Raw genomic sequence first — 57671 nt, 5'->3', positions numbered from 1 at the left:
GGGTCATCCGCTCCGCCCTGGAGGCCGGTGAACTCACCCCGCCCCGGCGGACGCCGCCCGCCCGCCGGCTCCTGCTGCCCGAGGCCGTGGCGGCCTTCGGCGGTGTGCCCGGGGCTCCGTTCTCGGACATCATCGAGCGCGGCATCGTCCTGTGGAGCGGCCTGATCGGCCTCCTGGTCTTCCAGGTCTTCAGCCGCACCCACGACAGCGTCAGCGACGAGGCCGCCTTCTTCGACTACGCGATCGCCGTGGCGGCCGAGGGCGTCGGCCTCGACGTCCCCCTGGCCGAGAAGACCGGCTGACCCGTCCGTCCCCTACGCGGCACCCGCAGAAAATCCAGGACGTGAACACCACCAGAACCCTCTGCTTCGTCATAGCGGCGCTGTCCTCGTACGCGGCGCTCGTCTACCGGCTGTTCCAGGCACGGCGCAGCTGGCGGGACAGCGCCTACCGCGCGCTGATCACCACCCTCCTGCTCCAGTGCCTGACCTTCACGATGGGCGCCGTCGCCATGGGCGGCGGCAGCGTCCTCGGCGTCGGCAACCTCGCCATCCTCCTCATGCACCTGGCGGCGGTGGCCTTCTGCGTGAGCTCGCAGATCATCCTGCTGAAGTGGGCGGACGCCGACGAGGAGGCGCTGCGCAGGGCCCGCTGGTGGACGGTCACCGGCATCGCCCTGAACGTGCTGCTCGTCGCGCTGTTCCTGCTCGCGGACGGCACGAACCGGCCGTCCTCCGACTTCGACACGGGCAGCGGCCGGCCGCTGGTGCTGACGTACCTGCTGGCCTTCATCGTGTCGCAGGCGGTTCCGTGCGTCACGATCTTCCGCCAGTGCGGCCCCTACGCGGAGATGACCGACAACGCCTCGCTGCGGCAGGCGCTGCGGATGCTGCGCGTCGCCGCGGTGGTCCTCTTCCTGTACTGCTCGGCGAGGACGGTCAACATCCTGACGTCGGCGGCGGGGATCGACATCGGCGTCTGGAAGCTGGCGTCGAACGTCTTCAGCGCGACGGGCATCGTGATCCTGTCGCTGAGCCTGACCAACTCCTCCTGGGGCCCTTCGGCCACCAGGCTGCTGGACTGGGCGCGCAGCTACCGGTCCTACCGGGCGCTGTACCCGCTGTGGCGGGACCTGTACGAGTCCTCCCCGGACATCGCGCTGGAGCCGCCGGGCGCCTCGGTCTCCGAGATGGACTACCGGCTGCACCGCCGGGTCGTGGAGATACGCGACGGGTGGCGGGATCTGCGCCCCTACATCGACCGCACCGCCCCCGGTTCCGGGGGGCCGGGCAAGGACGCCAGCGAGGAGTCCCGGCAGGCGTTCACGGAAGCGGCGCAGATCAAGCAGGCCCTGCTGGCGAAGCGGAACGGCACCGTCCCTCACGACAACAAGGACGCCGGCGATTTCGACGACCGCGACACGGACAACTTCACGGCGGAGGTCGCATGGCTCACCAAAGTAGCGGCTGCCTACAGTAAGCTCGGCACCGCGAGTTGAAGCTCCCGCCCGGTTTGCATCCCCCGTCAAACCGGGCGGGTGGCTCCCCCGTTACCCCCCGTCTCCGCACGGGGCGGGACGGGCGGTTCACCGCCCGGACTGGCCCGGCCCATCCCCCGAGGGCCGGGCCAGTCCGTTTTTCACCGGCGAGCCAACCGACGAACCCCCGTGAGTCGAGTTAACTGCCAGCTATCGGCGAGACCCAACGTTGGCAGGAGTCCAGCCCAATTGTCAACTGACCGCTAATCTGTGAAACTGACGTATAGCCAAGGGCTATACCGAGGAGGTGACGGGAGGAAGGATCACCATGACCGACACCGAGACCGAGGCCGACGACCGGCCCCTGCTCGCGACGCGCCTCGACGACCTCTTCAAGACCGTCCGCCCCAAGGGCAGGCACTGGACGAACGCAGAGGTGGCGGAGGAGCTCAAGCGGGCCAACCCCGAACTCAAGGTCGGGGGTGTGTACCTGTCCCAGCTGCGGACGGGCAAGCGTTCCAACCCCTCGCCCGACCTCCTGGCGGCCCTCGCCCGATTCTTCGGCGTGTCGGTCGCCTACTTCTTCGACGACAAGGTCGCCGAGTCCGTACTCAGCCAGGTGGCCGCCATCGAGGCGCTGCGCCAGTCCGGCGTCCGCGCCGTGGCGATGCGTGCGGCCGGCATGAAGAAGGAGAACCTCGCCGCGATCACGGCCATCATGGACCAGTACCGGCAGTTGCAGGGCCTTCCCCCCGTCACCGACGCCGGCGACCCCGGATGAGGAGCGTCTGGAAGGAGCGGGCCGCCGACCACGACCGCCGCAGCCGGCTCAAGAAGCTGCGGAAGGCCGGAGCCCGGCGCATCGCCGAACTCGGCCTCCCCGAGGCCCCCGACGTCGCCGAGCTCTGCCGCCACCTCGGCGAGGTCCGCGACCGCCCGATCATCCTGGTCCCGATGCAGATGCCCTCGTCGCACCCGTGCGGCATGTGGGTCGCCGCCCGCGACGAGGACCTGATCTTCTACGACGCCAACACCACCAGCGCGCATCAGGAGCACATCATCTTGCACGAGCTGGGCCACATCATCTGCTGCCACCGCGGGGCCGGCGGACTGGACGAGGCGGCCGCCCGCCTCCTGTTCCCCGACCTCGACCCCGACATCGTGCGCGACATGCTCCTGCGCGCGACCTACGACGACGTCCAGGAACAGGAGGCGGAGATCATCGCCTACCTGCTCTCCCAGCGCATGGGCGGCGGCACCGACCGGCACGCCGGCGACGCCGAAGAGGGCGCGGGCGACCGTCCGGCGAAGAGCGCCACCCTCAGCCGCATCGAACGCACCCTGATCTGAGATGGGCTCACCCGCCCCCGGCTTACCCCCCTGCGGCCACCTCCTCGGCGAGCAGGGCGACGGTACGCCTGATGTCGTCCTCGCGGTGCTCGCTGGTGATGAAGAACCGCAGCCGCGACAGCCCCTCCTCCACCGCGGGGTGGAAGATGGGGTCGGCCACGACGCCCCGTTCGAAGAGCCCGTGCGCGACCCGCAGGGTCTTCGCCGAGTCCCCGAGGATGCACGGCACGATCGGAGTGCCGCCGCTGGAGCCCGTCGACAGTCCGGCCGCGGCGGCCAGGTCCAGGAAGAGCGCGGAGTTGCGCCGCAGCGCCCGGACCCGCTCCGGCTCCGCGGCCATCAGCTCGGTGGCGGCCAGGGCCGCAGCCGCGTTGGCCGGGGTCAGGCCGACGCTGTAGACGAAGCCGGGCAGGGTGTGGCGCAGCCAGCGCACCATCCTGGCCGAGCCGCCGAGGTAGCCGCCGCAACTGGCGAAGGCCTTGGAGAGGGTGCCCATCCACAGGTCCACGTCCGAGCGGTCCACCCCGTGGAACTCTCCGACGCCCCGGCCGCGTTCGCCCACCGTGCCGATGCTGTGCGCCTCGTCCACCATCAGCAGGGCGCCGAAGCGCTTCTTCAGCTCGATCACGGCGGGCAGGTCGACGAGGTCCCCGTCCATGCTGTACGCGCCCTCGACGGCGATCAGGACCCGCCGGAACCGGGACCGGTTGAGCCTCAGCATCCGCTCCAGGGCGGCCATGTCGTTGTGGGCGAAGGGGCGGCGGGCGGCTCCCGACAGGGCGCAGCCCTGGAGGATGCTGTCGTGGGCGAGCGCGTCGTGGACCACGAGGTCGCCGGGGCCGACGAGGTGGCCTATCGCGGTGACGTTGGTGGCGTGGCCGCTGACCAGGGCGAGGCAGTCCCCGACGCCGAGGAAGTCGGTGAGCGCCCGCTCCAGCCGTACGGTCAGGTCGCGTTCGCCGGAGAGGACCCGGCTCGCCGAGACCGAGGTCCCGTACCGGTCCACGGCCTCGTGCACGGCCGCGTTGACCGCCGGATGGCCGGACAGGCCGAGGTAGTTGTAGCTGCCGAAGGACAGGTACGGGCGGCCGCCGATCACCGTGGTGTCGGTGACGGTGCCCTCGTGGACCCGGAAGTACGGGTAGCCCGAGGGGCTGCCGGCGACCGCGTCGAGCCGCTCCTCGAACCGGGCCACCTCGGGGAAGGCGTCGACACTGGCGGAGTCGGGGCTCCACTGCGGCGGCACGTCGAGCAGGATCGTTTCCGCAGAGGTCGCCGGGACCCCGGGCGCGTCCCCGTCCCCGGCGGCCAGGGCGATCAGACGGCCGACGGTGAGGCCGGGGGTGAACAGCTCCTCGGCACGGAAGCCCGGCACCCGCTTGCCGATGTTGGCCTCCAGCTCCTGGAGCATGAGGGAGTCGAAGCCCAGGTCGGTCACGAGGGACATGCCCGTGCCCACGTCCGAGAGGGGGAAGACACCGGCCCGGGAGACCTCCTCCAGCACGATGGCCGCGACGGACTCCGTGACGGAGGGGACCGCGGGTCCCGCTGCCGGCCGTTCCACCGCGTACGCGTCCCCGGGCGCGTCCGGGCCCGCCACGTCGCGGGCCGCCCCGTCCACGGCCCAGTGGCGGCGCGGGGCGAGCGGGCTCGGCGGCAGCGTGCACGGCGGTACGCGCGGCCCGGGCACCGCGGGCCGCTCCGCCCCGGGGTCCCCCGTACGCCCCGCCTCCACCCCGGCGGCTGCCTCCGTCAGCCGTGCCACGGCGTCGGCCGCGTCCTCCACCACCAGGGTGAGGCGTTCCCCGAGCGGCGCGCGGCGGGCCAGGGTGTCCGCCACCGCGGCCGGCTCCGGCCGGTCCTCGGCGATGACCTCGGCCAGTTCCCGGGCGTGCCGGGCCAGCCCCGCCCGGTCGCGGGCGCTGAGCACCAGCACGTGCGGCCCCTCCCCCGGCGCGGCGGGCACGGCCGGGCCGGGGGCCTGCTCCACCACCATGTGGACGCCGGTGCCGCCGAAGCCGAAGGCGCTCACGCCGGCCCGCCGCGGTCCGCCGGTCTCCGGCCAGCGGACCGGTGCCGTCGGGACGGCCAGCCGTGCGGAGTCCAGCAGGGCGCCGTCGGCCGCCTCGAACTCCGGCTGCGGGGGGATGACCCCCCGGTGCACGGCCAGCACCGACTTGATGAGCCCCGCCAGGCCGGCGGAGTTCAGCGAGTGGCCGACCACCGCCTTCACCGCGCCGAGGTGGGCCGGCCGGGCGCCCTCGCCGCGCAGTTCGCGCAGGACGTCGAGCTCGACGGGGTCGCCGACCGTGGTGCCGGTGCCGTGCGCCTCCAGGTAGTCCACCGCGTCCGGCGCCAGGTCCGCGTCCCGGTAGGCGCGGCGCAGGGCGCGGAGCTGGCCGGCCGCCTGGGGGTGCATCCCGCCCTGCACGGTCCCGTCGTTGGCGGTGCCGATGCCCCGGATCACCGCGTAGACGCGGTCGCCGGCGGCGAGGGCGTCGGACAGGGGCCGCAGCACGAGGATCCCGGCGCCCTCGCCGAGGACGAAGCCGTCGGCCTTCGCCCCGAAGGGCAGGCACCGGCCGCTGCGCGAGATCGCCCCGATCCGGCACAGGCCCACCAGCAGGTCGGGGGTGAGCACCAGCTGCGCGCCGCCCGCCAGCGCGATGCGTGTGCGGCCCGCGCGCAGCGCGTACACGGCGTTGGCCACGGCCATGAGCCCGCCGGAGCAGGCGGAGTCCAGGGCGTAGCTCTCGCCGTGCAGGTCGAAGACCGAGCTGATGGTGTTCGGTCCCATGTTGAGCAGGAGCCCGGCGGCGGAGGTGCCGTGCAGCCCGTCGACCGCGCGGACCGTCTCCTGCCAGCGCGGGTCGGCGGCCCGCGCCCCGAACTCGCCGCCGGCGAGCTGGCGCATCCGCAGCCGCATGGTGCTGAGCTGGCGGTAGCCGCTCTCGGTGAGCGCGGTGATGACCGAGGTCTCCTCGCGGTCGAAGCCGCCGGCCTCCCACCCCGCGTCCTGGAGGGCCTCGCGGGCGAGGTCGATCAGCAGCCGGTGCTGGGGGTCCATGGCCCTGGCCCGGCGCGGCGGGATGCCGTAGTGGGCGGCGTCGAAGCGGTCCACGTCCGGCAGCAGGGCCATGGTGTCCGTGTAGGCGGCCGAGGTGTCGCGGAAGTCGTCGCTGAGGAAGGCCGCGGCGCGCCACCGCGAGTCGGGTATGCGGGAGAACTGCGGCTGCGGGTCGGTGAGGAGCCGCCAGTACTGGTTGACGTCGCGGGCGCCGGGGAACCTGCACGCCATGCCGACGACGGCGATGTCGTCGCGCGCCACCGGGGACGGCGGGTTCGGCGGGGTCATCGGCCGGCTGCCAGGCGCTCGCGCCACCATGCCACGGTCGCCTTCACCTGCTCGTCGACGGGGGTGGCCCGTACGGTGAACGCGGCCTCCCAGGCGCTCGCGTCGACGACGAACGGGCGGTCGAACTGGTAGCGGATCTCCTTGAGTTCGCGCAGCAGCGGGGAGAAGAGCCCGCCGACGGCCAGCACGGCCGGGGGCAGCCCCCGCACCGCGACGGGTCCGGTTCCCGCCTCGGCGGCCAGCCGGCCGGTCATCTCGCGGACGGACAGGGCGGGTCCGGTCGGCGCGTGCCAGGCCCGGCCCCAGGCCCGCTCCTCGTCCGCGGCCTCGGCCAGGGCCCGGGCCACGTCGGGGAGGTAGGTCCAGCTGTGCGGGGCGTCCGGGTCGCCGAGGGTGGAGACCGGCTTGCCGCGCAGCAGCGGGGGCACCACGCGGGCGGCCAGGTGGCCGCCGTCGGTGACGCCGGGTCCGAAGAAGTCCGAGGCCCGCACCTCGACGGCCTTGAGGCGGCCCTGTTCGTGGAGTGCGCGCGCCCGCTCCCAGGCGGCCGCGCGGACCCGCCCCTTGGGGCCGGTCGCCGCGAGCGGCAGCTCCTCCGTCATGGGGACGTCCACCGGGCCGTACCCGTAGAGGTTCCCCAGCATGACGAGGACCGCACCGGTGGCCTCGGCGGCCGTGCACAACGACGCGGCCAGCGCGGGCCATTCGGCGGCCCAGCGGTGGTAGGGCGGCGAGGCGCAGTTGTAGAGGGCGACGGCGCCCCGCGCCGCCTCGGTCAGCCGCCCGCTGTCCCGGGCGTCCAGTGCGACGTGCTCGATGCCGGGTTCCGGGGCCCGGCCCGAGGCGGTGACGACCTTGACTGAGTGGCCCCGTTCGGCGAGCAGCCGAGCGGTGGCGGCCCCGGCGGGCCCGAAGCCTATGACGACATGAGAGTTCACGCACGCACAGTAGCGCGGGGGGTACCCGCCCCGGGCAAAACGACCTCCGGTCGCACCGGCCCGTTTGGCTTGAAGCAGCCCTGCGGTTCGCACCGGCCGGGCGGGGTTTGCGCAGTGGAACGAGCGCCGGCCGGCGGGCGGGGCCGCGGCGGACGGATCAGGATTCGAGAAGCGCCGGACCCCGGACCCCGCATAGCGTGGCTGCCGTACGGTGCGGCGGTCACGCCGCAATGGTCGGACCGAGCGATGGAGACACGAAGAGCATGGCCAAGAGGACGGACACGGGATCGCCCGCGCCCCACATCGCCGACAGCCACGGTCTGATCCGCGTGCACGGCGCGCGCGTGAACAACCTCAAGGACGTCGCGATCGAGATCCCCAAGCGCCGGCTGACGGTGTTCACGGGCGTCTCCGGCTCGGGGAAGAGCTCGCTGGTGTTCGACACGATCGCCGCGGAGTCCCAGCGGATGATCAACGAGACCTACAGCGCCTTCGTGCAGGGCTTCATGCCCGCGCAGGCACGGCCCGAGGCGGACGTGCTGGAGGGGCTGACGACGGCGATCATCGTCGACCAGCAGCGGATGGGCGCCGACCCGCGTTCCACGGTCGGCACCGCCACCGACGCCAACGCGATGCTGCGCATCCTCTTCAGCCGGCTCGGCGATCCGCACATCGGGCCGCCCGGCGCGTACTCCTTCAACGTGCCCTCGGTCCGGGCGAGCGGGGCGATCACCGTCGAGAAGGGCTCCAGGAAGACGGTGAAGGCGACCTTCAACCGCACCGGCGGCATGTGTCCGCGCTGCGAGGGCCGCGGCAGCGTCTCCGACATCGACCTGACCCAGCTCTACGACGACTCCAAGTCCCTCAACGAGGGCGCTCTCACCATCCCCGGCTACAGCATGGACGGCTGGTACGGGCGGATCTTCGCCGGCTGCGGCTTCCTCGACCCGGACAAGCCGATCCGCAAGTACACCAAGCGCGAGCTGGGCGACCTCCTCCACAAGGAGCCGACCAAGATCAAGGTCGACGGCATCAACCTCACCTACGAGGGCCTGATCCCGAAGATCCAGAAGTCGATGCTGTCCAAGGACCTCGACGCGCTGCAGCCGCACATCCGGGCGTTCGTGGAGCGGGCGACGACCTTCGCCACCTGCCCCGAGTGCGAGGGGACCCGGCTCACCGCCGAGGCCCGGGCGTCCAGGATCGGGCGGATCAGCATCGCCGACGCCTGTGCCATGCAGATCAGCGACCTGGCCGCCTGGGTCCGCGGCCTGGACGAACCCTCGGTGGCTCCGCTGCTGGACAAGCTCCGGCACACCCTGGACTCCTTCGTGGAGATCGGCCTGGGCTACCTGGCACTGGACCGCCCGGCGGGCACGCTCTCGGGCGGCGAGGCGCAGCGCGTCAAGATGGTCCGCCACCTCGGCTCGGCGCTCACGGACGTCACCTACGTCTTCGACGAGCCCACCACGGGCCTGCACCCCCACGACATCCAGCGGATGAACGACCTGCTGCTGCGGCTGCGCGACAAGGGCAACACGCTGCTGGTGGTGGAGCACAAGCCGCAGACGATCGCGATCGCCGACCACGTCGTCGACCTCGGCCCCGGGGCGGGTACCGCGGGCGGCACGGTCTGCTTCGAGGGCACCGTGGAGGGGCTGCGGGCCTCCGGCACGGTCACCGGCCGCCACCTGGGCGACCGCACCGGCCTGAAGAAGACCGTACGGACGCCCTCGGGCGCCCTGGAGATCCGCGGGGCCGACGCGCACAACCTGCGCGGGGTCGACGTGGACGTCCCGCTCGGCGTGCTGGTGGTGGTCACGGGCGTCGCCGGCTCCGGCAAGAGTTCGCTCGTGCACGGTTCGATCCCCGCGGAGGAGGGCGTGGTCTCCGTCGACCAGGGCGCGATCCGCGGCTCGCGCCGGAGCAACCCGGCGACGTACACGGGGCTGCTCGACCCGATCCGGTCGGCGTTCGCCAAGGCCAACGGTGTGAAGCCGGCCCTGTTCAGCGCCAATTCCGAGGGCGCCTGCCCGGCCTGCAACGGTGCCGGGGTGGTCTTCACGGACCTCGGGATGATGGCGGGCGTCTCCTCCACCTGCGAGGAGTGCGAGGGGAAGCGCTACCAGGCGTCGGTGCTGGACTACCGCCTCGGGGGCCGTGACATCAGCGAGGTGCTGGCGATGCCGGTGCGCGAGGCGGAGGAGTTCTTCGGTTCCGGAGAGGCCCGCGTCCCGGCCGCGCACCGCATCCTGGGCCGGCTCGCGGACGTCGGGCTGGGCTACCTCACCCTCGGCCAGCCGCTCACCACGCTGTCCGGCGGCGAGCGTCAGCGGCTGAAGCTGGCGACCCACATGGCGGACAAGGGCGGGGTCTACGTCCTGGACGAGCCGACGACGGGACTGCACCTGGCCGACGTCGAGCAGCTGCTCGGGCTGCTGGACCGGCTGGTCGACTCCGGCAAGTCGGTGATCGTCGTCGAGCACCACCCGGCGGTCATGGCGCACGCGGACTGGATCATCGACCTCGGGCCGGGCGCCGGGCACGACGGCGGCCGGATCGTGTTCGAGGGCACTCCGGCCGACCTCGTCGCCGGTGCCTCCACCCTCACCGCCGAACACCTCGCGGCGTACACGGCCTGAGCCGCTCCCGCGGCAGCACGCGGGCCGTCCGGGCACCGGTATCCCCACACCGGAGGCCGGACGGCCCGTGCTGTGCGAGCGGAGACGGCACGCGTCCGCGGCGCCCGGTCCTTACCCCCACGGTGGGACCGTGCTCCGGTCGGCGTGCCGCCGGCCGTCGTCCGGCTCCGTCGCACTACCAGTCTGTGCCCGGCCGACTCCCCTGGGCGCACTTCCTGACGTGCCCTTTGCACAAGGAGACCGATCTTTGACACGGTCCTGACGATCCCGTTCCGGTTCGGCGGAACCGCTACTGCCAGTCGTCCCAGGGCGGGTCCTCGTCCAGGTCGAAGGGCGGTTCGTCCTCGTGCGGCGGCTCCTGCGGCGGCTCGTGGGGGGCCGACGAGGGTTCGTGGGGGGCCGACGGGGGCTGCGCGGCGGGGGGCGCGGCCGCGGTGAACCCGGCGAGGGCCTCGATGACCCCCTCGCCGTACTTGGCGAGCTTGGCCTCGCCGACGCCGCCGACGCCGGACAGCTCCCCGACCGTGCCGGGCAGGAGCGTCGCGATCTCCCGCAGCGTGGCGTCGTGGAAGACGACGTACGCAGGGACGCCCTGCTCGCGGGCCGTCGCGGCCCGCCAGGCGCGCAGGGCCTCGAAGACCGGCACCGCGGCGGCGGGCAGGTCGACCGGGACCCGGGCGCTCTTGCCGGAGCGCGAGCCGGACTCCTTCTTCCGGGAGGCGGCGGCCGGCGCCTTCTCCTTGCGCATCTGGACGGTGCGGCGCCCGCCCAGCACCTCGCCGCTCGCGTCCGTCAGCACGAGGGTGCCGTAGTCCCCCTCCACCGCCAGCAGCCCCAGCGCCAGCAGCTGGCGCACGACCCCGCGCCACTCCGCGGTGCTCAGGTCCGAGCCGATGCCGAACACCGACAGGGCGTCGTGGTCGAACTGGATGACCTTGGCGGTCTTCTTGCCCTGGAGGATGTCGATGATCTGCCCGGCGCCGAACTTCTGCCGCCGCTCCCGCGCCAGCCGCCACACCGTGGACAGCAGCTTCTGCGCGGCGACCGTCCCGTCCCAGGACTCGGCGGGCGTCAGGCAGCTGTCGCAGTTGCCGCAGGGCTCGCCGGACTGCCCGAAGTACGCCAGCAGCCGGACCCGCCGGCAGTCGACGGTCTCGCACAGCGCCAGCATGGCGTCCAGGTGGGCGGCCAGGGAGCGGCGGTGGTTCTCGTCGCCCTCGGAGCCGTCGATGAGCTTGCGCTGCTGGACCACGTCCTGGAGGCCGTACGCGAGCCAGGCGGTGGCCGGCTCGCCGTCACGGCCGGCGCGGCCGGTCTCCTGGTAGTAGCCCTCGACGGACTTGGGCAGGTCCAGGTGGGCCACGAAACGCACGTCGGGCTTGTCGATGCCCATGCCGAAGGCGATCGTGGCCACCACCACGACCCCGTCCTCCCGCAGGAAGCGCGCCTGGTTCGCCGCGCGCGTGCGGGCGTCCATCCCGGCGTGGTACGCCACGGCGTCGATGCCCTGCTCCACCAGGAAGGCGGCGGTCTTCTCCACGGAGGCCCGCGACAGGCAGTAGACGACGCCGGCGTCCCCGTCGTGCTCGGACCTGATCAGCTCCAGCAGCTGCGCCAGCGGCTTGTCCTTGGCGGCGATGCGGTACTGGATGTTCGGCCGGTCGAAGCTGGCGACGAAGTGCCGGGCGTCCTCCAGGCCCAGCCGCTTCGCGATCTCGGCGTGGGTGGCCTCGGTGGCGGTCGCGGTGAGGGCGATCCGGGGCACCTTCGGCCACCGCTCGTGCAGCATCGACAGGGCCAGGTAGTCCGGCCGGAAGTCGTGGCCCCACTGGGCGACGCAGTGCGCCTCGTCGATCGCGAACAGGGACACCTTCCCCCGGTCGAGCAGCCGCTGGGTGCCCTCGGTGCGCAGTCGCTCGGGGGCCAGGTAGAGCAGGTCCAGCTCGTCGGCGAGGAAGGCCTGCTCGACGGCCTGCCGCTCGTAGGGGTCCTGGGTGGAGTTGAGGAACCCGGCCCGGACCCCGAGGGCGGTGAGCGCGTCCACCTGGTCCTGCATCAGCGCGATCAGCGGCGAGATGACGATGCCGGTGCCCTCTCTGACGAGCGCCGGGATCTGGTAGCAGAGCGACTTGCCGCCGCCGGTCGGCATCAGCACGAGGGCGTCGCCGCCCCCGGCGACCTGCTCGATGATCTGCTCCTGCTCGCCGCGGAAGGAGGTGTAGCCGAAAACGCGGTGGAGTACCTGCAGGGAGTCCGAGATCTCGGGGGAAGCGTCCGAAAGAGCCATTCGAGAAGCCTAGCGGCCCCCGCCGACACCCCGTCCCGCCTGTGGACGGCCGGGGGCCGGACCCAGCCGCCACAGCGGCGCGGCCCGGCGGTCGCCCAGGGCGGCGAACAGACCCCGGGCCTCCCCGGCGCTCAGCTCCAGCTCCTCGGTGATCCGGCGGGTGGTGGCGTACGCGATCCCGTCCCCCAGCGTCTGCCGCTCCCAGGCGGCGAAGCGGGCCCGGACGGCGGCGGGGTCCCGGTCCGGGCGCGGTGCGGGCGGGGCGGCGGGCAGGGCCGCCGCCCGGCGGCGTTCGCGTTCGATCTCGGAGAAGCCGCACACGGCGCGGGAGGCCTCCTCGGCCTCCTCCAGACAGCGGGTGCCGGCCAGCGCCCGGGCGAGGGGGCTGAGGGCGAGGACGCCGTCCAGGGTGAGCCGGTGGACCCCGGCGGCGGGGGCGTCCAGGTGGACGGGCTGCGGGGCGTCCCGGGTGCCGCAGACCCCGCGCACCCCGCGGGCGGCCGCCACCAGCAGGGCACTGGCCTCGGAGGGGTGCCAGTCGAAGACTCCGGCCACGACCTCGGTGTGCCGGGCGCCGAGGGCGAAGGCGGGCTCGCCGAGCCGGGGCAGCAGGTCGGGCGGGGGCACCTCGTTGTCGAGCCCGGGCCCGGCCACGTACACGCGGGTCGGCAGTCCCGCGGCCGCGCAGGCGGCGACGGCGAGGGCGTCGCCGAGCGGGCTGCGCAGGGTGGGCTCGTCGCCCCGGGCCACGATGTCGCCGCCCACGTCGACGAGGTCGATCCGGCCGGCCCCGCACCAGCGGGCGGCCGCCGCGATCTGGCGGGCCAGGCCCAGCGCGCCGCCGTAGGGGTCCAGCAGTCCGAGGCGCGGCCGCAGTTCGCCGGACAGCCGCGGGAGCAGGGAGCCGGCCGGGGCGACGGGCCGGGTCGCCGGGGTGACCAGGGCGAGGTCCGGTGCGGCGGTCTCGGTGCCGTGGAAGTCGCCGGCGCGCCGGGGGCCCGGGACGGGATCGACGACCAGCCGCTCCCAGGCGTAGGTCAGGACGAGTGCCGGGGTGTCCGCGCCGTGCAGGGCGGCGTGGACCATGGCGGCCGTGATGGGGTCGCCGCCGCCTCCGGCGGCGACGAGCAGTCTCCGCGCGCCCCTGGTGTTCTCGGTCTTCGTGCTCTCCATGGCGGACAGGGATATCCCGGCCCGGGACGGAATCCCAGCTTCCACAAAAAGTACATATGAAGCTCTACATCCCGAAAGGCTGTTCATGGGAATCGCACTGCGGAAAGCGGCACGGGCCCCGACCTAAGGTGACGCCTGGTCACGAAGAGTGACGCCCTCTTTCCGAGAGAGAGTCAATTCCCGTTATGACGAAGCCCGTTCTGCTGCCGACCCCGTCCTTCCCGGACTCCGCCACCGCGACGGATCCGGAAACCCCGTACGAGCAGTACGTGTACGCCTATCCGCACCAGAAGGCGTACCGCCTCCTGGAGGACGGCCCGCTGCTCGGCGACCTGTGGGCCGGGGAGCGCCTCGACGCGCTCTCCCTCTACGCGCACATCCCCTTCTGCGAGATGCGCTGCGGCTTCTGCAACCTCTTCACCCGCACCGGCGCCCCCGAGGAGGTCACCCGCGAGTTCCTCGCCACCCTGGAGCGGCAGGCACGCGTCACCCGTGAGGCGCTGGAGGCCAAGGGCGAGCCGATCCGCTTCACCCTCGCCGCGTTCGGCGGCGGCACCCCCACCTACCTGACCGCGGACGAGCTCACCCGCCTCTGCGACATCAGCGAGAACATCATGGGAGCCGACCTCAAGGCCGCCTCCTGGTCGGTGGAGACCTCCCCCGCGACCGCGACCGCCGACCGGATCGCCGTGCTCGCCGAACGCGGCGCGACCCGGCTGAGCATCGGCGTGCAGAGCTTCGTCGACGAGGAGGCGCGCGCCGCGGTACGGCCCCAGAAGCGCGCGGAGGTCGAGGCCTCGCTCGCCCGCCTCAAGGAAGCGAAGTTCCCGATCCTCAACATCGACCTGATCTACGGCATCGACGGGCAGACCGAGCGGACCTTCAGGGTCTCCCTGGACGCCGCCCTCTCCTGGGAGCCCGAGGAGATCTACCTCTACCCGCTGTACGTGCGCCCGCTGACCGGGCTGAGCACCCGCCACGCCAAGACGCTCCAGGACTGGAACGACCAGCGGCTGCGGCTCTACCGCTACGGCCGTGACCACCTGCTCTCCGCCGGCTACGAGCAGACCTCCATGCGGGTCTTCCGGCGGGCCGGCACCGCCGCCGTGGAGGACACCGACGGCAGCAGCATCAGCGAGTACAACCAGCAGGCCGGCATGGTCGGACTGGGCGTCGGCGCCCGCTCGTTCACCACCGATCTGCACTACACCACCGACTACGCGGTCGCGGTGCCCGAGGTGCGGCGGATCATCGACGACTACATCGCCACCCCGACCGAGCGGTTCCGGCGCGCCCAGTGGGCGTTCCGGATGGACGGCGGCGAGCGGCGCCGGATGTTCGTGCTCCAGCACCTGCTGGAGTCCACGGGCATGCGCACCGACGCCTACGAGCAGCGGTTCACGACGCGCTTCGAGGACGACTTCGGGCCCCAGCTCGACTTCCTGCTGAAGCGGAACTGGCTGCGGGAGAAGGGCGGCACGCTGGGGCTGACCCCGGACGGCATGGCCTGGGCCGACGCGATAGGCCCGATGTTCTTCTCGGACCGCGTCCGCACGAACATGACCGCCTACCGGGACCGCTAGTGCTGTGACCGCGAAGGTTCACGGATTGGTTCGCGGAGCCGGAGGGTCAGCGAGGCCAGGGACTCCGGCGCGGTAGCGGTCGGCGAGCCTGTCGAACCCGGTCGCGATCGCGCGGAACCGCTTGAGGCGTGCGAAGCGTCGTTCGACCACGTTGCGGTCGCGGTGGATCTCCTTGTCGAAGGCGGGCGGCCGGCCGCCGAGGCGCCCTCGGCGCCGGCGGTTGGCCGCTTGGTCGCGGCGCTCGGGGATCGTGACGGCGATGCCCCGACGCCGCAGCAGGTGCCGGATCGCCCGGCTGGAGCAGGCCTTGTCCCCCACTACCCGCACCGGTGTCCCGCCGCCGCGCGCACGGCCGTGAAGGCGGCCGCCGACCATGCGCTTCATCACGTACGAACACGGCGGATTTTGCTTGTCCCGCACTACGATTCGCCCAACTTCGCCCCCGACGGAACGCGAACTCACCTGACGGTCGTCGTCTACCTGTCGTACGAGGCAGTGGGCGGAGAAACGCGGTTCATCGCCGACAAGCAGAACGACCTTCCCTTTGCGCAACGCGACTTCTCGGACTGGCCCCGACTCGCAGAGCCTGAGGAAATAGTGAGCGCCCACCGCCCCGAACCGGGCGATGCGCTCATCTTCTGGCATCGGACGCTTCACGACTCGGCCCCGCTTCTTGAGGGTACGAAGACAATTCTCAGAACCGACGTGCTCTACGAGCCCGTAGATGTGTCTTAGGTTCGACAAGCTCGCCGACCGCCACCACGCCTGAGTCATCTGGCCTCGCCGACCCTCTGGCTCCGCGCACCGATCCGTGATCATTTGTCAAGGCACTGCCCGGGGGGTGACGGCGTTGCGGCGCCGCTCCGGCAGGGATACGAGGACCAGCCCGAGCAGCATCAGCGCCGCCCCGGCCGCCGCGGTCGGCCCGGGCCGCTCGCCCAGCACCGCGACCCCCAGGACCGCCGCCACCAGCGGCTCGGTCAGGCTCAGCGTCCCCGTCGTCGCGGCGCTGAGCCGGCCGACGCCGCGCGTGAACAGCAGGTAGCCGAGCGCGGTCGTGCCGAGGCCGAGCCAGCCGATCAGCGCGAGCGCGCGGCCCGTTGCCAGCCCCTCGGGGGCCACCAGCAGGTACGGGGAGACCAGCAGCCCCGCGCACAGCACGCTCACCGGGGCCGCCGTGGCGAGGTCCGCGCCCAGGGCGGCCAGCTGCTTCGACGCGGCGATGTACACGCCGAAGCTCGCCCCGGACACCATCGCGAAGGCCGGCCCGAGCAGGTCGGCGCCGGCCCCGCTGCCGGGCAGCAGCAACAGTCCGATGCCGGCCACGGCGCAGCCCGTCCCCCACAGCCAGCGGCGGGTCAGCCGCTCGCCGCCCAGCCACCGGGCGCTCAGCCCGCCGACCACGGGCACGGTCCCGAAGGCGACGGCCGTCGCCAGGGCCGCCCCGCCGCGCTCCACCGCCTGGAGGAAGCAGACCTGGAAGGCCGCCGTCACCAGCACGCTCAGCACGAGCCACCGGAGCGCTCCGGGCTTGCCCAGGGTGCGCAGCCCCGCCGGGCGCACCGTCAGCAGGCTGAGCACGAGGCCGCCGAGCAGCATCCGGCAGGCCCCGAGCGACACCGGGTGCACGCCGGTGTCCGCCCACAGCTGGGCGGGCCCCACCGTCCCCCACAGCACCGCCGCCGCCAGTACGGACGCCACTGCTCCCACGGCTTCCCCTTTCGCCACATCCGGAATGTGGCGAACGTATCGGGCGGGAGCCGCCGGACCTACTGGGGAATTCCATGGGATTCCGCCCGTGCGCGGGGCCCGGTCCGTGCCTTCGCACAAGGGCACCGGGGCTCTCAGGGCGCCCGGCGCCCCAGCGGCAGCAGGTACTGGAGCGGCTGCTCCAGGTCGTCCAGGCCGAGGAGTTCGTGCGCGAGGTCGTCGTGGAATCCCCCCAGCGGAGTACCCGCCAGGCCCAGGGCGGTACCGGTCAGCAGCAGGGTCTGGGTGAGGTGGCCGGCCTCCAGCAGGGCCAGGCGCAGGGCCCGCAGGCCGTAGCGGCGGCGCAGCAGCCCGAGGTCCGCGTACACGGCGAGGACCGCGGGCGCACCGTCGACGCCGATCCAGTGGGGGGCCGTGTCCGGCCGGGACAGGTACGTGGAGAGCGACTTGAGCTCCGCCAGGGCCGGTGCCGGGCCGACCGGGCGCAGGGCGCGCCGCTCCGGCAGGCACTCGTACGTGCCCGCCGGCACCCCCGCCACGTCGAGCACCAGCAGCCGTACCCGGGCCGTGTACAGGGCGCCCGCGCTCGGGTAGGGGCGGTGGGACGGGGTCGGGGGCGGGCCGTCCGGGACCGGCTGCCCGGTGCGGCCGCTCCCGGACAGGGAGTGCCACAGCAGGGAGCCCAGGGTGGCGGCGTCCAGCGGTCCCCGGAGCCGGCCGCGCATCGAGGCGCGGGCGGCCAGCACGTCGGACAGCGGCACGTCGGGCAGCGGATCGGCGGGCAGGGCCAGTTCGGGCCCCGCCGCCCAAGCCCGGTCCGCCCGCTCCCGGTCCGCCCCCTCCGGGAGCGGGCGCAGCTCGCTGTCCTCCCCTCGGCCGATCTGGAACTTGCTCCTCTCCAGGTACCGGAAGTCGGCGGCGGTGTGCCCTTCCGGGAAGTAGCCCGGCGGCTCCTCGGTCTCCAGCAGGGTGCGGGCGACCAGCCGGCACACCGCCCGCTCCTCGTCGGGGGTGATCCCGAGCCGGTTGAACAGCATGTGGAGCTGTGAGCCCCACACCGAGGCCCGCAGCTCCTCCCCCAGGTCCCGCAGCCGCTCGTCGGCCCCGCCGACCGCGGCCGCCCACCGCAGGAGCGGGGGCGCCGCGGTGCCCGTGCCGAGCCGCTCGCGCAGCTCCCCGGCCCGCCGCCGCAGGCCCGTGCGCTGCGCCGCGTACACGGTGTTGACGCGGGTGTGGACGGCCGCGCCGGGCAGCAGCGGCACCTCGGTGACCCACCGCCAGCCGGCGGCGTGCCCGCGCAGCCGGCGCGCCGCGGTGAGCGGGTCCATGCGGAGCGCGTGCACCGTCGTAAGGGCCAGGTCGACGGCGGCGGCCGGCCGGGCCCCCGTTCCGCCGCCCCCGGGCAGGGTGCGCAGGGTGTCGAGGACCACCCGGGTGGAGGCCTCGAAGACCTCCTCGGCGACGGGCAGCGCCCGCGGGCCGCCGTAGCGCCCGGTCTCCGGTTCGTAGGGCACGGCGCGCACCTCGCCGTGGCGGGACGGCCAGGGGCCGGGCACCTCGGGCACCTCCTTCGCCGCGCGGGCCAGTTCGCCGGGGAGCCCTGCGGCGCCAGCGGCGCTCAGGCCGCGCACCCGGAGGCGTACGTGGGGTCCGCCCTCCCCGTAGCGGATGAAGAACCATCCGGCGGCCTCCCCCGCCGCGACGAGGCCGTCGAGGAGCGGGGCCGCGCCGTGGACCAGGAACGCGTCCGTGTCCTCGGTGGCGCAGTGCAGGAAGAGGTGGTGGCTGTGCCAGGTGTCGGGGGTCGTCACGGGATCACGTCCGGTCCTCGTCGGGTTCGGCAGGGGTCAGGGGAAGGGGTGCGGGTGGAGGGCGAGGTCCTCGTGGCGCAGCGGCCGGTCCGTGCGGCCCAGCCGGTGGGGCACCTCCAGCAGCCGGGGCAGGCCCCGGGTACGGCGGTTGACGTGCCCGAAGGTCATCGGCAGCGATCCGGGTACGACGGCCTTCACGCAGTGCAGGCCGAGCCGGTCACGCAGTCCCGGCTCGGTCTGGTCGACGGTGACCACCTCCAGGCCGGCCGCCGCGAGCCGGCCCACCGTCGCGGTGAGCAGGGCGGAGAGGTCCGTGACCGGCTCGGGCGCTCCCGGCCAGGTCTCGGCGACGGTCAGGCACGGGGTGTCGGCGAAGAGGAACTCCAGCCTCGGGGCGGCCTCGGGCAGGGCGTTGAGCCCGACGTGGTCGTCGAGGGTGACCACCAGTTCGGGGCGGTCCAGCATCGGGCGCAGCCGCCCGGGATCGCGCGGGCGGTCCCCGGCGAGGGCGCGCTGCGCGGACTCCAGCACATTGGTGACGGCCTCGGCCACCGCGGAGCGGATCGCGGCGCGCGGGTCGTGGTGCGCGCCGGCGGCGAGGAACATCCGCGGGGCGTCGGGGTGGGAACCCTCGTAGCGGCAGACCGCGACGACCGCCGGGATCCCGAAGTCGTTCGTCGCGTCGAGCAGCAGGAGCCGGTAGCCGGCCAGGGCGGCCCGGTCGGCGAGCAGGGCCGTGTCGGTGTCCCCGGGCGGCGGCTGGACGCGGCGCAGCGGGGTGGCGGCGTACCAGGCCATCAGGAAGGCGTCGCGCTCGGCGACCTCGAACAGGCCGTAGAGCGCCGCCTCCTCGGGGCTGTTGCCGAGGCCGCAACCGTTGGAGGACTCGTACACCACGCGCGGGCGGCCCTCGCCGGGCGGGTCCCAGTACGCCACGTGCTCGGGGACGGCGATCTCCCGGCGCCGGGTGAGCGACCAGCCCCGCACCCAGTCCATTTCCAGGGCGGGCGTGTAGGGGACGGTCGGGGAGGCCGGGTGCCCGTGGTGGGCGGGGTCGGGCAGGCCGAGGTGTTCGGGGTCCAGGGCGCGTTCGGGGCCGAGTTCGGCGAAGGAGGCCCGCAAGTCGGAGCGGCGGCCGGTGGGGCGCATCCCGGCGTACCGTTCGACGGCCTCGAAGAGGGCGGTCCGCTCGCTGTCGGGGAAGTCCCCGGCCCGGCCGTGGCCGCCGTCGTCGACGCCCCGGCCGTCGGTGACGAGGGCGGTGGTCAGGCAGAAGGCGGAGTCCTCCGTGCGGAACAGGCCCCGGACCGGCCCGAACCGCTCGTCGTACAGGGCCGCGCGCAACCCGTCCGCCGTGGTGCGGGGGTTGGGGGCGCGCAGCAGGTACGGGTCGGGCAGCGGGCGGGGCGCCGAGGGCAGCGGGGCCGCCGGGGTGGCGGAGTCGGCGGGCAGCGGGTGGCAGACGGCGCAGCCGCCGACCGGGCGGACCCGGTGCCCGGACCAGGTGCCGCGTCCCTGGTGGAGCAGGTACACGGTGGCCGTCGGCGGGTCCTGCACGGGCTCCGGCTCGGCCTGGGCGTCCAGGAGGTCCCGTACGAGGGCGCCGAGCGCCTCGGCCAGTGCCGGGGACGGTACGCCGGCCAGGGCCATCTTCGGGCTCCGCAGGGGTACGCGTCCGCCGGCCGTGGCGAGGCGTTGGTACTCGGCGCAGCAGAGGCAGGCGGGCGCGGCGGGCGCGAGGAGCGGCCCGACCACGGCTAGCGGCCCGTCGAAGCGTACGGGGACCAGGGCCACGGGACGGGCCAGAGCGTGCCGGCTCAGCTCCTCGGCGAGCCCCTGCGTCCACTCGGTGAGCAGGACGGCGGCCGGGCCGGCGGTGGCCGCCAGCGCGGCTCCGGCGTCGAGGACCGGGACGGGCAGGTCGGCGAAGAGGGCGGCCGCGCCGGGGGCGGTGCGGACGGCTGTGGTCACCACGGCTCCCCGGGGGTGTGCAGGACGGTGAACCCGAAGGCCCGCAGCAGCTCCAGGAGCGCGCTGCTCCGGGCCGGTGCGGGTGTCCCCGTGGGCCGGTCCGGCCCGGCGAGCCGGCGCAGGGCGTCCTGGAAGGCCTCCTCTCGTCCGGCGGCGCCGGCCAGCCAACGGCTGGTCCAGCCGTCGTCCTCCCAGCCGGCGGTACGGGTGCCCGCCGCGGCCAGCGGGGCCACGGCCCCGCCGGAGGGCGGGCCGCCGGAGGGCCCGCCCGCGCGGACGGCGGCCGCTGCGGCGAGCGCGGCGAAGGCGGCCGCGTCGCCCGGGGTGGCCTCCACGGCCTCCCCCAGCACCTCGGGGTCCCCGGCCCGGCGGACCACGGCGTGGTACGCCGTGTCCGTACCGGCCCGCAGCACCCGGAGCCGGGCGGGCACCTCCAGACGGGCCGTCAGGGTGTGCCACCAGTGCCGGAACTGGGGGTGGCCGGACCACTCGGGCCCGGCGACGGCGGCGCCCGCGGGGGTGCCCCCGCCGGGCGTCCGGGCCGCGCGGCGGGTGAAGGCGGCGCGCAGGGCCCGGCCGCGGGCGTGGCCGGGGTTCGCGCCGACGGTGAACCCCGGCCCGGCCAGCAGCAGTTCCGCCGCCCGGCAGAACAGCTCCAGGCGGGCCAGGTCCAGCCTCGGCGCCCCGGCGGTCAGGCGTCGGCGGGCCTGGCCGTCGCCGTCGCCGTCGCCGGGTAGTTCGCAGGTGGCGAGGGGCACCGGGAGCTGCCGCAGGTCCGCCGGGAGCGGGGCGGGCAGGGCGCCGCACCGCTCGTCGGTCAGGGCCGCCAGCCGCCGGAGCGCTTCGCCGAGGGTGGCCGCGGGGGCGAGGTCCGCCCGCCGGCCGGGGTCCTGGCTGCGGGGCCCGAGCCAGGTGCGGTACTCGGCGCGCAGGGGCCGGGTGCCGGCGAGGAGCACCGCCGGAAGGCCGGGCAGCAGCCGGTCGCCGCCGCCTTCGTCCGCCGGGTCGGGAAGCCCGGCGGCCGCGCACAGCAGCCGGTGCGCGGCGGAGCCGCCGAGCAGCGGGGCGAGTGCCGGGGCGGCGGCGGCGCTCCCGCCGGGGCCGAGCCGGGCCTCCAGGGCCGCCGCGTCGGAGCGGGCCCGGGCCGGGCTGCCGGGGGCGGTGGCGTAGCCGCCTCCGGGGAGCAGGCCCGCGGCGAGGGCGCGGACCGGTCCGGTGCCGTGGAGGTGGAGCAGCACCCGGCCTTCGGGCAGGGCCGGGTCGGCGGTGCGGGTGACCGGCAGTCCGCCCCGGGCCAGCGCCCGCCCGGCGGCACGCGCCAGGGGCCCGTCGGGGGCGGCGGCCAGTACCTCGGCCCGGGCGGCGGCGAGTGCGGCGCGGGCGGCGGCGGGCCGCTCGGCGGCCGATCCGAGCCACAGCGAGACGGGGTCGTGGCGCTGGTCCCCGTACCCGGTCTCCGCGTACCCGGCGGGGTCGGACACGAGCAGGCCGTGGGCCTCCAGCTGCCCGAGCAGGGTCTCCACGGCGGTGCGCAGCGCCGGGCCGGCTCCGGCCGCGTCGAGGTGGTCGTCGAGCGCGCCGGCGCGCAGCGGCCCCTCCAGCCACTGCCACAGGGCGGGCAGGGCGGCGCTGCCCTCCAGGGTGACGCTGCCGGCCCGGCCCCGCAGGTGGAGTCCGGCCCGCAGCGGGGTCACGGCGACGCCGGGCCGGAGCCTGCGCACGTCCCGGGCGTCGACCGCCGTCGCCCGCTCGGGGGCGGTCATGCGCCGCGCTCCACGGCGGCGACGGCCGCGTCGAGTTCCGTGCGCCAGTCGGAGCCGGTCAGCGCGGGGACCGTACGGATCACCAGGTGCGCCGCCAGGTACCGCTCCGGCGGGCGGACGTCGCAGATGGCGAGGAGCCGGTAGAGGGCGTTGGTGCAGGCCCGGTGGACCAGGTAGCCGGGGTCGGTGAACATCGCCCCGCCGGGGTCGGCGCGGCTCAGCAGCCGGTGGAACCCGCTGAAGCGGGTGCGGGTGTCCGGGTTCCAGCGTTCGGCCGTCGCCCGGTCCCCGGTGGCGGCGGCCCGGTCCCGGTAGGCGGGCGGGCTGCCGTGCAGGTCGGCGCCGGCCTCGTACCGGGAGCGGGTCAGGTTCCGGGCGGCGGCGGAGAAGTCGGCCCAGGACCGTTCCCAGCCGTGGGCCCCGCCGTCGGCGATCCGCCCGACGAGCGCGGTGACCGTGTCCCCGGCCCGCTCCCACTGCCGGTCGAAGGAGGCCCGCAGCCGCCCGTCGGGGTCGTCGTGGAGGAGGAAGTCCTCCAGGTGGGAGACGTACGACCAGTGGCCGCCGGCCAGGCCGCCGGGGTGGGCGGCGGCGTGCGCGGCGAGCGCGGTCACCGCGAGCCGGAGCCGGGCCCGCGCGGTGTCGTCGTGGTCGCCGAGGAAGCCGGCGCCGGCCCGCAGCGCGCCGAGCCCCTCGCGCAGCAGGTCGTCGCGCAGGGCCAGGCCGTCGTCGCCGAGCAGGGCCCGTACGGAGGTCGGGTCGGCGGGCTCGACGCGGACCGTGTTGTCGGGGGTGATCGGCCCGTGGGGCGGGGGGACGAGTTCGGCACGCCCGGCCTCGGCGGCCGCCTCCAGCAGCTCGGCCTCGGTGCGGTCGCTCCGCGAGGGGTGCAGGCGCAGCCAGGCGCGGATCCCGGCGGCGGCGGACGCGGCGGCGGCCTCCACCCGTGCGGCCGGGCCCCTCAGGCACAGCCGAAGGTGGGGTCCGTGCAGCCAGTGCCGCTCGACGTGGGCGTCGAGCCCCTGCGCCGCGCAGGACGCGGCGAGGGGGAGCAGCACCTCGCGCAGCAGCGGGGCCTTGACCGGGTGGTGGTGGTAGGCGATCACGTCGATGGCGCGGCTGTCGGGTGCCGGCATGGTCGGTTCCTCTGCTGTCCGGGGGCGGGTCATCGGGTCCGCCCGGCCCGGTAGACCTCCAGTACGAGTTCGACGGCGCGGGCGGGCGCGTCCTGGGCGCCGGGGGCGGGCAGTGCCTCTTCGAGGACGGCGCCGCCGCCGTGGCGGGAGAGCCACTTGGCCAGGCAGCGCAGGTGCAGGGCGTTGCCGAGGTCGACGAGCTGGGGTTTGGGGCGGCTCAGCCCGCTCAGGAAGTCCTCGGCGGGGCGCCCGGTGGGGGCGGTGGCGGCGGGGTGCAGGAAGAGCTGTTCGGGGAGTCCGAGGGCGGCGCGCCAGCGGGCGGCGGCCGCCGCCGGGACCTCTCCGCCGGCGGCGAGGTCGGCGCGCAGCCGCTCGACGGCGTCGGGCGGGAGCAGCCAGCGGCGGCGGCGCAGCACCACGTCGCTGTGGCGCAGCCGGGGCGTGTGGGTGATCCGGGCGCCGCCTGGCGCGGGGAGTGCGGTGCGGGGGACGAGCGGGCGGAAGTCGACGACGCCGTGGGGCTGGTCGCCGAGGTGGGCGCCGAGGCGGCGCGGCAGCAGCACCGGGGAGAGGAAGCCGGGGTAGAGCACGTCGAGGAGTTCGCCGGTGCTCCTCAGCCGGACGCGCACCTGGTCGTCGGCCTCGTCGTGGACGAGGTCCAGGTCGGCTTCGCCGAGGGGGGTCCAGCGGCGGTCGGGGCCGATCTCGTCGGGCACGAGGAGGGGGTGGAGGTTGGCGTTGAACCCGCCGACGGGCCGGATCTGGGCGGCCCGGGCGCCGGGGCCGAGGGCGCGCCGGACCTGCCGGGAGACCTCGGTGGCGGCGCCGGGGTCGAGGGAGTCGAGGAACCGGCTGGTGAAGCGGCCCCAGCCGCCGTAGACCTGGTTGACGCAGAGCAGGCCGTGGCGGGGGTCGCGCTGGAGGAAGTACGCGTAGCCGAGCGGGCGGGCCCGGGACCAGTCGGGGAGCCGGTCGCCGAGGCCCTTGAGGAGGTCCGGGGGCAGGACGATCTCGCCGGCTCCGGCCGGGCCGCCGCCCAGGGCCTCCCCGACGGCCGTGACCGCCTCGGCGCGCAGGGCGGCCAGCGGGCCGAGGCCGGTGGGGAGGGCGCCGGCGGGGTCGAGGGCGGAGAGCCGCCCGGCTGCCTGCCAGGCTTCGGCGACCTCGGCCCCGAACTCCCAGGGGTGGGGGCATGTCCCGCCGGGTCCGTAGCGGGCGACGAAGCGGTCGCGGACGACGCGGCGCAGGAGGTGGCCGAGGTCGAAGAGTTCCGCCAGCGGGGTGACCTCGCCGAGCGCCTCGTGGTCCGCGGGGCCGAGGAACCCGTCGAGGTCGAGCGGGCGGGGGGCGACCACGTCCTCGGAGACCACGCTGAGCGGGGCGGACACGGCCGGGACGGGCCGGCCGGCGGCGGCCAGCGCCCGCGTCCAGCGGTCGGTCAGGGCGGCCAGCAGGGCGGGCCGGCCGGCGGCGGGGGTGTCGGCGAATCCGGCGGTGAGCCGCGCGAGCTCGTCGAGGCGCCCGGCCTGGGCGGCGTCGTCATCGGCGTCATCGGCACCCTCGGCGGCGGCGTCCTGGGCGTTGGCGGCGCCCAGGGAGCGCAGCCAGTGCGCGAGGCGGCCGAGCGGGTCGGGGTCCTGGGGCGGGACCGGTTCGCCCGGCACCAGCAGCCCCGCCTCGGCGAGGCGGCCGAGGAAGCCTGACGCTGCGGCCCGGCCGTCGCCGCCGGCCCCCGCTCCAGCCCCGGCTCTCGCCCCCGTCCCCGTCCCCGTCCCCGGCAGCGCGGCGGCCAGCAGTCCGGTCAGCTCGTCCAGCGGTACGGGGTCCTCGGCCCGCTCGGTGACCAGCCCGAGCGGGCCGGTGGCGGGCAGCCGGGCCTCGTCCTCGTCGGCCACGAGGTGGCGGCCCCCGGCGAAGGCGGTCCGGTCGCGGGAGTACGCGGCCCGCCCGCCGGTGGTGGTGCGGGCGGTGCTGGTGACGCGGTGGGGCAGGGCGGCCCGGCGGTGCGGGGCGTCCAGGAGGGCGAGGGTGAGGGCGGTGGTCAGGGTCCGGCTGGGCCGTACGACCGACCGGAGCGGGCCGTCGAACAGGGGCGCCAGCCCCCAGGAGGGGACGGCGCGGGCCGGTTCCGCCGGCAGGGTTCCCCAGCCGACGGCGGTGAACCAGGACAGCGGGCTGGTCTTGGTGCTGGCCCGCAGGGCGTAGCGCAGGACGGCCGCTTCCTCCTTGCGGGCCCGGCGGTCCCGTGTCCCGGTGGCGGCCCGTTCCACGGCCCGCAGCAGGTCGGTGCTGGTGAGGGCGACGGCGTTGGCGAGGGCCGGCTCGCGGCAGAGGGCGGCGAGGGCGCGGCGTTCGGCGGCCAGGGCCGGTTCGGCGGCGGCCGCGAGTCCGGCGAGGAGCGCGGTGCGGCGTTCGCGCAGGGCGAGCCAGCCTGCGAGCCGGGGCAGCCGTTCCGGGAGGTCGCCGAGGCGCTCCAGCAGGGCGGGCCGGGGTTCGCGTCCGTTGTGCAGGGCGCGGCGCAGCGGGAGGACCACGTCGCGGTGGAGGTCTGCGGGGTGCCCGGACCGGCTGTCGTGCAGGTCGTCGCAGAGCGGTGCGGCGGTCTCCAGCAGCCGGTGCTCCGTCTCCCGGAGGCGGGCGAGCAGGGTGCGGAAGGCGACGGCCTCCGGCGTCTGGGCGGGGTGGTTCAGCACGGTGGCGCGGACCAGCGCGTACGGCGCGGACCACACCCGGTAGGCGTCGGCGTCGGCGTCGGCCTCGGCCGGCGTGCGGTACGGCTGCGGCATCCCGGTCCCCTCCTGTGGGCGTGGCGCGCGGGCTTCCCGCCGCACTCGGGAGCGGGGCGGGAAGCGGGTCCGTGTCGTGGGTGTGCGGGGGGTGACGCGCGCGGCGGTCAGCCGAGGGGCGTGTCCACGTGCGGCTTGTTGCAGGAGGAGGAGGCCTGGCAGGAGCAGGAGCCCCAGGACGCGCCGCCCTCGGGGAGCGCGACGGTGTCCCGCATGGCGGTGACGGTGAGGTCCCCGAGGTCCAGGTCGAGGTCCTCGAAGGCGAATTCGGGGGTGCGCGCGGCGTCGGACATGGGTGTCTCCCTGTATGTGGAAGCGAAAGCCGGAAGGTGCACGGGACGGAATTCCGCAGGCCGGACGAACGGCCCGCGGGCCGCCGAAGGGAATGCCGGATTTCCTCGGGTTCCGGTCCGGCCGGATATCGAGCGCATCCGGCCACTGGTGCGGCCGACCCGGACCTCAGGATCGCCCAGGGGCCGGAGGGCCACCAGAGCGGAGATCCGGCCGCATTTCCGAAGCCGTACGGCGAGTGGCGGGATTCCCCGGAACGACCCTCCCCACCCGGCGCCCGATCCGCCCACTCAGGCCATCGCGGCCGAAATCAGGAGGCAATGGCCGGGCCCGATAGGGCGACGCCCCCGTCCGCCAGAGGCGGACGGGGGCGGAAAGGGGGCGCGGCGTCAGTGGGAAATCAGCCTTTCCTCACCACGCTGGACTTCAGCTGCATGGCGCCGAAGCCCTCGACCTTGCAGTCGATGTCGTGACCGTCGACCCCGTCGACGAGGCGGATGTTGCGGACCTTGGTGCCCGCCTTGATGCCGGTCGGGTGGCCCTTGACCTTCAGGCCCTTGACCACGGTCACGGTGTCCCCGTCGACGAGCACGTTGCCGACCGAGTCCTTGACCACCCGCTCCTGGGGGGCGTCGGCGTCCTCGCCGGACGCGAGGGGCCATTCGTGCCCGCATTCGGGGCAGACGAGGAGGGCGCCCATCTCGTAGGCGTAGGGGCCGGAGCACTCGGGACAGGGGGGAAGCACGTTCTCGGTCACCGGACCAGTCTATGGAACGCGCGGTGCCCCGCCGACGGCTGTCGGCGGGGCACCGGGTCAGGCGATGCTCGGGATCAGACCTGCGGGACCGGGTAGGTCGGGTACTCCACTCCGGAGACGTGCTGGACGACGCGGATCACCTGGCACGAGTAGCCGAACTCGTTGTCGTACCAGAGGTAGAGGATCGCGTTGTCACCGTCGACCTTGGTGGCGCCGGCGTCGACGATGGAGGCGTGGCGCGAGCCGACGAAGTCCATGGAGACGGCGTCGGGCGCGGTGGTGAAGTCGATCTGGCGCTTGAGCGGCGAGTGCAGCGAGACGCCGCGCAGGTACTCCAGGACCTCTTCGCGGGTCGTCTCACGGCCCAGGCGCAGGCTCAGGATGGCGATCGAGACGTCCGGGACGGGGACGCGGATCGAGCTGCCGGTGATCGGGGCCTTGAGGTCGGGCAGCGCCTTGGCGACGGCGGAGGCGGCGCCGGTCTCGGTGATGACCATGTTGAGCGGCGCGGAGCGGCCGCGGCGGTCTGCCTTGTGGTAGTTGTCCAGCAGGTTCTGGTCGTTCGTGAACGAGTGGACGGTCTCCACGTGGCCGCGGAGCACACCGTACTCGTCGTCCATCGCCTTCAGCGGCGGGACGATCGCGTTGGTGGTGCAGGAGGCGCAGGACAGGACGCGCTCGTCCGGCTTGATGGTGTCGTGGTTGACGCCGTGGACGATGTTCGGGACGTCGCCCTTGCCGGGGGCCGTCAGGACGACCTTGTCGATGCCCGGGCGCAGGTGCAGCGAGAGGCCCTCGCGGTCGCGCCACTTGCCCGTGTTGTCGATGAGGATGGCGTCGTTGATGCCGTACTCGGTGTAGTCGATCTCGGACGGGTCGTTCGCGTAGATCACCTTGATGGTGTTGCCGTTCGCGACGATCGTGCCCGCGGCCTCGTCCACCGTGATGGTGCCCTGGAACTGGCCGTGGATGGAGTCGCGGCGCAGCAGCGAGGCGCGCTTGACGAGGTCCTGGTCACCGCCGCCGCGCACGACGATGGCGCGCAGCCGCAGGCCGTTGCCGGAGCCGGCCTTCTCGATGAGCAGGCGGGCGACGAGGCGGCCGATGCGGCCGAAGCCGTAGAGGACGACGTCGCGTCCCTCGCGGCGCTCGATCTTGTTCTCACCGGTGGCGCCGACGACGGCCTCGGCGGTGAAGTCCGCGACCGACAGACCGCGGTCGTCGGTCTTGTAGGTGGCGGCGAGCATGCCGATGTCGATCTGGGACGGGCCCAGGTCGAGGGCGGCGAGGGCCTCCAGGAACGGCATCGTCTCGGTGACCGACAGCTCCTCGCCGTCGATCTGCCGGGCGAAGCGGTGGGCCTTGAGAATGCTCACGACCGACTTGTTCACCAGGGAGCGGCTGTGGAGCAGGATCGTGACGTCCCGCTCCCGGTGCAGCTTCCCGATGAGGGGGATCATCGACTCCGCGATCTCCTCGCGGGTCTTCCAGTTGGCGAACGAGTCCTCGTTGACAGTCACAGACGTTATCTTTCGAGCTAGGCGGCGCTCATATGCTAACCCGCCGCCGGATCGTTCCTTCAAGGGGGACCGCCCGAGCGCCGCCGGGGACGGCCGCCCCGGGCGTGACCTGCGGCTCCCGGGGTTCAGTCGAGCGCCGGCCGGGCCTCCGGGTGAGCGTCCCACCACGCTCGGTGGAAGTCGTTGTTGTCCACGTTCGCCAGGTACGCGGCGACCGCCGCGCGGTAGAGCCGCTCCGCCTGCTGCTGCGGGACGGCGGAGCGGTTCCAGGCCAGGCGGATGCGGCCGGTGACGGGCGTGCCGGCCAGGGGGCGCATCACGGTCCCCGCCACGGGCGGGGCCGTGGGCTGGCAGAGGGCGATCGCGCGGCCCGCGGCGATCAGGTCGTGCCGCATCTGGCGGTCGGTGATCCGATGGCGCAGCGAGGGGGTGAAGCCCGCCTTCGCGCAGGCCTCGACCAGCGCCTCGGGGCCGCCGTCGTCGTCCTCCACGAGGGTCATCCACTGCTCGCCCGCCAGCTCGGCCAGGTCCAGCGTCACGCGGTCCGCGAGGCGGTGCCCCGAGGACATCCGGATGCAGAACGGCTCCTGCGGCACCACCGTCCGGGCCGCGACCCCCCTCGGCAGCGGGACCTCGTAGTCGTTCACCTCGCCGTACACGATCACGTCGTACTGGCCGGCTCCGAGCATCCGCACCAGCGCCGTGACGGAGTCCTCCAAGTCCACGGTGACCTCCCGCCCGGACAGGGCCTGGTCGGTCCGGGCGAGCAGGCCGTCCAGGAGCACGAGCAGGATGCAGCCGAGCCGGAGCGGGGCGTCGGCCGCCAGGGCGCGGGCCTCGGCTCCCAGGGCGTCCATCTCGCCCAGCACGCGGCGCGCCTTGGCCAGCACGAAGTGCCCCAGGGCGGTGGGCTCCACCCCGTGGCGGCCACGGCTGAAGAGCTCGCCGCCGGTGACCGCCTCGATCCGGCGCAGCTGGGCGGAGAGCGCCGGCTGCGAGACGCCCAGCCGCCTGGCCGCCTCCCCCAGACTGCCCGCTTCGGCGATCCGGCAGACGGCTTGCAGATGCCTCAACTCCAGCTGCATCCGGGCAGCTTACGGAGCGCTACCGCAGTGCACCATAACCCGCGCCTTATGCCCGCAGGGATGTCCCAATCTCGCCATGTCCACGCCCATACTCGGCGACGGCGTACAGCCAGCCACCCCCCACACACGATCGGAGTGGACTCGTGCAGCCCACCAGATGGACGGCGTCCGTGGCAGCCCTCGCGCTGACCGCGAGCCTCGCCGGCGCGCTGGCCGGCACCGCGGCGGCCGCGCAGCCGGATCCCGTACCACCCCGCCAGTCCAAGGCCGAGCGGGCCGTGGCCGCCGCGGACGCGGCCGTCCGCAGCGGTCTCGACACCCTGGTCAACTCCCCCCGCCAGCAGTACGAACGGCGCCTGGTCACCCCCTGGGTGAAGGACCTGTACTCCGTGGCGTACGAGCGCAGCTACCGGGGCCTGCCGGTCGTCGGCGGCGACGCGGTCGTCCTCGCGGACGGCGAGGGCCGGGTCCGCGCGCTGCAGTCGGCCTCCGCGACCGTGATCGACGTCGCGACCACGCCGGACGTCGACGCGAACGCGGCCGAGGCCTCCTCGCGGCGCGAGCTGGAGAAGGTGGACAAGGTCGAGAGCAGCAGGCTCGTCGTCCGGCTCAAGGACGACAAGCCCGTCCTCGCCTGGGAGACCGTGCTCACCGGCCGCACCCGTACGGCGCCCAGCCGGCTGCACGTCTTCGTGGACGCCCGCACCGGCAAGGTCGTCGACCGCTACGACGACGTCGTGGCCGGCACCGGCAACAGCAAGTGGAACGGCCCCAATCCCCTGACGATCGACACCACCGCCTCCGGCGGCTCGTACTCCCTGCGCGACCCGAACCGCCCGGGTCTGAGCTGCGCGGACTACAGCACCGGAACCGTCTTCAGCAAGTCCTCGGACTCCTGGGGCACCGGCAACCCGACCTCCAAGGAGACCGGGTGCACGGACCTGATGTTCGCCGCGCAGAAGCAGTGGGACATGCTCGGCCAGTGGCTCGGCCGCAACGGCGTCAGCGGCAACGGGCGCAGCTTCCCGGGCAAGGTCGGCCTGAGCGACCTCAACGCCTACTGGGACGGCAGCTCGGTCACCATCGGCCGCAACAGCGCCAACGAGTGGATCGCCGGCGTGGACGTGGTGGCCCACGAGTACGGGCACGCCATCGACTCCAACACCCCCGGCGGCACCAGCGGCCAGGAGGCCGGCCTCGGCGAGGCCACCGGCGACATCTTCGGCGCGCTGACCGAGGCGTACATCAACGAGCCGGCCCCGTACGACACCCCCGACTACACGGTCGGCGAGGTCATCAACCTCCAGGGCCGCGGCCCGATCCGCAACATGTACGACCCGCCGGCCGTCAACAACGACCCCGCCTGCTACAGCTCCGCGATCCCCGGCACCGAGGTGCACAAGGCCGCCGGACCCCTCAACCACTGGTTCTACCTGCTGGCCGAGGGCACCAACCCGGGCGGCGGCAAGCCGAACAGCAGCACCTGCAACCAGACCACGCTGACCGGTGTGGGCGTACAGAACGCCGGCAAGATCTTCTACGGCGGCATGCTCCTCAAGACCAGCAGCATGTCCTACAAGAAGTACCGGACGGCCACCCTCGGCTCGGCCAAGTCCCTCGACGCCACCTGCAACCTGTTCAACAGGACCAAGGCCGCCTGGGACGCCATCAGCGTGCCCGCCCAGAGCGGTGACCCGACCTGCACCCCGAGCGGCCAGAACGACTTCTCGCTCTCCCTGAACCCGGCCTCCGGCACCGTCCAGCAGGGCGGCTCCGTCACCACCACCGTGGCCACCAGCACCACCAGCGGCTCCGCCCAGCAGGTGACGCTCACCGCGACGGGCCTGCCGGCCGGGGTCACCGCCTCCTTCAACCCGGCGACCGTGCAGTCCGGGCAGTCCTCGACGCTGACCCTCTCCGCCTCGTCCAACGCGGCGCCAGGGGCGTCCACCGTCACCGTCAAGGGGCAGGGCGCGTCCCTCGCGCACACCGTCGACTACGCCCTCAACGTGGGCGGCACCCAGCCCGATCCGACCGCGCCCGACATCAGCGTCGCCAACGTCCAGGCGCACCTGGCCCAGTTCGGCACGATCGCCTCGCAGAACGGCGGCCACCGCCGGGCCGGCAGCGCCGGCTACACCCAGTCCCTCGCGTACGTGAAGGGCAAGCTCCAGGCCGCCGGCTACACCGTCACCGAACAGGCCTGCACCTCCTGCACCTACCCGTCGAACAACCTGATCGCCGACTGGCCGGGCGGCCCCGCCGACAAGACCGTGATGTTCGGCGCCCACCTCGACGGCGTCTCGGCCGGACCGGGCATCAACGACAACGGCTCGGGCTCCGCCACCCTGCTGGAGAACGCCCTCGTCCTCGCGCAGAAGAACCCGACGATGACCCAGCACGTGCGGTTCGCCTGGTGGACCGACGAGGAGCAGGGCCTCAACGGCTCGAAGTTCTACGTCAACCAGCTGACCAGTGCCCAGCGCGCGACCATCAAGGGCTACTACAACTTCGACATGGTCGGCTCGACCAACGGCGGCTACTTCATCAACAACGTCAACTCCGCCACGGCCGCCCCGCTGAAGGCGTACTGGACCTCGCTGAACCTCGCCCCGGAGGAGAACACCGAGGGCCAGGGCCGCAGTGACGACTACTCCTTCCAGCAGGCCGGCATCCCCACCTCCGGCTACGCCGCCGGCGCCAGCGCCCGCAAGACCTCCGCGCAGGCGGCGAAGTGGGGCGGCACCGCCAACGCGGCGTACGACTCCTGCTACCACAGCTCCTGCGACACCACCTCCAACATCAGCGCCACGGTCCTCGACCGCAGCGCCGACGGCGTCGCGTACGCCGTCTGGAAGACGGCCGTCGGCGGCGGCACCCCCGCCTCCGACTTCTCGATCGGCACCAGCCCGGCCGCCGGCTCCGCCAACCCGGGCGGCGGCGTCACCTCCACGGTGAACACCGCCACCGTCAGCGGCAGCCCGCAGACCGTCGCCCTGTCCGTCTCGGGCGCCCCCGCCGGCGTGACCGCGACCGTCAGCCCGGCCTCGGTCCAGTCCGGCCAGTCCGCCACCCTCTCGGTCCAGGTCGCCGCGGGCACGCCCGCCGGCACGCACACCCTGACCGTCACCGGCACCGGCACCACCACCCACAGCACCACGTACACGCTGACCGTCGGCGGGGGCGGCGGCACCTGCACCCCGGCCCAGGTCGTCGCCAACGGCGGCTTCGAGAGCGGCTCCTCCCCGTGGTCCGCGACCTCGGGGGTGATCACCAACCAGGCGGGCGAGACCCCGCACGGCGGCTCGTACATGGCCTGGCTGAACGGCTGGGGCAGCTCCCGCACGGACAGCGCCTCGCAGTCCCTGACCCTCCCCGCCGGCTGCGCCTCCGGCCGGCTCTCCTTCTACCTGCACATCGACACCGACGAGAACGAGGACGTCGTCTACGACACGTTCACGGTCTCGGTCGGCGGCCAGACCCTGGAGACCCTGTCCAACCTGGACGCGGGCTCCGGCTACACGCTGAAGAGCTACGACGTCTCCCAGTTCGCCGGGCAGACCGTCGTCCTGCAGTTCAAGGGCGTGGAGGACCAGTCCCTCCAGACGTCCTTCGTGGTGGACGACGTGACCCTCCAGACGAGCTGACCCACCGCACGGCGCACAGGAGCCCGGCCGGCACCCCCGGCCGGGCTCCGCCCATACGGAGCGGAACCCGCCGCCGTGTCGAAATCGGCGACCGCCGCGGCACCTCCGTGGACAGGTGTGGCGGCGCCGGGCGCTTGCTACGTTGCGTCGGTCCGTCGATCACAGGAGTTGCCGCACATGTCCGACGTCAAGGTCCGCGCCGTCCGGCCCGGGGACTTCGCCCAGTGGCGTGCCCTGTACCGGGGCTACGCCGACTTCTACCGGGTGGAGCAGACCGAGGAGGCGGCCGCCACCGTGTGGGCGTGGGTGAACGACCCCGGCCACGAGGTGGGCGCCCTGGTCGCCGAGGACGCCGAGGGCCGGCTGCTCGGGCTGGCCCACTACCGGCCGTTCGCCCGTCCGCTGTCCGCGACCGTCGGCTGCTTCCTGGACGACCTGTTCGTGGCCCCCGAGCACCGCGGCTCCGGCGCCGCCGACCTGCTGCTCGGGACCCTGCGCGAGCTCGCCGCCGAGCGCGGCTGGAGCGTGGTGCGGTGGATCACCGCCGACGACAACCACCGCGCCCGGTCCAAGTACGACCAGGTGGCCACCCGGACCATGTGGGTCACCTACGACATGGCCCCCGGCCGCTGATCATCCCCCGCCGGCCGCGTCGTCGCAGGCGGGGCAGATCCGGTCCGCGTGCTCCCGGGGGAACCAGCCGGAGCCGGGGTGCTCGGCCGGCTGCCAGGCGGCCGTCCCCATGGCGAAGGTGTCCTTGCCGCACAGCGTCCTCGGACCCCGTACACCGCTCTGCCCGGGGGCGGCGGGCGCCGCGTGCACCCGCAGCACCGCGGCCCGGTCCCCGGGCGCCGCTCCCGCGGTGTCGTCGTACTCGTACACCACGACCGTCGCGCTCATACCCCGACCATATGCCGCCCGGCGGCGCACCGCCTTCCCCGGTCGCAGCGGGGAAGGGGAGGAGAGACGATGGGAAGGGCGGTACCCGCGCCCGTCGCGCCCCGGTCCCGGACAAGGAGACGGCTCCCGTGCGGCCGGGGGCCCGCAGTTTCCCCCCGGTAAGGATGACCCATGACCCCGCGTACACGCCTCCTCGTCCTCGGCCCCCTCGTGGCCGCCTCGCTGATCACCGCCCCCACCGCCCTCGCGGCGGTCTCCGGGCACCTGCCGGCCGCCGCCCCAGCCGCGACCTGCTCGGTGTCCGGCATCCTCGCCAACGGCATGGTGCACCTGTCCGGCGGCGGCTTCACCCCGGGCCCGGCCTACGTCTACGGGTCGGCCGGATTCGGCGGGACGATCGAGATCGCCCAGAACGGCGGCTTCCAGATCCTGAACGTGACGCCCGACGAGTACAGCGTCCGCCAAGGCGGCGAACTCACCGAGTGCAGCGGCTTCAACGACTGAGCCGGACTACCGGCACAGCTCCGCGACCCGTTCCAGCTCGTCCCCCCATACGGCGATGTCGCGCGGCCCTACGTGCGGGGCGGCGATCGACCGTACGCGGAAGCGGTTGCGCGGGGTGGTCTCGTCCGCCTCCCGGATCATCAGGTCCTGGAGCTCGAGCGGGATCGAGCGGTCCTCGGTGAACCGGAGGAAGGTGCGCGGCACCCGGCCCCACCGGTCCGCCAGGCCTCGGGAGTCGGCGGCGCCGATCGCCGCGGACTCGTCGGGCTCCAGGGTGTTGAGGAGCGCCCGGACCTCGGCGTCGGTCCGGTCGGCGGCCAGGGCCTCCTTCATCACGGCGAAGAAGGCCGGGTCGGCGGAGCGCCAGTTGACCCGGTTGACCCCCAGCTCCGGCGGGGTCTTGAAGGGCGGGATCCGGAACAGGGAGCTGGAGGAGCCCTCGGGGGTCATCATCAGTTCGACCACCGAGGTGTGCCGCGTCGGGCAGAAGGCGGAGGCGTACACCAGGTGGGAGACCAGTTCCGGGACCCGGTTGGCGACCGCGTTCAGGGTCGCCCCGCCCAGGCTCTGCCCGACCAGGATGACCGGACCGTTGCGGTGGGCGGCGCGTACGACGCCCACGACGTGCTCCGCGAAGTCGGACAGCGTGACCCTGCCGATCGGCGACGGCTCGGTGGCCAGCCGGTCCAGGTCCTGCGGGGACTGGTAGGAGAGGGGGAAGTAGGCTCCGGCCCCGTGGCCCGGCAGGTCGACGGCGACCGTGCGGTGCCCGCGCAGGCCCAGCTCGGCGAGGACGGCGGACCAGCCGTAGGAGTTGCTCCCGGAGCCGTGGACCAGGACGAAGGTCGGCGCGCCGCGCCGGCGTCCGTCGGCGTGCGCGGCGGAGGCTCCGGCGCCCACGGCGGCGACCGCTCCCGCGCCGGCCGCGGTGACCCGCAGGACCCCGCGCCGCGACCAGCCGCCGCCTTCGACCATGTCACTCTGTTCGCTCATACGGGCGACTCTATGATCGGCTCCGACCGATGCCGCTCGAATCCGGCCAGTGTCCGCCGTGCGGTCAACTCCCGCTGTCGAGGCCCTCGTCGGCCGGCATGAAGGCGCGCAGGCAACCCGCGGTCGCGCGCGTACCGCTCGCGCTGTTCCAGGAGTCCGGTGTGGCCCGAGAGGTCCTCGGCGCGCTCCGCCTCCAGCCTGCGCAGCGACTCCTCGCGGTGGCGCGCGCCCCACATCAGGACGGCGGCGCGGGTGACGAGGGTGACCAGGTTCAGCAGGAGCCGGCCGGTCTCCAGGGGATGGCCGGGCAGGGGGAGGCGTTGCATGCGGGGCAGGTCGGGAGGCCCCCGCGGAGGTCCCGATCTCTCGGGACATCGTCGGATCGTCACCCGATCGCACCGGAGCATGTCCGACGCTCCATCAGGTCATGCGTCCCGGACTCTTGACTCCTTTCGAGCCAGTCGGGATTCTCGTCCCACCCTTGTGCGGGGCATGACAATTCATGCCCGGATCCGACCGCGCCGCATCCGACGACCGAAGACATGAGTGATGACCTTGACCCCTCACCCGCCCCCACGGCCGTACCGCGGCGCCGCGCGCCGACGGCGCCGCCGCCTCGCGCTCCTGACCCCGCTCGTCGCCGCGCTGGCCCTGCTGCTCGGCCCCGCGCCCCTGTCCTCCGCCGACCCCGGCTCCACGGCCGACGCCGGCTGGTGGAACCCGACAGCGCGGCCCCAGCCCGACTCCGCGATCGACGTCACCGGCGAACCCTTCAAGGGCACCGACGCCCAGGGCAAGGTGCGCGGGTTCGTCGACGCGCACGACCACCTGATGTCCAACGAGGGCTTCGGCGGCCGCCTGATCTGTGGAAAGCCCTTCTCCGAGATGGGCGTCGCGGACGCCCTCAAGGACTGTCCCGAGCACTACCCCGACGGGACCCTCGCCGTCTTCGACTTCATCACCAAGGGCGGGGACGGCAAGCACGACCCCAACGGCTGGCCCACCTTCAAGGACTGGCCCGCCCACGACTCGCTGACCCACCAGCAGAACTACTACGCCTGGGTCGAGCGCGCCTGGCGCGGCGGCCAGCGCGTCCTCGTCAACGACCTCGTCACCAACGGGGTGATCTGCTCGGTCTACTTCTTCAAGGACCGCGGCTGCGACGAGATGACCGCCATCCGCCTGGAGGCGCAGAAGACGTACGACATGCAGGCCTTCGTCGACAAGATGTACGGCGGCCCCGGCAAGGGCTGGTTCCGCATCGTCACCGACTCCGACCAGGCCCGCGAGGTGATCAAGCAGGGGAAGCTGGCCGTCGTCATGGGGGTCGAGACCTCCGAGCCCTTCGGCTGCAAGCAGATCCTCGACGTCGCCCAGTGCGGCAAGGCCGACATCGACCGGGGCCTCGACGAGCTGCACAAGCTGGGCGTGCGCAGCATGTTCCTCTGCCACAAGTTCGACAACGCCCTGTGCGGCGTCCGCTTCGACGAGGGAGCCCTCGGCACCGCGATCAACGTCGGCCAGTTCCTGTCGACCGGCACCTTCTGGCAGACCGAGCAGTGCGCCGGCCCGCAGAAGGACAACCCGATCGGCCTCGCGGCGGCTCCGACGGCGCAGAAGGAGCTCCCGGCCGGGGTCGCGGTCCCCTCGTACTCCGCCGACGCGCGCTGCAACAAGCGCGGTCTCAGCGAACTCGGCGAGTACGCCGTCCGCGGCATGATGAAGCGCGGAATGATGCTCGAGGTCGACCACATGAGCGTCAAGGCAGCGGGCCGCGCCTTCGACATCCTGGAGTCCGAGTCCTACCCGGGCGTCATCTCCTCGCACAGCTGGATGGACCTGGGCTGGACCGAGCGGCTCTACAAGCTGGGCGGCTTCGCGGCCCAGTACATGAGCGGCTCCGAGGCCTTCAGCGCGGAGGCCAGGCGCACCGACGCCCTGCGCGACAAGTACAAGGTCGGCTACGGCTACGGCACCGACATGAACGGCGTCGGCGGCTGGCCCGGCCCCCGCGGCGCGAACACGCCGAACCCGGTGAAGTACCCCTTCACCAGCACCGACGGCGGCTCGGTCATCGACCGGCAGACCACCGGGCAGCGCACCTGGGACCTCAACACCGACGGCGCCTCGCACTACGGTCTGGTCCCCGACTGGATCGAGGACATCCGCCTCGTCGGCGGCCAGGACGTGGTGGACGACCTGTTCAAGGGCGCCGAGTCCTACCTCGGCACCTGGGGGGCCTCCGAGCGGCACAAGTCGGGGGTGAACCTCGCCGCCGGCTCCTCCGCGTCGGCTTCGTCCTCGCAGTGGTGGAACCCCTTCGTCGACTACTCGCCCGGCCGGGCGGTCGACGGCGACTCGGGCTCCCGCTGGGCCAGTGAGTGGAACGACGCCCAGTGGCTGCGCATCGACCTCGGCTCCGCGCACCGGATCGGGCGGGTCACCCTCGACTGGGAACAGGCGTACGGGAAGGCGTACCGGCTGGAGGCCTCCACGGACGGCGCGAACTGGCAGACGGTCTGGTCCACCTCCGACAGCGACGGCGGCCTCGACACGGCCCGGTTCGCCGGGGTGACGGCCCGGTACCTGCGCGTCCAGGGGGTCCAACGGGCCACCCAGTGGGGGTACTCCCTCCACGAGGTCGGCGTCTACAGCAGCTGACACCACCGGCGGGGCCGGCCGGACCGCCCGGCCGGCCCCGCCGCCGTACCAGGCGGCCCCACCCCGAGGAGTTCCATGCCCCGTATGCCGTCGGCCGAGCGGCGCGCCCAGCTGACCGAGGCGGCGATCCGCGCGATGACCCGCGACGGCGTCGCCCGGACCACGACCCGCTCGATCGCCGCCGAGGCCGGCGTGTCCCTGAGCGTCTTCCACTACTGCTTCGACTCCAAGCAGGAGCTGCTGGAATCCGTCCTCGACGCGATCACCGCGCACTACATCACCGTGGTGAAGGAGGCGATCCGGCCGAAACCCACCCTTCGCGAGACCGTCCGGGCCGGTTTCCAGGCGTACTGGGACCACGTGGGCGCCCAGCCCGGCGAGCACATGCTCACCTACGAGCTCACCCAGTACGCGCTGCGCCGGCCCGGGTTCGAGCACCTGGCCCGCCGCCAGTACGAGCTGTACTGCCAGACCTACGAGGAGCTGATCGGGCAGCTGTGCCGGGACATGGGGCTCGTCCCGAAGGTCCCGGCCCCCGTCCTGGCCCGGTACCTGGCGGCGATGACCGACGGGCTGACCCTGAGCGTGCTGGTCCTCGGCGACGAGAAGTCCGCCGCGGCGATCCTCGACATGATCACCGAGCACGTCCTGGGGCTGATGGAGGGCTGACCCGGGCCGGCCGGTCAGCCCTGCTCCGCGGCCTGCCAGACGGTGGTGATGTTGCAGAACTCGCGGATGCCGTGCCCGGACAGCTCCCGCCCGTACCCGGACCGCTTGACCCCGCCGAAGGGCAGGGCCGGGTGGGAGGCGGTCATCCCGTTGACGAAGATGCCGCCCGCGTCGAGCTCGCCGACGAAGCGCTCCAGGTCGGAGTCCTCCCGGGTCCACACGTTGGAGCTGAGCCCGAAGGGCGTGTGGTTGGCCCGCTCCACGGCCTCGTCCAGGCTGTCCACCCGGTAGAGGGTGGCGACGGGGCCGAAGGTCTCCTCCAGGTCGATGCGCATCGCCGGGGTGACGTCGGCCAGTACCGTCGGCTCGTAGAACCAGCCGTCCGGCCGGCCGGGCGGCCGGCGGCCACCGCACAGGACCGTGGCCCCGTGGCGTACGGCGTCGTCGACCAGCTCCTCCACGTCGGCCCGGCCGCTCTCGGTGGCCAGCGGGCCGACGTCGGTGGACTCCTCCATGGGGTCGCCGACGGTCAGCGCCCGCATGCCCTCCGTGAAGAGGCGGGCGAACTCGTCGTAGACGTCGGTGTGGACGATGAACCGCTTGGCGGCGATGCAGGACTGGCCGTTGTTCTGCACCCGCGCGGTCACCGCGGTCTTCGCGGCCCGGGCGACGTCCGCCGAGGGCATCACGATGTACGGGTCGCTGCCGCCGAGCTCCAGGACGGTCTTCTTGACCTCGTCCCCCGCGACGGAGGCCACGGCACGTCCGGCCGGCTCGCTGCCCGTGAGGGTGGCCGCCGCCACCCGGGGGTCGCGCAGGATGCCCTCGACGGGGCCCGAGCCGATCAGCAGGGTCTGGAAGCAGCCCTGAGGGAAGCCCGCCCGGTGGAAGAGGTCGCCGAGGTACAGGGCCGTCTGGGGGACGTTCGACGAGTGCTTGAGCAGGCCCACGTTGCCGGCCATCAGCGCGGGCGCGGCGAAGCGCACGACCTGCCAGAGCGGGAAGTTCCACGGCATGACGGCGAGGACCACGCCCAGCGGCCGGTAGCGGACCCGTACGGCCGAGGCGCCCGCGTCGCGGACGTCGGCGTCGGCGGGGTGCTCGTCCGCGAGGAGGGACTCGGCGCGGGCCGCGTACCAGCGCATCGCCTTGACGCACTTCGCGGCCTCCGCGCGGGCCGCCGCGAGCGGTTTGCCCATCTCGACGGTCATGGTGCGGGCGATGTCCCCCGCCTCCGCCTCCAGCAGGTCCGCGGCCCGGTCCAGCAGTGCCGAGCGCTCGGCGAAGGAGGTGAGCCGGTACGAGGCGGCCGTGCGCGCGGCCAGGGCCAGGCAGCGCTCGATGCCGGCGGCGTCGAGGGCGTCGAAGGAGAGCAGCGTCTGGCCCGTCGTGGGGTTGACGGTGGCGATGGGCATGGTCGGACCTTCCTGCGAGGGGACCGCCCCACCGACCCTGCCCGCCCGGACCCGCCCCCGCAACGCGAGGACCGGCCACCCGCCGGACACCCCCTAGCGGCGGCCTCGCGGCTTGCCGCCCCGCTTGGCGGCCGGCTTGCCGCCCGACCGGGCCGCGGGCTTGCCCGCGGCCCTGCCGCCGCCGGTCTTCGCGCCGCCCGTCTTGGCGCCCGTCTTGCCGCCGGCGCCCCCGGCGGCCTTGCGCTGCTTGGGCTGCGGCGGGGTGGGCTGCCGGCCCCGGGTGCTGTTCACGGTCCGTCCGCGGACGATCCCGATGAACTCCTCCACCAGGTCGGTGGTCTTCTCCTCCGGCCAGGACAGCGCGATCCGCGAGGCGGGGGCGTCGGAGACCGTGCGGTAGGTGAGGTCCTTGCGGTGGTGCAGGCGGGCGAGGGACTGCGGGACGACGAGCACGCCGATGCCCGCCGCGACCAGCTCGACGGCGTCCGCCGTGGTTGCGGGCCGTTCGAAGGCGGGGCGTCCGGGCAGGGTCTCCCAGGCGAGGACGTCGTCGAGGGGGTGCAGCACGATCTCGTCGGCCAGGTCCTCGGTGGTGATCTCCTCGACGGAGGCCACCACGTGGTCCTTCGGGACGACCACGACGGTCGTCTCGGTGTAGAGGGGGATCGCGCTGAGGTCGGCCCCGTCCACGGGCATCCGTACGAACCCGGCGTCGGCGTCGCTGGTGCGCAGCGCGGCGAACGCCTCGGCGGCGGGCACGCCGACGAGGGTCAGGGGGACGTCGGGCAGCCGCTCGTTCCAGATCCGCACCCACTTCGTGGGCGTCACTCCCGGGACATAGGCGAGCCGGAACGAAGGGGGTGTATCCGAGCCTGTCACCCCGCCAGGTTACCGGTCGTGGTCGGAGGTAGTGCACATGCTCGATACCCTTGACCCCATGACGTCGCACCAGAGCACCCAGACGATGAAGCCCGCGACCGCGGCGAAGAAGCTGGGTGTGTACCTCGAGGCCACCCCCGCAGAGTTCCAGGAGGGCGTGGTCTCGCGCGCCGAGCTGAACGCACTCCAGGCCGAGCCGCCGGCCTGGCTGGTGGAGCTGCGGCGCAACGGCCCGCACCCGCGTCCGGTGGTCGCCGCGAAGCTGGGCGTCTCCATCGCCGGTCTCGCGCGCGGCGGGGTCACCGAGGCGCTCACCACCGAGCAGATCGAGGCGATCAAGCAGGAGAACCCGGAGTGGCTGCAGAAGGAGCGCTCCACCCAGGCCGATGTCCGCAAGGAAGCGGTGCGGATCAAGGAGAAGCAGGCGCAGGACGCCGCCCGGCGCGCCGGGAAGCAGGACTGAGCCCCACCCCCGCGGAAGACCGACGGCCGGGCCGGGACCCTTCGGGGTCCCGGCCCGGCCGTTCTCCGTCGCGCCCCCGCTTCGTGTGAGCACCTGAAACCCGTTCGGCTGTACGGCGTTAGAAGGACGTACGGACCGGCGTGCACGCCCCCGCCCCGCGCCGGTCCGTACGACGACGGCTCCCACGGGCCGTACGGGCCACACGAGCACGAGTACGAGGGACACGATGACGGACCCCATGCCGGCCGGATCCGGCCGACGGAGACTTGCCGCCCGCTGCCGCAGCATCACCGAGGCCCCGCCGTTCGGGATGGGCGTGTTCGCCGCCATCCTGCTCAACGCGGCGCTGATGGGCCTGGAGACGTACAGCGGGCTGGCCGCCGAGTACCGCCAGGTGCTCCAGCTCGCGGAGCAGTCCTGCCTCACCCTCTTCACCCTGGAGATGCTGCTGCGCCTGGGTGCCCACGCCGACCGGCCGAAAGCATTCTTCCGGGACCCCTGGAACATCTTCGACCTGCTGATCGTCACCTCCGCCTTCCTGCCGTTCCTGCGCGAGAACACCACCGTGCTCCGGCTGCTGCGCCTCGCCCGCGTGCTGCGCACCGCCCGCTTCCTGCCCCACCTGCGGATCCTGTTGCTGGCGGTGGGCCGCAGCCTGCCGGGCACGGCCAGTTTCCTGTTCATCGGCGCGCTGGTGGTGTACGTGTACGCCATGGTCGGCTGGGTCTGCTTCGCCTCCTCCGACCCGCAGCACTACGGCTCGATCGGGCGGGCCGCGCTCACCCTGTTCCTGCTGACCACCCTGGACGGGCTGACGGACGCGGTCCGGGCGGGGCTGGAGATCTCCCGGTTCAGCATCGTCTACTACGCCTCGTACGCCCTGCTCGCCTCCTTCGTCCTGGTCAACGTCCTGATCGGGGTCGTGCTCAACTCCCTCGACGAGGCCCGGGAGATGGAGGAGGCGGACGCGCGGGCCCGGGAGCGCGCGGCGAACGCCATGGACCCGGCGGACGAGGTCCGGGACCGGATCGCCGCGGCCCGCCTGGCACTGGACGACCTGGAGGCGAGCCTCGATCCGGCCAGGGCCGTACCGCCTCCCGCCCCGGAACCGGAGCGCCTGGCGGACCGGCGGCTCGAAACCGCCAGGTAGCGGACCGCGCCCGGGCCCGCCACCGGGCCCGGGCGGCCCGGTTTCGGCCATCCCCGGCGCACTCGCTCCCGGGCCTTGCCCCAACTCCCCTACTCCGTGCAAGAGTTGCCCAGACGCCGAGCCGCTGGGCAACGGGGAGGGTGGGCGGTCATGAGTACCGAGGTGCGTACGGTCGAGGTCCCCCTGGGGGACGGAACCGACGGGGTGCTGCGGGTGCAGATCCGCGAGGTCGACGAGTCGCTGGCGCGGGTCGGGCGCGGCGGCGGCTCCGTCGCGCGGGCGTCGCGGTCCTTCGGGGAGATGGTGGACAGCATCCGGCCGCTGGCCGACAGCTTCGTGGGGCGGCTCAGCGGACTCGCCCACCGGCCGGACGAGATCACCCTGGAGTTCGGGGTCTCCCTGTCGGCGGAGGCGGACATCGTCATCGCCAGCACTACCACCCAGGCCAACTTCGGCGTGACCCTCACCTGGAACTCCCCGTCCCCGCAGAGCGCCCCGCAGAACACCCCCTGATGGCCACGGCGGGAGGGGCCGGGCAGGCGGACGCCGTGCTCGGTTCGGCCATCGTCCGGGTCGCGGGCCCGGCCGGACCGGTCGGCGTCGGCTTCCTGGTGGCCCCCGACCTGGCGCTGACCTGCGCACACGTCGTCGCCGACGCCCTGGGGGCACCCCGTGCGCAGATCCCCGCGCCGACGGGCGTCCTGACCCTGGACCGCCCCCTGTCCGGGGCCTCCCGGCAGGCCGCGGCCGAGGTGGAGCACTGGGTTCCGCTGCGCGCGGACGGTACCGGGGACATCGCGGTCCTGCGGCTGCGGACGCCCGTCGCGGGTGCGGGCGCGCTCGCGATGGCCTCGCCCACGAGCGTCTGGGACCACCCCGTACGGGTGGCGGGCTTCCCCGCGGCCTTCCCGGGCGGCGTCTGGCACGCGGGCCGGCTGCGCGGCTGGACCGCCGAGCACTGGGTGCAGCTGTCGGGCGCCGACCGGCAGGGCGTCCCCGTGGACAAGGGCTTCAGCGGCAGCCCCGTCTGGGACGAGGAGGCCGGGGCCGTGGTCGGCATGGTGGTCGCCGCCCAGCTGTCCGGGGACCGGCAGAGCTTCGTGATCCCCACCCGGACCCTGATCGCGGAGGTCCCCGCGCTCGGCCCCGTGCTGAGCCCCGCCTCCCCGTTCCGCGGCCTCGCCGCCTTCCGGGAGGCCGACGCCGAGGTGTACTTCGGCCGGGACCCGGAGGCCGAGGACGTCGCCGACCTGCTGGACGCGGGCGGCCCGCGCTCCGGCGTGGCCCTCGTCGGGCCCTCCGGCTGCGGGAAGTCCTCGCTGGCCCTGGCCGGGGTGGCGCCCCGGATGCGCGCCCGGGGGTACGAGGTGCTGGTGGTGCGGGCGGCCGAGGGACTGCCGGTCCGCACGGCGCTCGCCTTGGAACTGGCCCGGCTCGCCGGCGGGCCGGCGGGGCCGCGGGAGCTGGAGGAGGACCTGGCCCGGCACGGCCTGGCCGCGGCCGCCCGGCTGGCCCTCGGTGACCGGGCGGCCCGGCTGCTCGTCGTGCTCGACCAGGCCGAGGCGCTGCTCTCGGAGGGCCGGCCCGGCGACGACTCCGCGGCTCTGCTCTTCCCCGAGCCGCACCCCGCCGGACTGCGGGTGCTGCTGACACTGCGGGCCGACTTCCTGGAGGCGGCCCTCGCGCACCCGGTCCTCGGCCCCGCCCTGGACCGGGCGGCGGTCCGGCCTCTGCTGCCGATGACCCGGGCCCAGATGTCCGAGGTCATCCTGCGGCCGCTGGCCCGGATCCCCGCCGTGTCGTACGACCCCGGCCTCGTCACCCGGATGCTCGACGACGCCGGCGCCGAGCCCGGGGCGCTGCCGCTGCTGGGCTTCGTGCTGGCCCGGCTGTGGGACGAACAGGCCCTGGGCCGCCTGCGCTTCGCCTCGTACGAGGAGATCGGCGGCGTCCGCGGCGCCCTGGGCCGGCACGCTGAGGCGGCCTGGCGGGCCTGTGTCGCGGAGGCCGACGAGGTCGAGGCCCTGAGGCTGCTGACGGCGCTGGTCCGGGTGCTGCCCGGAGGCGAGGCCCCGCTGCGCGCGGTGCTCAGCCGGTCCGACGCCGGGGAGGAGCGGTGGCGGATCGCCGGGCTGCTCGCGGAGCGGCGGATCCTCGTCGTCGGCGGGGACCCGGAGCGCGGCCAGACCGTCGAACTGGCCCACGAGGCGCTGATCGGAGCCTGGCCCACCCTGGCCCGCCGGGTCGCGCAGGACCGGGAGTTCCTCACCTGGCGGGCAGGCTTCCGGCGCGACCTGGACCGCTGGGAGGAGCTGGGGCAGGCCCGCGACCAGCTCCCGACGGGCGCGCCCCTCGACGCCGCCGTCGCCCAGACCGAAGTGCGCGGGGAAGAGCTCTCGGCGCGGGAACGGGAGTTCCTCGAAGCGGGACTGGCCCGTCGCGCCGACGAGGCGGCGCAGTCCCGGCGCTCCCGCCGGCTCAAGCAGACCGGCATCTCCCTGCTGAGCGTCCTGCTGGTCATCGCCGCCGTCGCCTCCTGGCAGCTGTACGGGGCGAACGGCCGGCTGGACGAGGACCTGCGCAGGGCGGCGTCGCCGCAGATCGCCCAGCTGGCGGGCCGGCTGGACGACGTCTCGCTCGCCACCTCGGGCCTGATGAGCGCGGCCGCGTACCGCAGCGCCCCAACCCCCGAGGCGCAAACGGCCCTCTTCGAGCAGTACGTGCGGATGCGGCACGTGGAGCGGATCGCGCTGGAGGGCCGCGGCGACGTCCGGGACGTGGTCCTCACCGAGGACGGCACCCGGGTCACCATCGGTCTGCACTCCGGTGACCTGCTGGGCGCCGACCTCGGCGCGGGAGCACCGGACCTCGAATCCATCCGGAAGGAGGCCGGCTTCCACCTGGCCACGGCCTCCCCCGACGGCCGCACGGTCATGGCCTCGACCTCCCTCGGCCAGATCATGATGGCCGTCCGCTCGCAGGGCACGACCTGGCGGGTGGCGACGCTGCGCGGTGTCGAACAGGCCCGGCAGAACGCCCGGTCGGCCACCGACCTGCGCTTCGACGCCGCCGGACGTCGGGCCCTCATGGCCGTCCCCGGAGAAGGGGTGTCCGTGTGGCAGGCGCCCGAGGGGACGCGCGTCGGCACGGTGCTCGCACCACCGGCGAACTGGACCGTCTCACAGGCCTGGTTCGGGCCGGACGCCGACACCGTCATCGGCCGGATCGTCCCGGAGGGCTCCGCCGCCGGGGCGAACGGCAGGCTCGTGCGCTGGCGGTTGTCCGACGGCCGCCGTGACGAGGAGCCCTGGGCGAACCAGGACGTCGGCCCGGTCACGGTCAGCGCCGACGGCTCCACCCTCGTACGCTGCACCGCCGACGGGATCCTCCAGGCCTGGGACCTGACCGGGCAGCCGAAGGTGAAGAAGCAGTACACGACGAGCCAGTTGAGCCTGGTGTGCCCGCTGTACGTGCCCCGGCTCGACCGCACCGGCCGCTTCCTGATCAACCCCGCGCAGCGGTTCGGGCCGAGCCTGGGCCGGTACCGGTTCCTGGTGCTGGACCTCCAGGACGGCCTGCCCGCGACCCTCGACCTGCCGGCCGCCGCGCAGCAGGACGAGTTCGTCGCCGGCTCCACGGCACTCCCGGCGATCAGCCTCACCGGGCCCCCGGAGGCGATGAAGGTGGCGGTCACCGCGGGCGGGACCGTGGTCGTCGCCAAGGTTCCCCGGCCGACCTCCTTCGACAGCGCCATGCTCACCAGCCTGATCCGCACCGTGGACGTGGACCACGGCCGGGTCGCCACGGTCGAAGCGGACGGCGGGGGCCTGCGCCTGTGGGACCTCACGACCCGCCGCCAGCTCGCGGGCCTGCGCCCCTCCACCCCGCTCGCGCGGAGCTACCCGCTGTTCAGCCCGGACGGCGAGCGGCTGCTGACCGTCACGGCGGACGGCCAGGGGGTGCTGGTGTGGGACGTCAACACCTCGGGCGGCGGCCCCGCGCTCACCGAGGTCCGCCGCCTCGCGCTGCCCGCTCCCCCGGGCATCGATCCGGCCCGCCCGGATCCGCGCACGGGTCGCACGCCGGCGTGGGTCAACGTCTGGTACGACGGCAACGACCACGCGATCGTCTCGGCCGTCTCCTACGTGTCCCGGTGGGACCTGAAGACCGGCGCACAGACGGGCACGCCGTACCGGCCCTCGGTCCAGGAGCCGGTCGAGCTGTCGGGAGCGGCCGCCGCCGTCTTCATCGCGGGCCGTCCGGGCCACCAACAGGCAGCGGTCCGCACGGGCGGGGACAAGATCCAGCTATGGGACTTCGCGAAGGGCCAGGTGGTGGAGACCTTCGAGTCCGAGAAGGGCAATCCCCGGCACATGGCCTTCGACCAGACCGGCCGACAGCTGGCCGTGGTCACCACCGACGGCGTCCTGCGGATCCGGGACATGGACCGGAAGAAGTGGCGGACCCTGGCGTACCAGGGCGTCCAGTGGCTGAACGGCTTCCCCACCCCGGACAGGCTGAGCACGGTGGCCACTGCCAACTCCTTCACCTTCTGGGACGCGGAACGGGGCACCGAGCTGTACCACTTCACCCCCGGCTACGGGGCGACCGGCGCCTGGTCGGCGGACGGCAAGCGGCTCGCGTGGGCGGAGGGCTCTGCGGTCGAGGTGCTGCCGCTGGACCCGGAAGCCTGGCGCGGGCGCGCCTGCGACCTGGCCGCCCGCACCCTGACCGGTCCGGAGCACGACCTCCTCCCCCCGGGCAGCCGCTCCGACGCGTGCGCGGGCCTGTGACGCCCGCCCGGATGTGACGGAAGTCTGACGGAAGTCCGTCCACCCTGGTGCCCGGGCGGGACCGGTGGTCGAATCGGCGGGTGAGCACAGAGGGAAACACCGGACAGCGGGCGGAGCCCGAGCCGCGGGACGCCGGCCCCGACGGGCACGGCGCCCCGGTCGGGCGGCGCCTGGTCCTCGGCGTGGTCGGGCTCGGCGCCGCCGGGCCGGCGGCCGCGCCCTGGCTGCGGCGGGGCGTGGAGACGGGGCTCGGCGCGGCCGCCGACAAGGATCCGAGCGGCCTGACCGGGCTGCTGCCGAACGGGGGCGGGTTCAGGTACTACTCGGTGACCGCCTCCGTGCCCGAGCGCGGTCCGGGCGACTACCGGCTCACCGTCGACGGCTGGCATTGGCCGTCGTCCTCGCGGCGCACACCGGCAAGGCCCTGGGCGATCCGGAGGCCCGGCGAGGCCTGCGCACCGGTTCCGTGGCGCGGTGGTGGGCCGAGCACGAACACCCGCTGTGGCGGCCGGGCGACTGAAGGCCCCGGCCGCCGGAGCTCGCGGGCGGTCAGCCGCCGTCGCGGACCGCGACGATGCCGTTGAACACTCCGATGTACGCCGTGCCGTCGGGGCCGAGGGTGATCGGCGCCCAGTTGTTGTCGTACAGCGGTCCGGTGCCCGTCAGCTGCCGCCAGCGCCGCTCACCGGTGCGGAAGTCGACCGCGGTGAGGTACCAGGAGTCGATGCCCCAGCGGTTGGGCTCCTTCTCGTAGAAGTAGAGCAGCCCGTTCGCGGTGGAGAGCTTGGGCACCACGGAGGGAGCGCGGATCGCGCTCTCCCACACCGTGTCGCATCCGCTGCCGTCGGCGCGGACGTCGACGCGGCTGACACCGCCGACGACCGACTTGCCCAGGAGCAGCGAGGTGGGGTTCTCGTACCCGTAGTTGTTCTCGACGATGATGCTGTTGCCCCAGGTGATCAGGGAGTTGTCGGTGGTCGAGGCGCCGGGTCCGAAGACGGGCACCTTGCACACCAGCCGCCGTTCGGCGGGGACGTCGGCGCCCCGCCGGTAGACGAGGACGTTCATCCGGTCGTCGGCGTTGTCGGTGATGGCGACGTAGCCGTTGCCGAACAGGTCCGGGGTGGTGCCCGAGCCCTGGTTCACGGAGCCGGGCTTGGTCCCGGTCCCGCGGTCGTACGTCTGGCGCCACTGCGCCTCGGGGGTGCCGTCGGCGCGGGTGCGGAAGCCGTACAGGGCGTGGTCGGTGACGATGGAGACCCCGTCCTCGGCGACGGAGAAGGAGTTCTGGATCTCCTCGCCCTCCAGCCTGATGGAGCGGATCCGCGAGGTGGCCGGGTCGACGGTGCCCACCCGGCCCTGGCGGGTGACCCACCAGATGAGGCCGTTCCAGTCGGGCATGACCGAGGTGACGGGGTCGCAGGTGCCGCTGGGCCACAGATTGGTCCAGCTGACGCAGTCGTGCGGTACCTGGCCGGTGAGGTCCCAGTCGTCCTCGACCGTGAACTTCCAGCTCCCGTCGGGGTTCCGGGAGTGGCCCAGGCGCAGGATGTGCTGGCGCGAGTCGGCCAGCACCGCGCGGTCCTGGTCGTCCAGGTAGAAGTAGGCGCCGCCCGAGGTGTCCTTGAAGACCTTCGCGAAGTCGAGCGAGGTGATCGCCTCGACGGTGGAAGAGCGCTGCGGGAGCCGGTACTCCGCGAGCGTGGCGAGCGTACGGGGCTCCAGGAGCTTGACCTTGAAGCCGGAGAAGGTGCCGCAGACGGTGACCAGGCGGCCGCCGGCGTCGAAGGTGGCGGTGGCGCACTCGCCTCCGAGGGCGGCGATCTTCTCGCTGGTGACCTGGGGGTCCTTCCCCAGGGGGCCGGACCACGGGGCGGTGGCGCTGCCGCCCGCGTCCGAGTGCATGCCGCTGCGGCCGTTGGGCGCGAGGTGGGGGTGCTGCGGCGGGGCCTCGCCCGGCAGCGGGGCGGCGGTCGCGGGGGCGCCGTCGTAGTGGCTGACCAGGCGGTGGCCGGGGGCTTTGGGGATCTCCTCGGCCCGGGCGGCCGGGGCGGTCCCGCCGATCAGCGTCAGGGCGGCGATGGCCGGTACCACGGCGCAGTTCAGCGCTCTTCGGAACATCCGGTCGTCCTCCTTGCTCCTCGGTGTTGTTGACATTGCGTCTGACATCGCGCCGCCGCCAGACGCTAGATCGCACTGCCCGAGGAGTCCATGGACGAGCCGGATGATTCACGAAGGCGCAACAGTCGGTCAGCCGTCCGCGATCTCGCTCCAGTGCGCCGTGCGGTCGCACCAGCGGCCGAGCAGCACCGGATCGTGCCCGACGGCCAGCAGGCCGGCCCCGGTCCGCCTCCGGTACTCCTCGACCACCCCGACCAGGGCCGCCGTGGTCGAGGCGTCGAGCATCGCGGTCATCTCGTCGCAGACCAGCCAGCGCGGCCGCAGCACCAGCGCCCGGGCCACGCAGGCGCGCTGGAGCTGCCCGTCGCTGACCTCGTGGGGGCGCCGGGCGAGGAGGTCGGCCCCCAGACCGACCAGGTCGGCCAGCTCGGCGACGGCCGCCTCCGCCTCCTTGCGCCGGCCCGTGGCCCGGAGCGGTTCCGCGACGAGGTCGTACAGCCTGAGGCGGGGGTCGGCCGAGAGACGGGGCTGCTGGAAGACGACGCCGACTTCGGTGCGCAGGGATCGCGGGGCCCGGTGCCGGAAGCCGGTCACCGCGCGGCCGTCGAGGGCCACCGTCCCCCGTTCGGGCCGGTGCAGCAGGGCGGCGACCCGGGCCAGGGTGGACTTGCCGCAGCCGCTGGGCCCGAGCAGCCCGAGGGCCTCGCCGGGGTGCAGCGCGAGGTGCGCGTTGCGTACGACGGGAGTCCCGCTGCCGTAGCCGGCGGTGATGCCCTTGAGCTCAAGCACGGTGGCAGGCCACCCCTTCGGTCAGCGGGGGCCGCCCGGCCCGGCAGGCCGCGTCGGCGAGGGCGCAGCGGGCGGCGAAGGCGCAGCCGGGCGGCAGGTCGCCCAGCTCGGGCGGGGCGCCGGGGATCGGGGTGAAGGCCCGCTCGGGCAGGGCGTCGAGCAGGCCCCGGGCGTAGGGGTGGCGGGGGCCGGGTTCGCCGAAGAAGGTGTCGGCGGGGGCGAGTTCCACGATCCGGCCCGCGTACATGACGGCGACGGTGTCGGCGATGCGCTGGGCGGCCGCGAGGTCGTGGGTGATCATCAGGAGGGCGCGGCCGGCGTCCCGGGTGTGGGCGCGCAGTTCGTCGACGGTGCGTTCCACGAGGTCCCGGTCGAGGCCGGTGGTCGGCTCGTCGGCGAGGAGCAGGGGCGCGTCCCCGATGAGCGCGAGGGCGGTGGCGGCGCGCTGGGCGAGGCCGCCGGAGAGCTGGTGGGGGTGGTGGTCGAGGTGGCTCGCGGGGAAGGCGGCCCGGGCGGCCGCGGCTTCGGCGGCGGCGCGCGGGTCGTCGGCGCCGGTGAGCTCCCGGACGGTCTCCTCCAGGTGGGAGCGGACGGAGCGGACGGGGGTGAGGTGTGCGGCGGGGCTCTGCGGGACCAGGCCGACGCGGCGGCCGCGCACCGTGCGGGCCAGGGTCTTCTCGTCGGCGGCGAGCAGGTCGAGGCCGTCTCCGAGGCGGGCCGAGCCGGCGGTCTCGGCGTTGCCGGGGAGCAGGCCGAGCAGGGCGGAGGCGAGGACGGACTTGCCGCAGCCGCTCTCGCCGACGAGGGCGAGGCATTCGCCGGGACCGAGGCGGAACGCGGCGTCGGAGACGGCCTCGACGTAGCGTCCGCCGCGCATCCGGAAGCGGACGGAGAGCCCTTCCACCTGGAGGACGTCACCACCCGCGTTCACGGGGCCGGGATGCCCCGCCGTCTCGGGTGACCCGGCCCCGGCAGTGGTCCGAGGCAGGGGGTCCCTTCCCGGTGGGGACGAGGGCGTGGGTGCGGGGTGCGGGGTCACAGGGTCAGCTCCGAGCGGCGGCGGGGGCTCAGGCGGTCGCGCCAGGCGCCCGCGAGGCCGGCGATGGCCAGGGTGGGGACGATCAGCAGCAGGCCGGGGAAGAGGGTGGGCCACCAGTCCCCGGCGAGCAGCGAGCCGCGGCCGCCCTGGACGAGGGTGCCGAGGCTGGCCTGGTGGGCGGGCAGGCCGAGGCCGAGGAAGGACAGGGCGGACTCGTGCCACATGGCGTGCGGGATCATCAGCACCGCGGCCAGCCCGGCCTGCGGCAGCACGCCGGGGACCAGGTGCCGGACGGTGACCCGCCACCGGGAGGCGCCGCCGGAAACGGCCGCGTCCACGAAGGGGCGGCCGCGCAGCGAGAGCACCTCGGCGCGCACGATGCGGGCGGTGGAGAGCCAGTGGGTCAGCGCCACCGAGACCACCACCGGCCATACGCCCGGCCGGAACAGGGCCACGATGAAGATCCCCAGCAGCAGGTGCGGGATCGCGGCGAGGGCGTCGACGGCCCGCATCGCGAGCCGGTCGGTGCGGCCGCCGAGCGCCCCCGCGGCCGCGCCCACGGCGGTGCCGAGGACGGTGGCGACGAGCGCCGCGACGACGCCGACCAGCAGGGAGACGCGCAGCCCGTAGACGCAGCGCAGCAGCAGGTCGCGGCCCACGTCGTCGGTGCCGAAGGGGTGCTCCCACGACGGCGGCAGCAGCTTCGCGGAGAGGTCCACGGCCTGCTGGTCGAGCTGGACCAGCGGGGGCACCAGCAGGACGGCGAGGACGAGGACGGCGGTGACCGCGGCCGCGGTGCGCACGCGCAGGGCGCGGGTGGAGCGGCGGTCCGGAGCGTGCCGGCGCCAGGCGGTGTCAGCCATCGAAGCCCACCCTCGGGTCGGCCAGCCCGTACAGCAGGTCGGACAGCAGGTTCCCGGCGAGTACGGCGGCGGTGGCCAGTACGGTCAGCGCGGCCAGCAGGGGGAAGTCCACCGAGGTGGCGGCGGCGACGGTGGCGGCGGCGATGCCGGGCCAGCTGAACACGGTCTCGACCAGCAGGGCGCCGGTGATCAGCTCCGGGACCCGGGAGCCGATGAGGGTGAGCATGGGCAGCATTCCGGAGCGCAGGCCGTGGCCCAGCAGGACCCGCCGCTCGGACAGGCCCCGCGCGCGGGCGCCTCGTACCGGGTCCTCGTCGAGGGCGTCGGCCACGCCCTGGCGTACGTAGAGGAAGAACCAGGGCAGTTGGGAGATGCCGAGGACCAGTGCGGGCAGCACCAGGTGGGAGGCGACCCCGGCGGCGGTGACGGTGTCGTCGGCGGCGTCGGTGAGCCCGCCGGAGGGCAGTACGCCGAGCCGTACGGAGAAGAACCAGACGGCGAGCAGGCCGAGCCAGAAGGCGGGGGCCGCCTCCAGGGTGTACGCGAGGCCGGAAACGGCCCGGTCCAGGGCCCCGCCCCGGCGGCGGGCCGCGAGCACCCCGAGCAGCGTGCCCAGCAGGACGGCCACGGCGAAGGCGCAGCCGGCGAGCAGTGCCGACCAGCCCACGCGCTCGGCGATGACGTCGGCGACGGGCTGGCGCATCACGGCGGAGTCGCCGAGGTCACCGGTGAGCGCGGAGGTGAGCCAGTGCCACCACTGGGCGGGGAAGGGCCGGTCCACGCCGAGGTTGGCGCGCAGCTGGTCGAGTTCGGCCTGGGAGGCGGTGAGTCCGGCGGTGCCGGCGTAGGCCTTCACGGGGTCGAAGGGGGACAGCGCGGCGACGGCGAAGACCCCGAAGGTGACGACGAGGAGGACGGGGACGGCGGACAGGGTCCGCCGTCCCGCCATGCGCGCCATCGGCCCCCAGGGCGGGCGGCCCGGACGGCGGCGAAGCGTCACTTCTGCTTCGGCTTCCAGTTCTCGACGTTCCACCAGGGGCCGGAGCCGAGGCCGTGGTCGTGCGGCTCGACCTGGGTGGAGGGGCCCTCCCACTTGTCGTTCACCACGTACAGGTGGTCGATGTGGGTGAGGAACACGTAGCCCGGGTTCTGGACGAGTTCGCGCTGCACGGTGTCGTACGCGGCCTTGCGGGCGGCGGGGTCGCCGCTGGTGCGGCCGTCGGCCACGGCCCGGTCGACGGCCGGGTTGGCGTACTGGGCCATGTTGTTGAAGCCGTCGCCCGCGAGGGAGGAGGTCAGCAGCTGGTACTGGTCGAAGTCGGGGTCGGCCGGGGAGCCGCCGCCGGCGAGGACGGCGTCGGTCTTCATCCGGGGCTCGATGACCTCCCAGGTCCCGGCCTGCGTCTTCACCTCGATGCCGGCCTTCTTCGCGTCGGAGGCGAAGGCCAGTGCGTGGTCCTGGCGGATCTTGTCGCCGGAGGTGTACCAGAGCGGGAAGGAGGCGCGGACCCCGTCCTTGGCACGGATGCCGTCCTCGCCGGTCTTCCAGCCCGCTTCGTCGAGGATCTGCTTGGCCCGTTCGAGGTCGTACGGGCGCTCCGTGCCCGGCGTGAACCAGCGGCTGTCGGTGGGCACGGGCCCGTAGGCGGCCTTGCCCGCGTCGTCGAGGAGCTTGTCGACCATGGCCTGGCGGTCCACGGCGATGTCCAGCGCCCGGCGCACGGCCACGTCACCGGTGACGGTGTTGTGCGTCGGGAGGGTGACGTTGCGGTAGTCGAAGGTCTTGGCGGCGAACGTCTTGCGCGCCCCGTCCTTCGCGAAGCCCCGGGCGAGGTTCGGCGGCAGGATGGCGGCGTCCAGTTCCCCGGCGCGCAGCCGGGTCGCGCGGACGTCGTCGTCCTTGACGACGGCCATGGTGAACTTCTTCACGGCGGGCTCGCCGCCCCAGTAGTCCGGGTTGGCCCTGAAGCTGATCTTCTCGCCCTTGGACCAGCCGGTCAGCAGGTACGGGCCGGTGCCGACGGGCTTCGTGGTGAACTCGCCGCTGTTGACGTCCTGCCGGCCCGCGATGTGCTCGGGGGCGATGGGCAGTACGGTCCGCTCGGCGAACGGGGCGTAGGGGTACTTGAGGGTGAAGACGACCTTGTCGGAGCCCTGGGCCGTGACGCTCTCGACGGCGTCCAGCTCGGTCCTGGAGGCGTTGTTGGTCTTCGGGTCCAGGATGGTCCGGTAGGTGAACTCGACGTCCTTGGCGGAGAAGGGCTCCCCGTCGCTGAACTTCACGCCCCGGCGCAGCTTGTAGGTGTACGTGCGGCCGTCCGCGGAGACCTCCGGCAGGGTCTCGGCCAGCGCGGGCTTCAGTTTCATGTCCGCGTCGTGGGTGAGCAGGCCGTCGAAGACCTTGGAGTTGCCGTCCTTGCCGTAGCCGAGCAGGGGGCTGAGGCTCTCCGGCTCGGTAGCGATCCCGACCACCGCGGATTCCGTCGGCGAGGCGGCCCCCGAGGGGTTCGAGCAGGCCGCCAGGCCCGTGATGAGCGCGGTGGCGAGCATCGCGCCGGCCGCTCCCCGTACTGTCCGGGCCGTCATGCTGTACACATCCCTGTTCAAAATCAGCTGTTATTGCAAAGAGATCGCAATAATGCCAGACAAGAGCAGAAGAAGACGAACCCACCCAGAGCGGCCCCCCGGGCCGCCCCCGCCGGTCGCGGGGTCTTGCGGGTCCACCCCACCCCGTGCCATATATGTCTAGACCAATAGTGGTTGAAGGGCGGAAGGGGCACCCCGTGCGAGGCACCACCTCCCCGCGCCGCGCCGGGGCGGCGGCGCTCGCCCTCGGCCTGGCCGCCGTCCTGGCCGCGTGCGGCGCGGACGGCGGCACCCGGCCCCCGCCGACCCCCACCGGGCTGACCGCGCAGGCGGGCAGCGCCACCTCGGCCCACGTGATGTGGCGGGCGCCCGGCACCGCCGACGGGGTCAGCGGCTACCAGGTGTTCCAGGGCGGCCAGTTGGTCCGGGAGCTCCCCGCCGACAAGACCATGACCGACATCACCGGCCTCTCCCCGCGGACCACGTACGCCTTCACCGTCCGCGCCAAGGGCGCCGCCGGGAACCGCTCCCCGCTCAGCGCCCCGGCCGAGGTGACCACCCGGGCCGCCAAGGCCGAGGACCACCAGGCCCCCACCGCCCCGCCCACCGCCACCGGCCGCGCCGAGGGACCCCACGAGGCCCGGCTGAGCTGGGGCGCGGCGGCCGACGACACCGGCGTGACCGCGTACGACGTCTACCAGGCCGGGATCCGCGTCCACACCGCGCCCGGCACGGACGGGGCCACCACCGTCACCGGCCTCCAGCCCGGCACCGCCTACGTGTTCACCGTCCGCGCCCGCGACGGCTCCGACAACTCCTCCCCGGACGGCCCGCCCGTGGCGGTGACCACCCCCGCCGACCCGGGCCAGGCCCCGCGCACGGCCCCCGGCTCGTTCACCGCGGCCGCCTCCCCCGGCGCGGTGGAGCTGACCTGGACCGCCCCCGACACCGGCCGCCCGACCGGCGAGTACCAGCTCTACGTCAACGACCGGCCCGTCACCGTCATCCAGTTCGGCGCCGGGGCCGTCCCCGAGGGCCGGGCCTCCTACCGGCTCACCACCACCGAGCCCGCCGGCACGGTCTGGACGCTGAAACTGCGCGCCCGGCTGCCCGACGGCAACTGGGGCGCCTTCTCCGAGGAACGGCGGATCCCGCTGTCCGGCTGACCCCGGCCCGCGCGGCCCGGGACGGATCCGGACCGAACGGCAGACCCCGCGAAAGAAGATCGCGCACAATACATCCGTGTTCGGTGAGTACTCGGTCAACCACAATCAGGCAGACTCCGCATGCGGGGACCCCACTCCGGACCCGGGCGCCGTCCCGGGAAAGCCGCCGGGCAACCTGCCTCCGGAAGCAGCCGGCTTCATCGGCCGCGACGACGAACTGGACACCCTCGACGGCCTGTTGGGCGAACGAAGACTGGTCACCCTGACCGGGGTCGGCGGCGTGGGCAAGACCCGGCTCGCCCTGCGCGCCGCCACCCGGCGCAGCCTCGCCCCCCGTCCGGACGGCACCCGCCCCGGCCGCGCCTGGCCCGACGGGATCTGGTGGGTGGAGCTCTCGCCGCTGCGCGACCCCTCACTGCTCACCACGACCGTCGCGCACGCCATCGGCCTCGCCGACCACTCCGTCCACCCGCTCGACGAGGAACTGTGCGCGTGGATGGCCGACAAGGCCCTGCTGCTCGTCCTCGACACCTGCGAGCACATGGTCGCCGAAGTCCGCCACCTGGCGGGCGAACTGCTGCAGTCCGCGCCCGGCCTGACGGTGCTGGCCACCTCCCGGGAACGGCTCGGCTCCCCCGGCGAGACGGTGCTCGAAGTCCGCCCGCTCTCCTGCGAGGGTCCCGACAGCGAGGCGCTCGCCCTCTTCCGGGCCCGCGCCCTCGCCGCGAGCCCGGGGGCCTCGGCCGACTTCGCCGACCCCGCGCGGTCCCGGACCGCCGCCGAGGTGTGCCGCCGGCTGGACGGCATCCCGCTCGCCCTGGAGCTGGCCGGGGCCCGGATGCGGCTGTGGAGCCTGGAGCAGATGGCGCAGCGCCTCGGCGCGCGCTTCGAGGTGCTCGCCGGCACCCGCGCCGTGGTCCCGCCCCGGCACCAGACCATGCGGACCGCTATCGGCTGGAGCCACGAGCTGTGCGAGCCGGTGGAACGCCTGCTGTGGGCGCGGTTGTCGGTGTTCAGCGGGGACTTCGACATCGCCGCCGCCCGCGCCGTGTGCGCCGGCGGGCCGCTGCCCGCCGCACGGGTGGAGCGGGTGCTGGAGGGGCTGGTCGCGAAGTCCGTCGTACGGCGCTCCCGGGAGCGCGGGGCCGGCGCCCGCTACCGGATGCTCGACACCATCCGGGAGTTCGGCCACGACTGGCTCGCGGAGCTCGACGAGGTACGGACCGTCGCGGACCGCCACGCCCACTGGTACGCCGCGCTCTGCGGGGCCGCCGACCGGGGCTGGCTGGGGCCCGGCCAGCTCGACTGGTACCGCAGGATGAGCGCCGAGCACGCGCAGCTGCGCACCGCCCTGGAGCACCTGCTCGGCACGGACCCCGCCGAGGCCCTGGAGATGGC

The 57671-nt window shown here is 74.1% G+C and carries 42 protein-coding genes and 3 pseudogenes (2 of these 45 only partly in view); 19 read left to right on the top strand and 26 right to left on the bottom strand.

The window, feature by feature from the left end; all coding sequences use genetic code 11:
• The 4 genes from ACZ597_RS09485 to ACZ597_RS09470 form a co-directional block, all read left to right on the top strand.
• Positions 1 to 302: the 3' end of a TetR-like C-terminal domain-containing protein gene (locus ACZ597_RS09485; protein WP_471327204.1), read on the top strand. It extends 427 nt beyond the left edge of the window; 302 of the gene's 729 nt are visible here — the last part of the coding sequence; its start codon lies off the left edge, out of view; the stop codon is at positions 300 to 302.
• 41 nt (positions 303 to 343) lie between these two features.
• A complete protein-coding gene (locus tag ACZ597_RS09480; protein ID WP_471327201.1) occupies positions 344 to 1498 on the top strand; it encodes an MAB_1171c family putative transporter in 1155 nt (384 codons plus the stop codon).
• A gap of 307 nt (positions 1499 to 1805) precedes the next feature.
• On the top strand, positions 1806 to 2258 hold the full coding sequence (locus tag ACZ597_RS09475; protein ID WP_471327198.1) for a helix-turn-helix domain-containing protein: 453 nt from the start codon (positions 1806 to 1808) through the stop codon (positions 2256 to 2258).
• Positions 2255 to 2827 (top strand): toxin, encoded by a 573-nt coding sequence (locus ACZ597_RS09470; protein WP_471327196.1) that lies wholly within the window; start codon positions 2255 to 2257, stop codon positions 2825 to 2827. Before ACZ597_RS09475 ends, ACZ597_RS09470 begins: the two co-directional genes overlap by 4 nt.
• Positions 2828 to 2849: 22 nt before the next feature.
• Here the strand turns inward: ACZ597_RS09470 and ACZ597_RS09465 are convergent, their stop codons facing one another.
• Both ACZ597_RS09465 and ACZ597_RS09460 read right to left on the bottom strand, forming a co-directional pair.
• Positions 2850 to 6182, bottom strand: a complete 3333-nt coding sequence (locus tag ACZ597_RS09465) for an aminotransferase class I/II-fold pyridoxal phosphate-dependent enzyme (protein WP_471327194.1) — start codon at positions 6180 to 6182, stop codon at positions 2850 to 2852.
• The gene (locus tag ACZ597_RS09460) at positions 6179 to 7120 is read right to left on the bottom strand and encodes an NAD-dependent epimerase/dehydratase family protein (RefSeq protein WP_471327192.1); all 942 of its coding nucleotides are present in this window, start codon (positions 7118 to 7120) and stop codon (positions 6179 to 6181) included. The genes ACZ597_RS09465 and ACZ597_RS09460 overlap by 4 nt, the downstream gene beginning before the upstream one ends.
• 263 nt (positions 7121 to 7383) lie before the next feature.
• On the opposite strand from ACZ597_RS09460, the gene ACZ597_RS09455 reads away from it, so the two are divergent.
• Positions 7384 to 9762, top strand: coding sequence for an ATP-binding cassette domain-containing protein (locus ACZ597_RS09455; protein WP_471327189.1), 2379 nt, complete (start codon positions 7384 to 7386; stop codon positions 9760 to 9762).
• 289 nt (positions 9763 to 10051) lie between these two features.
• Here ACZ597_RS09455 and recQ read toward each other — a convergent pair whose 3' ends face one another.
• Both recQ and ACZ597_RS09445 read right to left on the bottom strand, forming a co-directional pair.
• Positions 10052 to 12049 (bottom strand): DNA helicase RecQ, encoded by a 1998-nt coding sequence (gene recQ, locus ACZ597_RS09450; RefSeq protein WP_471327186.1) that lies wholly within the window; start codon positions 12047 to 12049, stop codon positions 10052 to 10054.
• Between the two features lie 9 nt (positions 12050 to 12058).
• Positions 12059 to 13222, bottom strand: coding sequence for a DUF1152 domain-containing protein (locus tag ACZ597_RS09445; RefSeq protein WP_471327184.1), 1164 nt, complete (start codon positions 13220 to 13222; stop codon positions 12059 to 12061).
• Positions 13223 to 13407: 185 nt separating this feature from the next.
• On the opposite strand from ACZ597_RS09445, the gene ACZ597_RS09440 reads away from it, so the two are divergent.
• Positions 13408 to 14805: an STM4012 family radical SAM protein gene (locus ACZ597_RS09440; protein ID WP_471327181.1), complete on the top strand. Its 1398-nt coding sequence runs from the start codon at positions 13408 to 13410 to the stop codon at positions 14803 to 14805.
• On the opposite strand, the pseudogene ACZ597_RS09435 reads toward ACZ597_RS09440, so the two are convergent.
• The 11 genes and pseudogenes from ACZ597_RS09435 to ACZ597_RS09385 form a co-directional block, all read right to left on the bottom strand.
• Positions 14802 to 15126: pseudogene (locus ACZ597_RS09435) on the bottom strand (transposase); the annotation flags it as partial. The gene ACZ597_RS09440 and the pseudogene ACZ597_RS09435 sit on opposite strands and share 4 nt — an antisense overlap.
• Before the next feature lie 501 nt (positions 15127 to 15627).
• Positions 15628 to 16515, bottom strand: coding sequence for a DMT family transporter (locus ACZ597_RS09430; RefSeq protein WP_471327178.1), 888 nt, complete (start codon positions 16513 to 16515; stop codon positions 15628 to 15630).
• A gap of 134 nt (positions 16516 to 16649) precedes the next feature.
• Entirely contained in the window at positions 16650 to 18326 is a 1677-nt protein-coding gene (locus tag ACZ597_RS09425; protein WP_471327175.1) for a thiopeptide-type bacteriocin biosynthesis protein, read from the bottom strand.
• Positions 18327 to 18362: 36 nt separating this feature from the next.
• Positions 18363 to 20297: a TOMM precursor leader peptide-binding protein gene (locus ACZ597_RS09420; RefSeq protein WP_471327172.1), complete on the bottom strand. Its 1935-nt coding sequence runs from the start codon at positions 20295 to 20297 to the stop codon at positions 18363 to 18365.
• Positions 20294 to 22060: a hypothetical protein gene (locus tag ACZ597_RS09415; RefSeq protein ID WP_471327170.1), complete on the bottom strand. Its 1767-nt coding sequence runs from the start codon at positions 22058 to 22060 to the stop codon at positions 20294 to 20296. Before ACZ597_RS09415 ends, ACZ597_RS09420 begins: the two co-directional genes overlap by 4 nt.
• Entirely contained in the window at positions 22057 to 23196 is a 1140-nt protein-coding gene (locus tag ACZ597_RS09410) for a hypothetical protein (protein WP_471327167.1), read from the bottom strand. Before ACZ597_RS09410 ends, ACZ597_RS09415 begins: the two co-directional genes overlap by 4 nt.
• 29 nt (positions 23197 to 23225) lie before the next feature.
• A complete protein-coding gene (locus ACZ597_RS09405; RefSeq protein ID WP_471327161.1) occupies positions 23226 to 25982 on the bottom strand; it encodes a lantibiotic dehydratase in 2757 nt (918 codons plus the stop codon).
• Between the two features lie 107 nt (positions 25983 to 26089).
• The gene (locus ACZ597_RS09400; RefSeq protein ID WP_471327158.1) at positions 26090 to 26275 is read right to left on the bottom strand and encodes a thiazolylpeptide-type bacteriocin; all 186 of its coding nucleotides are present in this window, start codon (positions 26273 to 26275) and stop codon (positions 26090 to 26092) included.
• Between the two features lie 398 nt (positions 26276 to 26673).
• A complete protein-coding gene (locus ACZ597_RS09395; RefSeq protein WP_471327155.1) occupies positions 26674 to 27030 on the bottom strand; it encodes a zinc ribbon domain-containing protein YjdM in 357 nt (118 codons plus the stop codon).
• A gap of 74 nt (positions 27031 to 27104) precedes the next feature.
• Positions 27105 to 28550, bottom strand: a complete 1446-nt coding sequence (locus ACZ597_RS09390) for a glyceraldehyde-3-phosphate dehydrogenase (protein WP_471327152.1) — start codon at positions 28548 to 28550, stop codon at positions 27105 to 27107.
• Positions 28551 to 28675: 125 nt separating this feature from the next.
• The gene (locus ACZ597_RS09385) at positions 28676 to 29635 is read right to left on the bottom strand and encodes a LysR family transcriptional regulator (RefSeq protein ID WP_471327149.1); all 960 of its coding nucleotides are present in this window, start codon (positions 29633 to 29635) and stop codon (positions 28676 to 28678) included.
• Between the two features lie 170 nt (positions 29636 to 29805).
• Here ACZ597_RS09385 and ACZ597_RS09380 point away from each other — a divergent pair, with 170 nt between their 5' ends.
• Positions 29806 to 33282, top strand: coding sequence for a M28 family peptidase (locus ACZ597_RS09380; protein WP_471327952.1), 3477 nt, complete (start codon positions 29806 to 29808; stop codon positions 33280 to 33282).
• A 177-nt stretch (positions 33283 to 33459) separates the two neighbouring features.
• Complete coding sequence (locus tag ACZ597_RS09375; protein ID WP_471327146.1) at positions 33460 to 33915, top strand: GNAT family N-acetyltransferase; 456 nt, start codon at positions 33460 to 33462, stop codon at positions 33913 to 33915.
• On the opposite strand, the gene ACZ597_RS09370 is transcribed toward ACZ597_RS09375, so the two are convergent.
• The gene (locus tag ACZ597_RS09370; RefSeq protein ID WP_471327143.1) at positions 33916 to 34182 is read right to left on the bottom strand and encodes a hypothetical protein; all 267 of its coding nucleotides are present in this window, start codon (positions 34180 to 34182) and stop codon (positions 33916 to 33918) included. It lies immediately after the preceding gene.
• A gap of 171 nt (positions 34183 to 34353) precedes the next feature.
• Between ACZ597_RS09370 and ACZ597_RS09365 the strand changes: the two genes are divergently transcribed.
• A complete protein-coding gene (locus tag ACZ597_RS09365; protein WP_471327140.1) occupies positions 34354 to 34686 on the top strand; it encodes a hypothetical protein in 333 nt (110 codons plus the stop codon).
• Between the two features lie 6 nt (positions 34687 to 34692).
• Here ACZ597_RS09365 and ACZ597_RS09360 read toward each other — a convergent pair whose 3' ends face one another.
• Positions 34693 to 35679, bottom strand: coding sequence for an alpha/beta hydrolase (locus ACZ597_RS09360; RefSeq protein ID WP_471327138.1), 987 nt, complete (start codon positions 35677 to 35679; stop codon positions 34693 to 34695).
• Positions 35676 to 36005, bottom strand: a complete 330-nt coding sequence (locus ACZ597_RS09355; RefSeq protein ID WP_471327135.1) for a hypothetical protein — start codon at positions 36003 to 36005, stop codon at positions 35676 to 35678. Before ACZ597_RS09355 ends, ACZ597_RS09360 begins: the two co-directional genes overlap by 4 nt.
• Before the next feature lie 223 nt (positions 36006 to 36228).
• Between ACZ597_RS09355 and ACZ597_RS09350 the strand changes: the two genes are divergently transcribed.
• Both ACZ597_RS09350 and ACZ597_RS09345 read left to right on the top strand, forming a co-directional pair.
• Positions 36229 to 38340 (top strand): galactose-binding domain-containing protein, encoded by a 2112-nt coding sequence (locus tag ACZ597_RS09350; protein ID WP_471327132.1) that lies wholly within the window; start codon positions 36229 to 36231, stop codon positions 38338 to 38340.
• Between the two features lie 75 nt (positions 38341 to 38415).
• Positions 38416 to 39009: a TetR/AcrR family transcriptional regulator gene (locus tag ACZ597_RS09345; protein ID WP_471327129.1), complete on the top strand. Its 594-nt coding sequence runs from the start codon at positions 38416 to 38418 to the stop codon at positions 39007 to 39009.
• Positions 39010 to 39023: 14 nt separating this feature from the next.
• Here the strand turns inward: ACZ597_RS09345 and ACZ597_RS09340 are convergent, their stop codons facing one another.
• Together ACZ597_RS09340 and ACZ597_RS09335 are read right to left on the bottom strand one after the other, a co-directional pair.
• Positions 39024 to 40424 carry an NADP-dependent succinic semialdehyde dehydrogenase gene (locus tag ACZ597_RS09340; protein ID WP_471327126.1) on the bottom strand — a complete coding sequence of 467 codons (1401 nt, stop codon included), beginning with the start codon at positions 40422 to 40424 and terminating at the stop codon, positions 39024 to 39026.
• 93 nt (positions 40425 to 40517) lie between these two features.
• Positions 40518 to 41303, bottom strand: a complete 786-nt coding sequence (locus tag ACZ597_RS09335; protein ID WP_471327123.1) for a LysR substrate-binding domain-containing protein — start codon at positions 41301 to 41303, stop codon at positions 40518 to 40520.
• 58 nt (positions 41304 to 41361) lie between these two features.
• On the opposite strand from ACZ597_RS09335, the gene ACZ597_RS09330 reads away from it, so the two are divergent.
• The 6 genes and pseudogenes from ACZ597_RS09330 to ACZ597_RS09305 all read left to right on the top strand — a co-directional run.
• On the top strand, positions 41362 to 41766 hold the full coding sequence (locus ACZ597_RS09330; protein WP_471327120.1) for a DUF5997 family protein: 405 nt from the start codon (positions 41362 to 41364) through the stop codon (positions 41764 to 41766).
• Between the two features lie 226 nt (positions 41767 to 41992).
• Positions 41993 to 42916: an ion transporter gene (locus ACZ597_RS09325; RefSeq protein ID WP_471327117.1), complete on the top strand. Its 924-nt coding sequence runs from the start codon at positions 41993 to 41995 to the stop codon at positions 42914 to 42916.
• Positions 42917 to 43066: 150 nt separating this feature from the next.
• A complete protein-coding gene (locus ACZ597_RS09320) occupies positions 43067 to 43429 on the top strand; it encodes a CU044_2847 family protein (protein ID WP_471327114.1) in 363 nt (120 codons plus the stop codon).
• On the top strand, positions 43429 to 47709 hold the full coding sequence (locus ACZ597_RS09315) for an nSTAND1 domain-containing NTPase (RefSeq protein ID WP_471327111.1): 4281 nt from the start codon (positions 43429 to 43431) through the stop codon (positions 47707 to 47709). The genes ACZ597_RS09320 and ACZ597_RS09315 overlap by 1 nt, the downstream gene beginning before the upstream one ends.
• 80 nt (positions 47710 to 47789) lie before the next feature.
• Positions 47790 to 48092 (top strand): annotated as a pseudogene (locus ACZ597_RS09310) (molybdopterin-dependent oxidoreductase); the annotation flags it as partial.
• Positions 48092 to 48229: pseudogene (locus ACZ597_RS09305) on the top strand (cytochrome b/b6 domain-containing protein); the annotation flags it as partial. The pseudogenes ACZ597_RS09310 and ACZ597_RS09305, both read left to right, overlap by 1 nt.
• 29 nt (positions 48230 to 48258) lie before the next feature.
• Here ACZ597_RS09305 and ACZ597_RS09300 read toward each other — a convergent pair.
• The 6 genes from ACZ597_RS09300 to ACZ597_RS09275 all read right to left on the bottom strand — a co-directional run bounded on the left by ACZ597_RS09300 (position 48259) and on the right by ACZ597_RS09275 (position 55107).
• A complete protein-coding gene (locus ACZ597_RS09300; RefSeq protein ID WP_471327108.1) occupies positions 48259 to 49830 on the bottom strand; it encodes a hypothetical protein in 1572 nt (523 codons plus the stop codon).
• A gap of 129 nt (positions 49831 to 49959) precedes the next feature.
• Positions 49960 to 50619, bottom strand: a complete 660-nt coding sequence (locus ACZ597_RS09295; RefSeq protein WP_471327105.1) for an ABC transporter ATP-binding protein — start codon at positions 50617 to 50619, stop codon at positions 49960 to 49962.
• Positions 50612 to 51496, bottom strand: coding sequence for an ABC transporter ATP-binding protein (locus ACZ597_RS09290; RefSeq protein ID WP_471327951.1), 885 nt, complete (start codon positions 51494 to 51496; stop codon positions 50612 to 50614). Before ACZ597_RS09290 ends, ACZ597_RS09295 begins: the two co-directional genes overlap by 8 nt.
• A 158-nt stretch (positions 51497 to 51654) precedes the next feature.
• On the bottom strand, positions 51655 to 52521 hold the full coding sequence (locus ACZ597_RS09285; RefSeq protein WP_471327102.1) for an ABC transporter permease: 867 nt from the start codon (positions 52519 to 52521) through the stop codon (positions 51655 to 51657).
• Positions 52514 to 53479, bottom strand: a complete 966-nt coding sequence (locus ACZ597_RS09280; protein WP_471327100.1) for an ABC transporter permease — start codon at positions 53477 to 53479, stop codon at positions 52514 to 52516. Before ACZ597_RS09280 ends, ACZ597_RS09285 begins: the two co-directional genes overlap by 8 nt.
• 38 nt (positions 53480 to 53517) lie before the next feature.
• Entirely contained in the window at positions 53518 to 55107 is a 1590-nt protein-coding gene (locus ACZ597_RS09275) for an ABC transporter substrate-binding protein (RefSeq protein WP_471327097.1), read from the bottom strand.
• Between the two features lie 197 nt (positions 55108 to 55304).
• On the opposite strand from ACZ597_RS09275, the gene ACZ597_RS09270 reads away from it, so the two are divergent.
• A complete protein-coding gene (locus tag ACZ597_RS09270; protein ID WP_471327095.1) occupies positions 55305 to 56273 on the top strand; it encodes a fibronectin type III domain-containing protein in 969 nt (322 codons plus the stop codon).
• Between the two features lie 76 nt (positions 56274 to 56349).
• A protein-coding gene (locus ACZ597_RS09265; protein WP_471327092.1) for an ATP-binding protein crosses the window boundary here: on the top strand, positions 56350 to 57671 show its 5' portion. Its footprint extends 820 nt past the window's final position; only the first 1322 of its 2142 coding nucleotides appear in the window; it begins with the start codon at positions 56350 to 56352; the stop codon falls past the right edge of the window.

The organism is Streptomyces sp. NPDC040718 (assembly GCF_055593565.1).
This window is presented reverse-complemented; position numbering and strand designations above follow the sequence as displayed.

Bases quoted from the DNA above. Each gene is read 5' to 3' on its own strand.
- ACZ597_RS09475 (WP_471327198.1), top strand. From the start codon at position 1,806: ATGACCGACACCGAGACCGAGGCCGACGACCGGCCCCTGCTCGCGACG.
- ACZ597_RS09470 (WP_471327196.1), top strand. From the start codon at position 2,255: ATGAGGAGCGTCTGGAAGGAGCGGGCCGCCGACCACGACCGCCGCAGC.
- ACZ597_RS09465 (WP_471327194.1), bottom strand. From the start codon at position 6,182: ATGACCCCGCCGAACCCGCCGTCCCCGGTGGCGCGCGACGACATCGCC.
- ACZ597_RS09455 (WP_471327189.1), top strand. From the start codon at position 7,384: ATGGCCAAGAGGACGGACACGGGATCGCCCGCGCCCCACATCGCCGAC.
- recQ (WP_471327186.1), bottom strand. From the start codon at position 12,049: ATGGCTCTTTCGGACGCTTCCCCCGAGATCTCGGACTCCCTGCAGGTA.
- ACZ597_RS09445 (WP_471327184.1), bottom strand. From the start codon at position 13,222: ATGGAGAGCACGAAGACCGAGAACACCAGGGGCGCGCGGAGACTGCTC.
- ACZ597_RS09440 (WP_471327181.1), top strand. From the start codon at position 13,408: ATGACGAAGCCCGTTCTGCTGCCGACCCCGTCCTTCCCGGACTCCGCC.
- ACZ597_RS09415 (WP_471327170.1), bottom strand. From the start codon at position 22,060: ATGACCGCCCCCGAGCGGGCGACGGCGGTCGACGCCCGGGACGTGCGC.
- ACZ597_RS09410 (WP_471327167.1), bottom strand. From the start codon at position 23,196: ATGCCGGCACCCGACAGCCGCGCCATCGACGTGATCGCCTACCACCAC.
- ACZ597_RS09405 (WP_471327161.1), bottom strand. From the start codon at position 25,982: ATGCCGCAGCCGTACCGCACGCCGGCCGAGGCCGACGCCGACGCCGAC.
- ACZ597_RS09400 (WP_471327158.1), bottom strand. From the start codon at position 26,275: ATGTCCGACGCCGCGCGCACCCCCGAATTCGCCTTCGAGGACCTCGAC.
- ACZ597_RS09385 (WP_471327149.1), bottom strand. From the start codon at position 29,635: ATGCAGCTGGAGTTGAGGCATCTGCAAGCCGTCTGCCGGATCGCCGAA.
- ACZ597_RS09375 (WP_471327146.1), top strand. From the start codon at position 33,460: ATGTCCGACGTCAAGGTCCGCGCCGTCCGGCCCGGGGACTTCGCCCAG.
- ACZ597_RS09370 (WP_471327143.1), bottom strand. From the start codon at position 34,182: ATGAGCGCGACGGTCGTGGTGTACGAGTACGACGACACCGCGGGAGCG.
- ACZ597_RS09365 (WP_471327140.1), top strand. From the start codon at position 34,354: ATGACCCCGCGTACACGCCTCCTCGTCCTCGGCCCCCTCGTGGCCGCC.
- ACZ597_RS09360 (WP_471327138.1), bottom strand. From the start codon at position 35,679: ATGAGCGAACAGAGTGACATGGTCGAAGGCGGCGGCTGGTCGCGGCGC.
- ACZ597_RS09355 (WP_471327135.1), bottom strand. From the start codon at position 36,005: ATGCAACGCCTCCCCCTGCCCGGCCATCCCCTGGAGACCGGCCGGCTC.
- ACZ597_RS09350 (WP_471327132.1), top strand. From the start codon at position 36,229: ATGACCTTGACCCCTCACCCGCCCCCACGGCCGTACCGCGGCGCCGCG.
- ACZ597_RS09345 (WP_471327129.1), top strand. From the start codon at position 38,416: ATGCCCCGTATGCCGTCGGCCGAGCGGCGCGCCCAGCTGACCGAGGCG.
- ACZ597_RS09340 (WP_471327126.1), bottom strand. From the start codon at position 40,424: ATGCCCATCGCCACCGTCAACCCCACGACGGGCCAGACGCTGCTCTCC.
- ACZ597_RS09330 (WP_471327120.1), top strand. From the start codon at position 41,362: ATGACGTCGCACCAGAGCACCCAGACGATGAAGCCCGCGACCGCGGCG.
- ACZ597_RS09325 (WP_471327117.1), top strand. From the start codon at position 41,993: ATGACGGACCCCATGCCGGCCGGATCCGGCCGACGGAGACTTGCCGCC.
- ACZ597_RS09320 (WP_471327114.1), top strand. From the start codon at position 43,067: ATGAGTACCGAGGTGCGTACGGTCGAGGTCCCCCTGGGGGACGGAACC.
- ACZ597_RS09315 (WP_471327111.1), top strand. From the start codon at position 43,429: ATGGCCACGGCGGGAGGGGCCGGGCAGGCGGACGCCGTGCTCGGTTCG.
- ACZ597_RS09300 (WP_471327108.1), bottom strand. From the start codon at position 49,830: ATGTTCCGAAGAGCGCTGAACTGCGCCGTGGTACCGGCCATCGCCGCC.
- ACZ597_RS09290 (WP_471327951.1), bottom strand. From the start codon at position 51,496: ATGCGCGGCGGACGCTACGTCGAGGCCGTCTCCGACGCCGCGTTCCGC.
- ACZ597_RS09285 (WP_471327102.1), bottom strand. From the start codon at position 52,521: ATGGCTGACACCGCCTGGCGCCGGCACGCTCCGGACCGCCGCTCCACC.
- ACZ597_RS09280 (WP_471327100.1), bottom strand. From the start codon at position 53,479: ATGGCGCGCATGGCGGGACGGCGGACCCTGTCCGCCGTCCCCGTCCTC.
- ACZ597_RS09275 (WP_471327097.1), bottom strand. From the start codon at position 55,107: ATGACGGCCCGGACAGTACGGGGAGCGGCCGGCGCGATGCTCGCCACC.